The sequence below is a fragment of the Klebsiella sp. JB_Kp042 genome, assembly GCF_040065275.1.
Classification (GTDB): Bacteria; Pseudomonadota; Gammaproteobacteria; order Enterobacterales; family Enterobacteriaceae; genus Klebsiella; species Klebsiella quasipneumoniae.
Map to the genome: position 1 here is coordinate 1 of NZ_JBEAJL010000025.1, position 41,289 is coordinate 41,289.

Here is a 41,289-nt window from a genome sequence, read left to right on the forward strand (position 1 = left end):
CCCGCGCAAGCGCAGCGTCGCCGGGCGATATACATCAGACGCCGTACCCGCGGTTATGCCGGATGGCGGCATCAATGCCTTATCCGGCCTACGGCTCCTCCCGCAGGCTCAAACAGCGTAGGCCCGCGCAAGCGCAGCGCCGCCGGGCAGGGGATCATAGAGTGGAGTTCGATGAAAAAGTCCGGATGTAGAAAAGCAAAAACCCAGCCATAGGCTGGGTTCTCTGAATAAGTGGTGCCCGGACTCGGAATCGAACCAAGGACACGGGGATTTTCAATCCCCTGCTCTACCGACTGAGCTATCCGGGCAACGGGGCGCATTAAACCGTAATCCGCCCACCCCGTCAACCAAATTTCTTAAATTACTTGTCGATTGCTTATCTTTGCGGCAATTCCGCGTTCAAAGGCGCATTTTGACTCAATATCACTGCATGCCGTTATCGCCTTCACGACTTTTCCAGCCGCTGGTGACGGAGATAACGTGGCGCAACCCGGAGATCAGGTAATCACCAATGACCTCTTCATCTTCCCGCGGCGAGCTCAGCGTAATTTCCGCATCCACGCCGTGACGATAGGCGCCATGATGGCTGAAAATGGTGCCGATATAACATTTTCCGTTCAGCCAGACCGGAATATAGGCCACCGTCTCATAGATATAGTTAACGGCAACGCCGCTGTAATAGTTGTCCGCCTCGTCGGCGGAGGCGCCGGGCGGAATGGGGCAGATCGGCGCATCGTTGTCGCTGGCGGGTTTGTCTTTCAGCAGGTTGCCCTGCATCACCTCCAGCGAGCGCAGCAGATCCGCTTTATCGCTGTCGCTCAGGCTGGGGGTCAGCGGTTGGTCTTTCTCCGGGGAGCGGATGCTGTTCAGCGTATAGCGATAGCGAACCGTCACCGCGGGCGTCTGGCTGGCGGTGCTGAACGGGCGCAGCAGATAGAGATTATCTTCGCCAAACTGGCCGTTGTACCACAGGGCATACACCTGGCCGTTGATTTTGACCCAGTGGTTCCATTGGTTAGCCCCGCGGCCATTGATCGAAAAGAGGGCGCCGGGCACCCCGGCATCGAAATCATCGCCGTTATCACTGTCGCTATCGTTGACGGCGGCAAAATCATCATCGCCGCGCCGGAGTACCCCGGTGTAGCTGAAGAGCCCGGTGCCGCCCACGTAGCTGTCGATGATCAGATCGCGTTTGCCGTCGCCGTCGAGGTCGATAAGCGTAAAGCTGACTTTGCCGTTTTCTGAATCTGCGCTAATTGCGGAGCGCAGAAACGCCTGCCACTCGTCATCGCTGATATCCGGGGATGGTTTGCTGGTCGTCACCAGGCTGTCATCGGCGTAAGTGAGCGTGAAGTCGGTAATATGGCCGGTTAACGGAAACTGCTCGGCGACCCGGTTCAGCGCCAGTTCCGGATCGCTTTTTTGCGCTTTCAGCACCGCGTTGTACAGCGTTCGCAGGGCCAGGTTATCCGCTTCTTTCTGCTGCTTCGGGATCACCTGGCTGACAAAGGTCGGCAGCATCCAGGTGCCGCCCGGGGTGATTTCCCGGCACATACCGGTGCTGTACTTCAGGCTGGGAACGAAGGTTTTACCCTCCCAGACGCGCGTCTCGCCGGTTACGCAGTCGGCCATGCCCCGCTCTTTGTGCAGGAAGACCAGCGTGCCGTTGGCGTAGCTGGAGGCCTCGGTAGTGAGCAGCCGCGGTTTGCTCAACTGGGCGTTATCGACCAGCCACAGGGCATAGCCATCGTTATAGGGCGCTCGCCAGCAGAGCGCCTGCGCCAGCGAATGGGTTTTATCCAGCGCGGTGAGGGTGATCTGGCGCTCTGCCGCCGGAATGGCCGGGTTCTGCCAGTCTTCACAGCGCTGGTTCAGCAGCGGCGTCAGGGCGGGCAACAGCTTCTGGCGCTGGAGCATGCTCAGCGGTACAGGTTGCGCGTTGTGGATCACCGGCGCGGCGATGATTTCCGGGGCGGGGGCAGCGGGCAAAATGGCATCGTCGCCCGCGTCGCCTTTATCCAGCAGCGCGTCGGCGGTGCCGGTTCGTCGCTGAAACGCATCCATTTTACTCAGCACCTCGCGGCTGCCGGCGCTGGAAAGCGGCAGGTGCTGGCCGTTAAGCGTGAATTCGATTTTGCGCTGGTTCGCCAGGGCCTGCAGCACGGCGGAGGTCTGATCGCTGTCCAGACGGAAGTGGCTGTCATCCACGGCATCCAGCGAGCCGAGGTCCCGGTCGTCGATCAGCAGGCTGGCGGTGGAGTCGGCGGGGATATCGTGTTCGATCTGCGCGAAGGTGGCCGTAGCGGTGAGGTGCTGTTCGCTGCCGGCGTTGCGGGTCAACAGCACGCTGACCTCGCCCATGCGGACGCCGTAACCTGCCGCCCGGCAGGTGCCAGTGTTATCGCAGGCGAGCTCCCAGTCTTTTTGCGCAAAGGAAAAACCTTGCAGGGGCGCCGCCAGCAGAGGTGTGGAGCACAGCCCCAGCCAGGCAGCCCAGAAGAACGCGCGCATATCAATCCCTGTCAGCAATCAGTGAGGGGGAAATTATAGGCGCGACGTGGCGGTTAGGATATCAGAATCAGGTTAAGGCCCCGCCCATACGGCACTGGGCGAAGCGCAGAATATCTTCTGCCAGCCGCCGCGCCGTATCGACATCCGTCTGGCTACGCTTGATCAGCAGACGGCTCAGACAGCCCTCGACAATCAGCTCCATCTGCTTGGCGACCATTTCCGGATCATCCACCTCCAGCTGGGTCAGTAGCTCATGGGTGTAGGCCAGCGAAGCCTGCTTCTGCTGTTCCGCCAGCTGGTGGATCGGGTGCTGGGCATCCGGATAGAAGGTGCAGGCGGCGATAAATAAACAGCCGGGGTAGCGCTGGTTGCTGACGCAGGTGGTAAGCGCGCTATAGCGCGCCAGCAGCTTTTGCTCTGCGCTTAAGGTGTCGTCCAGCAGCAGCTGACGGCGCCAGGCATCCACCTGGTGGCTCAGATAGCGAAGCGCGTCGTAGAGCAGCGCTTCGCGATCGGGCCAGAAGCGTTTCAGGTCGCTCGTCGGACAGGACACGCGCTCAGCGACCATCTCCAGCGACGTGTTGGCGATACCTTCAATTTCAAGAATTTTAATGGCTTCTGCCAGGACGTCTTCACGTAGCACGGTGTTCTCCTCCATCTTTCCTCCTAAAGTGTCGCTCACGCTTGCCAATCGCGCAAATGGGCGCTGAATGCCGCAGCATCCATAAAGCCGGTGACCCGCCGGTCGGGTTGTTCCTGGCCCTGCGCGTTGAAGAACAGGATCGTCGGCAGACCGAGCACCTGCAGGCGCTTCAGCAGCGCGGCGTCTTGCGGACTGTTTTTTGTCACATCAACCTGTAATAACACGACGCCTTTCAGCGCCTGCTGCACGTCAGGTGAACGAAAGGTGTATTTTTCAAACTCTTTGCAGGCTACACACCAGTCGGCGTAGAGATCGAGCATCACCGGCTGGCCTTTTGCCTGCGCCAGCGCCCGATCAAGCTCGGTCACCGAGCTGACGCGGGTGAAGGACAGATGCGCCTGCTGCTCGGGCGCCGGGGCGCCAAACGCCCAGTCCTGCAGCGGACGGGCGCTAACCAGCGCGGCGGCAAGAAGAATGATTTGCGCCAGCCGCATCCACGGCCGGGTCGCGCCCAGCGAGGTGATAAACGCCCAGCTGAAGAAGGCGACGCCAAGCATTGACCACAGACGTAATCCCCACTGGTCGCCGAGGATGCGCTCCAGCAGGAAAACGGGCAGAGCCAGGATCACGAATCCGAAGGCGGTCTTCACATGGCTCATCCACGGGCCGCTCTTCGGCAGCAGACGGTTGCCAAACACGGTGACGAGAATCAACGGCAGGCCCATACCCAGCGCGTAGAGGTACAGCGTGCCGCCGCCCAGCCACAGATTACCGCTCTGGGCGATATATAACAGGATGGCGCTCAGCGGCGCAGTGGTGCAGGGGGAGCAGATCAGCCCGGCAATAGCGCCCATCGCAAAGACTCCGCCGGGCGAGCCGCCCTGGCGTTTATTGCTGAGCAGCGCCAGCCGGGTCTGCAGCGAGGAGGGCAGCTGTAGTGTGAACAGGCCGAACATGGAAAGCGCCAGCAGTATAAACACTGCCGACAGACCCACCAGCACATACGGGTGCTGCAGGGCCGCCTGGAACTGCAGCCCGGCGGCGGCCACCACCAGCCCCAGCGCGGTATAGGTTAAGGCCATCCCCTGGACATAAATAAAGGCCAGCAGCAGGGCGCGCGCGGTGGAAAGCCGCTGTTTGCCGCCCAGCACGATGCCGGAAATCAGCGGATACATCGGCAGCACGCAGGGGGTGAAGGCGATACCAATGCCTATCAGCAGCGCCCACAGGGCGGTGAAAGGCAGGCGGGCGGGGGCGTCAGCGGGCGGCGCTGAGGCAGGCGCAGGTGAAGTGGCGACCTCCGGGGCCGGACGCGGCTCAACCGGCAGCGGCGGGTTGAACGCCGGACGGCTGCTCGCCGGCGGCGCAGGGGCAATGGTGGTCGCCCGGCCATCTGCCGAAGCCGCCAGCACGGCGCTCAGCGGGATCACTTTGGTCTCCGGCGGATAACAGAATCCGGCATCGGCGCAGCCCTGCCAGGTGACGGTGAGGGTGGCGTCTTTGTCCGCCTGCTTCACCGTGACCGGGACAGTCAGGCGCTGACGAAAGATCTCGCTTTTGCCGTAAAACTCATCCTCATGCCACTCGCCCGCCGGCAGCGCCGGTTCGGCGATCGTCGCCCCGGCGGCGCGGAAGGTAAATTGTTGACGATAAAGATAGTAACCATCCTTGATTTGCCAGCTCAGGTTGAGGTCATGCTGTTGCTGCTGAAAGTCAAAGGCGAAGGCCTGGTCAGCAGGCACAAAGTTCGAGCGCCCCGGCGCGTCGAATAACCCGGCGGTGGCTGACGCGCTGCACAGCAGCAGGATCAGCGTAAAGATGCGGTAAGCCATGAGAGGTAATCGTTGTCTCCATACGTGACGGGCAGAACCAGCAGTTCAGGGGTTTGATACGGGTGGTGAGACTTCAGGCAGTCCAGCAGCGCCTGCTGATGGGCAAGATCGGTTTTGAACAGCATCTGAACTTCATACTCCTGCTCCAGCTTCCCTTCCCAGTAATAGAGCGAGGTGGCGCCCGGCAGGAGCGTGGCGCAGGCGGCCAGCTTTTCGGCCAGCGCTTTTGCCGCCAGATCCTGGGCGGTCGCTTCATCCGGCGCGGTACAGAGCACAACAACAGCATCAGGCGTAGTCATCATGAACCTCGTATCAGCGAAAAGAGGCACTATAGCACGCAAGGTGGGGAGGATTAACGAAACGGGCCAGGATCTGGCCCGAATTTGAAGAGATTTACAGCATGATGCCGCCAAAAATAAACCCGAGGATCACGCACAGCGTAATGGCGATGACGCCGGGGATCAGGAAGGCGTGGTTGAAGACGTATTTACCGATGCGGGTGGAGCCGGTGTCATCCATTTCGACCGCCGCCAGCAGGGTGGGGTAGGTCGGCAGAACGAAAAGGGCGGAGACGGCGGCAAACGAGGCGATGGCCGTGAGAGGGCTCACGCCCAGCATCAGCGCGGCGGGCATCAGCGCTTTGGTGGTGGCCGCCTGCGAGTAGAGCAGCGTGGCGGCAAAGAACAGCACCACCGCCAGCAGCCACGGGTAGTTATGCAGCAGGTCGCCGGCCACGGCCTGGATATCGCTGATATGCGCTTTAACGAAGGTATCCCCCAGCCAGGCGACGCCGAGTACGCAGACGCAGGCGCTCATGCCGGACTTAAAGGTGCTGGCGTTGAGCACTTCGCCGGTGTCGATTTTGCAGGTGATGCTGATCAGCGTGGCGATGGTCAGCATAAACACCACGATCGCCTCGTTACGCGGTAGTACCGGGTTTTTGATCAGACCGACGGTATCGCTGATGGCCGTGGCGTAGAACATCACCGCCACGATGCCGATCAGAAACAGCAGAACGGAACGTTTGGCGTGCGGCTTCAGCTCAAACACCTGGCTGCCGCGCAGTCTGACCTCACCCTTGGCCAGCCGCTCCTGGTAAACCGGGTCGTCTTTCAGTTCGCAGCCGAGGAAATTGCAGACGATAGCGGTGAGCATCACCGCCAGCAGGGTGACCGGAATACAGATGGCCAGCAGCGTCAGGTAGCTAACGCCCAGCGGCTCCAGGATCCCGGCAAAGAACACCACCGCGGCGGAGATGGGCGAAGCGGTGATCGCTATCTGGGAGGCCACCACCGCAATCGACAGCGGACGGGACGGACGGATGCCTTGCTCTTTGGCCACTTCGGTGATCACCGGCAGCGTGGAGAAGGCGGTATGGCCGGTGCCGGCGAGCACGGTCATAAACCAGGTCACCAGCGGGGCAAGGAAGGTAATATATTTCGGGTGGCGACGCAGCATCCGTTCGGCGAGGCTGACCAGGTAATCCATTCCGCCTGCGACCTGCATGGCGGCGATAGCGGCAATCACCGCCATAATGATTTCAATAACGTCGAAGGGGATCGCACCCGGTTTAATTTGAAAAATAAGCGTCAGGACAAGGACGCCAAGGCCACCGGCAAAGCCGATACCGATGCCGCCGAGCCGGGCGCCGAGATAAATCGCCAGCAGGACAATAACCAGTTCTGCACCAAACATATATGCCTTCCTTGTTTTTTAACAAGTTGATATTGGATTGTTGTATTTTAGTAAAACTAAAAAGCAAAAAGGCATGTCATCGCTGACATGCCTTTGAATGACTATCCGGAAAGATTACTGTTCGCTTTCATCGGTATAACGCTTCGCTTTATAAGCGGGATGCATCAGGTTTTGCGCGGAGAAAATGTCATCCAGCTCCGCCGCCGTCAGCAGCCCACGCTCCAGCACCACTTCCCGCACGCTCTTCCCGGTTTCGGCGCAGATCTTGCCGACGATATCGCCATTGTGGTGGCCGATAAACGGGTTGAGGTAGGTGACGATGCCGATGGAGTTATAGACGTAACCTTCGCACACCGCTTTGTTGGCGGTAATGCCGTTGACGCATTTCTCCAGCAGGTTGTAGCAGGCGTTGGTCAGAATGTGGATAGACTCGAACATCGCCTGGCCGATCACCGGTTCCATCACGTTCAGCTGCAGCTGCCCGGCTTCGGAGGCCATGGTCACCGTGGTGTCGTTGCCGATCACTTTAAAGCAGACCTGGTTGACCACCTCCGGCACCACCGGGTTAACCTTCGCCGGCATAATAGAAGAGCCAGCCTGCAGCTCAGGCAGGTTAATTTCGTTGAGGCCCGCGCGCGGTCCGGAAGAGAGCAGGCGCAGGTCGTTACAGATCTTGGACAGTTTCACCGCCAGGCGTTTCAGCGAGCTGTGAACCATGACGTACGCCCCGCAGTCCGAGGTGGCTTCAATCAGATCTTCCGCCGGAACGACCGGTAAGTTGCTCACTTCCGCCAGCTTCTGCACCGCCAGCTGTTGATAACCGTCCGGGGTGTTGAGGCGTGTGCCGATGGCGGTTGCGCCAAGGTTCACTTCCAGCAGCAGCTCCGCGGTGCGCAGAATGCTTTTGGTCTCTTCATTGAGCAGCACATTGAAGGCATGGAACTCCTGACCGAGGGTCATCGGCACCGCGTCCTGCAGCTGGGTGCGGCCCATCTTGAGGATGTCCTGGAACTCCTCGGCTTTCGCCTGGAAACCTTCGCCCAGCTGCTTAATCGCATCGATTAACTTGAGGATAGAGGCATACACCGCAATGCGGAACCCGGTCGGGTAGGCATCGTTGGTGGACTGGCATTTGTTGACGTGATCGTTTGGGTTCAGGTACTGGTATTCGCCTTTCTGGTGGCCCATCAGCTCGAGGCCGATGTTTGCCAGGACTTCGTTGGTGTTCATGTTTACGGAGGTGCCGGCCCCGCCCTGGAAGACATCGACCGGGAACTGGTCCATGCATTTGCCGTTATTCAGGACTTCGTCACAGGCGGCGATAATCGCATTTGCCGCGCTTTTAGGAATGGTCTGCAGCTCCTTGTTCGCCAGCGCGGCGGCTTTCTTCACCATCACCATGCCGCGCACGAATTCTGGTATGTCGCTGATTTTGCTGTTGCTAATGTAGAAGTTTTCAATCGCTCGCAGAGTATGAACGCCGTAGTAAGCGTCCGCGGGAACTTCCCTGGTGCCCAACAGATCTTCTTCGATACGAATGTTGTTTAACATGTGAACCTTCTTTTCAAGCTGCCAATGAATTCACCAAATACACAGAATATCCAGGATTCAGTATATTTTCTGGCCGACGATTATTTCCTTAACCGGCCCGGTGCCCAAGATCATATGCTGATGATAGCGAATATCAGTAAGCTTGATCACTTATTACATCGCGGGTGTGAGAAGATTTATTAATCTGTGAAATGGGTCACCGCTTTCCTATTCTTGGAAAAAATAAGCATTTCCGCTGATTGAAAAGGCGCTCAGCATCCCCATCTTAGTGGGATGCGATCAGCAAATTGATGACTACGGGGGCCGAATTCGGCGCCTGTCGATGAAGGAGACGCCGGTGCGTTGGATTCCGTTTATTGCCTTTTTTCTTTACGTTTACATTGAGATATCGATCTTTATCCAGGTCGCGCACGTGTTGGGCGTCTTTATGACGCTGATCCTGGTGATCTTTAGCTCGGTGGTGGGGATGTCGCTGGTGCGCAACCAGGGCTTCAAAAACTTCCTGCTGATGCAGCAGAAGATGGCCGCGGGCGAGAGCCCGGCGGCGGAGATGATCAAGAGCGTCTCGCTGATTATCGCTGGCCTGCTGCTGTTGATCCCGGGGTTCTTTACCGACTTCCTCGGCCTGCTGCTGCTTTTGCCCCCGGTGCAGAAGCACCTGACGATGAAGCTGATGCCGCATTTGCGCTTCAGCCGGATGCCGGGTGGCGGCTTTAGCGCCGGGACTGGCGGCGGAGAGACCTTCGAAGGGGAATACCAGCGCAAGGATGAACAGCGCGACCGTCTGGACCACAAGGACGATCGCCGCGATTAACGTTTATCGGCCCGGTCTGCAGACGCGACCGGGCCGCTTTCTTTTTGCGCCTATGCGCTTCCTGTCGCCAGCTTACGTCTCGGTAAAAACAACCACAGCACCGCCAGCATCACCAGCGCGTACAGACTCTTCCAGCCGACCATCGCCAGCAGCAGCAGACAGAGAATGCTGCCCACCGCCGCCAGCAGCCGATAGCGCCCGCGCAGCAAACGACAGCCCGCCAGCATGCACAGCAGATAGATCATGATGAAAATGCCGTTGGCATAGACGATCAGCGCGTCCAGATTGATATCGAGAAAATAGATACACAAGGTGCTGACCACGCAGGAGCCCAGCACGGCGTTGAGGGCGTTGCGTGGGATCTGCCGCGGCGACAGCCTCGCGAGGTAGCTCTGTGGCTTATGCTGCGCCTGCGACCAGACCAGGCGGGCGAAGCTCTGAATATAGATGTTGAGGCTGGCGAAACAGGCGAGGTAACCGATGACGCAGGCCACCCACAGCGCTTCGACGCCGAACAGGCGGACCACGATATTCGGTAATGACGCCGCCGCCGCCATCTCCACGCCAAAGGCGTGGAAGTGCAACACCAGCACGGTGCAGGCCCAGTAGACCGAACCGGCAAGCAGCAGGCCTATCATCAGCGCGCGAGGAAAATCGCGCTCGGGGTGTTTAAACTCCGAGGCGAGGTGGGCAAAGGCTTCCTGGCCGACAAAGCACCAGAACATCACCGACAGCGCGGAGAAGAGCTGGCCGCGGTCGATCTCCGCCGGGGCGGGGAAGGGGATCTGCGCCGGACTTATCCCGCCGCGCCACCAGACGGCGACAATCAGCGCCACGATCAGCACGGCAACCAGCGTCTGCAGGTTGGCGCTGGAGCTGGCGCCACGTGAACCGATCCACCAGACGATGGCCAGGGTACCCAGCTCCGCCAGCAGCAGCTGCGCATCATGCCAGCCGAACAGCGCCTGGCCGAAGCCGGTGGCGATGTGCAGGGCGGCGGGGAGTCCGACCGGGATAACCGATAAAAACAGCCAGCCGGTGACGCTGGCCAGACGTGGGCCAAAGGCCATATCGACAAAGTGGGCCACGCCGCCCGCGCTGGGGAAATGGCGGCCCAGCAGGGCGAAGACGATGGCAATCGGAAAAACAAGAAGGATAAGCAACGGCCATGCCCACAGGCTGTTATCGCCAGCGACCAGCGCCGCCAGCGCCGGAACGGCGAAAACGCCGGTGCCCAGCAGTGAGGTGGAAAGCAACCCGACTCCCTGTCCCAGCCCTAACTCCTGTTTTAAACCACTCATGATTCCATCCTGCGCCAGTGAAAAGAAAGAGAGTATCACAATCGCTTTTCCTTATGACCGGTTGCCCGGTGGCGCCGCTTTTTGCGCGCCAGCGCAAAGGTAAAAATTTTTTTTTAATTTTGCCCTTGAAGCGGGAAATGGCCATCCCCATCTCTCTCTGCACTAGCCGGTAAACCGCGTTCGGCCCGGCGTCACCCATAACTGATAATGACTTTCTCGAAGGAGAGCTATCAATGAGTATTCGTCCGTTACATGATCGTGTGATCGTCAAACGTAAAGAAGTTGAAACCAAATCTGCGGGCGGCATCGTTCTGACCGGTTCTGCAGCAGCTAAGTCAACGCGTGGCGAAATCATCGCTGTCGGTAAAGGCCGCATCCTGGAAAACGGGACCGTGCAGCCGCTGGACGTTAAAGTTGGTGACATCGTGATTTTCAACGATGGCTACGGCGTGAAGACTGAGAAGATTGACAACGAAGAAGTGCTGATCATGTCCGAAAGCGACATCCTGGCAATTGTTGAAGCTTAATTCGCACGACCCTGAACGAATTTGAGGAATATAAGAAATGGCAGCAAAAGACGTAAAATTCGGTAACGACGCTCGTGTAAAAATGCTGCGCGGCGTAAACGTACTGGCAGATGCAGTTAAAGTGACCCTGGGCCCGAAAGGCCGTAACGTGGTTCTGGACAAATCCTTCGGCGCGCCGACCATCACCAAAGATGGTGTTTCCGTTGCACGTGAAATCGAGCTGGAAGACAAGTTCGAAAACATGGGCGCGCAGATGGTGAAAGAAGTTGCCTCTAAAGCGAACGACGCGGCAGGCGACGGTACCACCACCGCAACCGTGCTGGCGCAGGCTATCGTGAACGAAGGCCTGAAAGCGGTTGCTGCAGGCATGAACCCGATGGATCTGAAACGTGGTATCGACAAAGCTGTCGTTGCCGCTGTTGAAGAACTGAAAGCGCTGTCCGTTCCGTGTTCTGACTCCAAAGCTATCGCTCAGGTAGGTACCATCTCCGCTAACTCCGACGAAACCGTCGGTAAACTGATCGCGGAAGCGATGGATAAAGTCGGCAAAGAAGGCGTGATCACCGTTGAAGACGGTACCGGTCTGGAAGACGAACTGGACGTGGTTGAAGGTATGCAGTTCGACCGCGGCTACCTGTCTCCGTACTTCATCAACAAGCCGGACACCGGCGCCGTTGAGCTGGAAAGCCCGTTCATCCTGCTGGCTGACAAAAAAATCTCCAACATCCGCGAAATGCTGCCGGTTCTGGAAGCCGTAGCGAAAGCTGGCAAACCGCTGGTTATCATCGCTGAAGACGTTGAAGGCGAAGCGCTGGCGACCCTGGTGGTTAACACCATGCGCGGCATCGTGAAAGTGGCTGCGGTGAAAGCGCCGGGCTTCGGCGACCGTCGTAAAGCCATGCTGCAGGATATCGCGACGCTGACTGGCGGTACCGTTATCTCTGAAGAGATCGGTATGGAGCTGGAAAAAGCGACTCTGGAAGACCTGGGCCAGGCGAAACGCGTGGTTATCAACAAAGACACCACCACCATCATCGATGGCGTTGGCGAAGAATCCGCAATCCAGGGCCGCGTTGCTCAGATCCGTAAGCAGATCGAAGAAGCAACCTCCGACTACGACCGTGAAAAACTGCAGGAACGTGTCGCTAAACTGGCTGGCGGCGTTGCCGTAATCAAAGTCGGCGCGGCAACCGAAGTTGAAATGAAAGAGAAAAAAGCACGCGTCGACGATGCCCTGCACGCCACTCGTGCTGCGGTTGAAGAAGGCGTGGTGGCTGGCGGCGGCGTAGCGCTGGTTCGCGTTGCAGCGAAACTCGCTGGCCTGACCGGTCAGAACGAAGATCAGAACGTCGGTATCAAAGTTGCGCTGCGCGCAATGGAAGCGCCGCTGCGTCAGATCGTGTCCAACGCCGGTGAAGAGCCGTCTGTTGTGGCGAACAACGTGAAAGCCGGCGACGGTAACTACGGTTACAACGCGGCAACTGAAGAATACGGCAACATGATCGACTTCGGTATCCTGGACCCAACCAAAGTCACCCGTTCTGCACTGCAGTACGCGGCTTCCGTGGCTGGCCTGATGATCACCACCGAGTGCATGGTGACCGACCTGCCGAAAGGCGACGCGCCTGATTTAGGTGCTGCTGGCGGTATGGGCGGCATGGGCGGTATGGGCGGCATGATGTAATCGTGCGCTCTACGGCATAAAAAAGCAGAAACCCCTGGCCAGTAATGGCTGGGGGTTTTTCTTTTGGCGCGCTTTTTAGTATAAGGCTTATACATAAAAATCATTTAAGCTGCATCAGAGCGGCAAGCACCTCCGTATCGGAAGCGACTAACTAGCGCGACCGGCTAAGGAATGAAAGCGGCTCATGCCGACGCAGTTTGAAGGATGACAGATTTACATCCGGGCCAGTGCGTCCAGCTCATCGATCATGGGGATTAACATGCAGGTAAAATATTTAGCAGGGATTGTCGGCGCAGCCTTACTGTTGGCAGGTTGCAGTTCCAGCAATGAATTAACCTCTGCCGGCCAGAATGTGCGCTTCGTGCAGGAGAAGCCGGGCGCAGAGTGTCAGCTGTTAGGGACCGCGACGGGTAAACAGAGTAACTGGCTCTCCGGCCAGAATGGCGATGAGGGTGGCTCCATGCGCGGTGCGGCTAACGCCCTGCGTAACCAGGCGGCAGCCATGGGCGGCAACGTGATCTATGGCGTCAGCAGCCCGACGCAAAATCTGTTGTCGAGCTTTGTGCCCACCGACAGCGAGATGAACGGCCAGGTTTATAAGTGCCCGAACTGATGCGCGATGCCTCTCTCTGCGAGCGTAGAGAGAGGCGTGACCGGTAGAAGAGGGTCAGGCGTTAAGCTCCGCTTTCTTCTCCAGATAGAAGGCATGCAGGGGACGCAGACACTCTTCCAGGCTGAGCATTCTTCCTGGCTGGGAAGGAATAATGGTACTGAAGATTTGGCATGGCGCCAGCGCCGTGTGCATCGCCTTAAGCTTGGGGCTTTTCTCAATAAGGCGTACTACCACGCTGTTTTCCATTTCAGATAAATGTGGCGCACTGGTTTTTACCACCGCTCCGGAGACAATTTTCTTGCCTTCGTCCGTCTCGCAGCAATAGAGCACGCCCAGATAATGGGAAAACAGGTTTAGCTTCCATTCTTCCTGGGGATACTGCTGGTAATCAATATTCGGCTGAGTAGTTAAGTCGACGCTGTAGCACATTAAAAAATCCATATTTGAACTTAAATACTGGATAAGTTCCTGATCGCCGACTGTTTTTAATGCCTGTTGAATACCGATTATCAGGGCTTCAACCTGTCGGTCATCAATAGTTAACGTCTTAATTTGCTCATCCTGAAATACCAGGATCAGCGTTGACTGCGTTTCACCAGGTTTAAGCGTAATAGACATTATACGCCGCTCAGGAGAAGGCTGTTGTATTTCAGCCATTTCTACCGTGGGGATATGGGTTACGAGTGTTTCGTTATAAGCGATAATCTCATCTTTGTAAGCCTCGCCTTTATTTTCAAGTCGCTGAAAAATTAAGGCCATTCTACTTTGCAATATCAGAAGCAGGTCGGATAATACGGGTGCCTGAAGATAGAAAATCTCACAGGTATCATTCGCTTTCTTGACCTTAAGTAACAGCGCCAGGAAACGCTCTTCAAAAGTAATTCCTGCAGTATTAAAACCAATAAACGTTCCTTGCATAATCTTCTCCTTTATTAAGCGGTAGCCATCGACTTCGATTGTGAGAGGTCAATAACGCGATCGGCTGATGCAATGGTTGATGGCCGGTGCGCGACAATAATTCGGGTGATACTTAACGCTGAAATCGACTGATTGATGACCGACTCATTTTTTAAGTCGAGGTGACTGGTGGCCTCATCCATAAACAGAATACTCGGTTTACGGTACAAAGCACGAGCGATCAGGATACGCTGCTTTTGACCGCCGGAAATGCCCAGCCCCAGTTCGCCGACAATGGTTTCGTATCCCATCGCCATCTTCATGATTTCATCATGGATGTTGCAATGTTTGGCACATTCCATTACGAATTCCAAATCGGGGTTATCATCAAAACCACTGATATTATCGATAAGTGAACCTGAAAAGAGACGATCCTCCTGAAGTACGCAGGCGATACCGAGACGATAGTTATTTAAACCAATTTTTTGAATCTCCAGATTATCCGCCAGTATTTCGCCGGAGTCAGGTGAAAGCAAACCGCACATGACTTTCAACAGCGTGGTTTTGCCAACGCCAGATGGGCCAATTAGCGCGACAGACTCGCCTGGGGCAACCGTTATATTCAGATTGGTAAAAATGGGTTGTGAAAAAGGATCGTATTGATAACTCAGGTTCCTGACTTCAAGTTTCACGCCGGTGTTTGCTGTAAACACACGTCGGGATGGAAGTTCTTTTTCCGGTTCGCTAAAGGCGATTTCAGATAGACGTTCATTATGAAGCGAGAGCATACGAAGCTGCATCACCAAATCAATGAGATTCGATGCACGTTGAGAAAACTGGCCTCGATAAGCATTAAATGCCATAAACATACCGAGCGTCATCTCATTATCAATTACCATAATGGCACCCAACCACAGTACCACCACCTGATCGATAGAGGTGATAAAGGTATTAATCCCACCAAACATCATATCAAAGCGAGTTTGCTTAATACCTGCGTTACTGGCATCAACGTTAAGATTCAGCCAATGCTGCGAGCGTCGTTCTTTTAAATTTAATGCTTTGATCGTGGAAATGCCATAAAGTGATTCCATAAAGTGAGAGTTAGCACGCGCCCCTTTAACGACCTGCTCTTCCGTTACGCGTCGATAAAAACTATAGGTAGCGAAGCGCATAATCGCATAGCAGACGGTAAAACCAATGACGACCCAGACTAACCAGCCGCCATATAATGTCAGCATGACTAACAAACCGATCGTCATTATCGAATCGATGATGCCAGTGACAATACTGTTGGTAAAAATTGAACGAATGGTATCCAGAGACGAGAAACGAGACTGGATATCACCTAAGTGTCTTTTCTCGAAAAAAGATAATGGCAAACTTGCCAAATGATCGAATAGCGTTGTTTTCCATTGAATGTTTGTCAACGTATTCAACGTTAACGACGTCCATGCTCGGAGCATGCTAATAAACGTGCGGAATAGCGTAAAAAATATTAAACCAATACAAATAACAGAGAGTAAACTTTCATCGTGCGCCATAATCACATGGTCAGTTACTAACTGTGTACCAATAGGCAACAGGAGGCCAATCGCTTCTACCACAACAGAGAAAGCAAAGATCTTAATCAGCGCCGATTTTAAACCAACAATTTTATGCATTAAATCCAGGAGTCGTAAACGGGATTTCGCCTCCTCTTGTTGGAAGTTATGGTCAGGCCAGAGTTCAAGCGCAACGCCGGTAAAATTATTTGACATCTCACTGATGCCAATGATTCGTTTACCCAGCGCGGGATCGTGAATCACAAATCCGTTTTTCTTTACTTTTGTAAGGACTACATAGTGGTTCATTCCCCAGTGGATGATGCAGGGAAGCTTAAGCTGTTTTATTTCATCGAGGTCGAGCGCTAGCGCACGGTTTTTTAAACCAGCCTGCTCGGCTGTTTTGCTTAGAGACAGCAGTGAGGAGCCCTGTGAGGGGCTACCGAATCGTTGACGAAAATTAAATAAATCGATATTTAACCCATAATAACCACAGACCATCGCCAGACAGGCAACTCCACATTCCGATGATTCTGACTGTAGAATAACAGGCGTTTTGTTAACCAGAGAAAAATTTAGCTTTGCAACAATGGTTTTGAACAGTTCGTTAGTCATGGATTGGCCCAGTAATGCTTTGAGTTATCTTATACACAGGGGTAAACATCCACATATAAAGTGGGCGCTCTTCGAGAAATACAACGGCTTGAGCCTTCAGTCCATTCGAAAGCGAAAGCGTTTTACCATTGTAATTAAAGGTTTTGTTTTCAATTTTGACAATGGTTTTATAGAGTGCCAGTTCCTGCTGATTCGTTCCATTATTAACATTAGTGTATTCAGACAGTTCCTGTCGGGATGTCGGGACCGAAGATATTGAAAGTATTTTTCCCGGGAATTGCCCAAATTTATCGGATGGGAAAGCATCATAGCGGATGTTAATGACATCACCCGGTTTGACATAAGGTATGCTATTATTAGGTAACCATAAAATAAGATAATATTCTATATCACCAGTGGGTTTGATTTGCGCTAAACTGCTGCCTTTGTCGACCATTTGTCCTTTTGTTACAGCCAGCGATTCAATGCGTCCTTCTGTGGTTGCTTTAATAATGACATTACCATTGGCATTTGATTCAACCAACTGGTTTTTGTAATCATTAATCTGGTTTTCCTGAGATGATATTTGGTTGTCAAAATCTGCCGTTTTTGTGATTTTATCGCTATTTAACTGGGTTACCTGGGATTCCAGTTGCATTTTCTGACTGACCAAAGACTGATAGGTACTCTGTTGTTGAAAGTATAATGAATGCTGATAGTTATACTGATCTTTGGTGATAAGGCCATCACGAAGATATTTATCGTAACTGGAAAGATTATCATGCATTTTCTTTAAACCAGTCTGCGCATTAACCAGCATGCGGTTAGTTTCTTTTAACGAATCATTGATGGTTTTTAGCTGTTTATCTAAAGATAAGCGAGTTTCTTCTTTATTATGAGAAAGTTTGGTGATGATATCTTCAGCGTTCGCAATCTTTTCATTAATGACTTCTATTTGCGCCGTACTGACGTTGCCTGTTGTTGTATTTCGGGAGATGTCAATTTCATATAAATACTGTCCTTTGGCGACAAGGTCACCGACTTTTGCATATTGGGAAATAACAAACCCTTGCTGTGGCGCATAAACATTGACAGAATGAGGTAAAGTAATAACTTCCCCACGAACATCAATGCGTTGGGTAAAGGTACAAAATATTGTGGTGGTTATTAGAATGGCTAAAAAGGCAAAAGAAAGTAATGCAATAAGCCATGCTGGAAGCCCTGCTAGCAGCAAAGCCTTTCCTTTCCAGTGATGCTTTTTGTATTCGATCGCTTCCTTGCGATAGATTTTTTTCAACATGGTATTCACTTACGAGAAGTTAAAAGGCCTGAAACTCCAGGCCTTATTTAATAGTCGGCTGATGTCAACAAAATATTGAATCAGTTATGAGCGCTAAAACTTAGTTGCTCCAGAAATTAAAGGTGCCGTCGAACACGCCACCAACGCCCATTTTTGCATACTCGAGGGTCAAATCCCAACCGACAACACCTGCTGCAATACCAAAGCAAACACCACCAAGGATAACCCCGGCGATCATTCCCACGCCCTGCCCGATGGAGCCGATACCAAAGATACCACCGCTTACGCCACCCCAGCGGCCTGCAAATGCTGTACCTGCAAGAGCTCCCAGAGAAGCCCCAAGCGCGATGGCGCTAACTTCTTGAAAAGCCCAGGTTGCGATATCAGATAAAGTATCAGTCAGCGCGCCACCAGAAATTTCTTCCATTTCAAATACAGTTAATTGATGCATGATTAGTCCTTTAACTAAAATTAAAATTATATATTCATTCCAGACCAGAAGTTGGTCCGCAGAGAAGATAGTCGTTGCTGTAGTATGAATCAACTCAACTTAATGTGAATTGTTGATGAAATTTAAAATTTATGCTCGATTAATTCTCAATACTTTTAGCTTCACGACTTAGCAATTCATTTTAGAATGTGAAATCACTCTGTTATTATTGATGTGCTCCCGATGATATCTCCTTATTTTTACACATTTACATATTACAGTGCATTTGGTTATTCACAAGGGAATAAAAAAGGTGGATATCATTATCCACCTTTTATGCGATTGTAATTTTGTTTATTCTTCCTGAATAACCACCTCAAGCATCGCTTTTACATGCCCGGTCGTGACTTCAGCGCTATTATCGCTCATTCGATAATAATCGGCGGTGAATTTAAATTGTTGCGATGCTTGAGCGCTGGCAAAACTGTATGTCTCTGCATCATAAAATATAACCGGGCTATTATCTTTTTTGAAGATAATGCCAACGTTGCTTGCTGCTCCGCTTCCTGTTAGCAGATTATCGATGATACCATTCCCCGCAGGGCTGGTGCCACCAACTGGGTTAAACCAATAGTAAAGTTTATTACCAATTGAACCCGCTGGGCATGAAACGTCCATTGTGATAGTTTTCTGTGATGGGGTTGTGCCGCCCCGAGGGATTGACATTAATGTATTTTTTTCAATTGTATTTAAGGTGATTTGGCTAGGCCCTGATACTGAAATGTCACATGAGGTTGCTCTATACGAAATACTCTTGAACTTTAGGGTCGCTGTGAGCAAAAGGCGGTCAGATGGCCTAGGGTTGGTGTTTAAGTTACCCGCAGAGAATTTAAATACCGGATTGGTACTGACACCGGATGTATCAATGACAGGCTTCGTTTTGATTAACCATACTGTCATGAATCTATAATCATCATTAGATCTCTTTATAGGTACAATCATTGATTGAGCAACTGCTGGTTTAATTGACCCATGTTTGCTGTCCAGAATATCTGAAAATTGAAAACCAATACCATCAATCCCTGTTTCATAAACCGGCTTACCCATGATACCCGTGACGCCTGGCACCTCAGGTGCGGTTGAATCAACAATGTATTGATCCCCCAGTAATTTATTACACTCAAAGGTTTTATAGTGCCCGGTACCGACTTTTTTGGTATACAAAACTGTACCTACTGGTATTGTTGGATCCGTTGCGATTTTCGGACTTAGGTTGAATAACACCGTTCCAGTAGAATCAAAATAATCACATTTTGCAACTGCCTCACTACAGCAAAATAGTAGACATAAAAAAACAAGTATTTTTCTCATTCTTTATTGTTCCTTGGTCGATATTAGCGACAAACCGTTTCGATTTGACTGATGCCAGACGCTTTGCCTTCCCTGGCCGGTAAAGTAAAGGAAGCATTGCATTGCTGCGCCGCGCTTTTGCCCCATTGCACGTTAAGTATTCCGGTTTGCTGCAGGCCGGACATATAGACCATCCCGGCGTCGCTGACGATGCTTGGCTGCGACTTGCTGTCGCCGGCGAGCAGCACCATCGCGCCATAAGGCACGTCCTGGCCGCTGGCCGTTTTCAGATGGACAAATGCGCGCTGGCCGATATTACCGGCATAATTGGCCCGCACGATGGCGCCGCGTGTCGGAACGACGCTCTGCGTGGTTTCCGGAAGCTCCATATCTTCGCCAAGCGAAGTACTATCGAGGGTGATATCGGTGCGACGATAAGGCGTGACATAAGGTACGATGGCGTAACCACGATAGTCGGTGGTGATGGTGTTATCGTTGGCCAGCTTGACGTTATCCAAACCTGGGGCCTTAACCAGTACGGCGGCATCGGTGATGTCCTGACCAAGCGTGACCCCATCGGCATGAGCGACAATGCTGCCGTTGGCGCCATAGTCTATACGCTCGCTACCGCGATCGTAGCTGTAACCGGCATTGACGCTGCCGCGAGCACCGTTATAGGTTGCGCGCATATCGCCGCTGTAGTATTCCCGGTTGCTGTATCCTTGCTGCAGGCTCCACTCCAGGCTGTCGTTATCCAGCGCGTTACCACCGATGGAGACCGACTGATCGGTAGACCCCGGATTACTGTTGGTTAACTGATAACTGGTATAGGTGCCCGGTAGCCAGTTGCTCAGCGGCAGCGTGACGGTCAGCGAAATACGTTGATCGTCCTGGGCGTCTTTCCCGGAGTTATTCCCGCTCCAGGTATAGCGGTTATAGCTGTACCCGAGGTAGTAGTTTACATTGCGGAAGCCACCGTTGTACCCCACGCTAATCGACTTGTTGGTGCGCTTATCGTCCCAGTAATCTTCAATCAATCCACTGATAGACAGACTGCCGAGGCCTTTACCCAGGCTTTGATTCAGCGTCAGATTGGTGCGGTTGCGCAGCGAGCGAGGAGTATACTTGCCATCATTAGAATAGCTATCTAACACTTCAGAGAGGGTATTAAATCCGCGGGTGGAATAGCGGTAGCCAGCGATAGTCACGTTTGTACCGGTTTCGATAATATTTTTCCCGTAACGGACACGCCATGACTGCCCAGAGGTCTTTTCGTCGTCTTTCATTTTTGACCAGGCCTGGGTGACGTCTGCCGAGGCGGCGCCAAGCTCGCCGAGGTTATAGCCGAGGCCTGTTGACAGCGCCTGATAGCGCGATGCGGCCTGCACCCCGCCATAAAGCGTCAGGCTGCTGGAGACACCGTAGGTCGCGGTAGCTTGCGTAAAGGGCGTTTCATCGACCCCGCCGTCGTAAGGACGATATTTACCAGACGTAATTTCATATTCCAGCTGATCTTCACGGACCATCACCGGCAGCGTAGCGAACGGTACGACAAACTCCTGCTTAGAACCGTCGGACTCTTCCACGGTGACGTAAAGGTCGCCGCTACCGCCGCTCGGGTACATATCGGTGATTTCAAACGCGCCAGGCGCCACGTAGGTCTGGTATACCTGGTAGCCGTTTTGTTTAATGAAGACACGGGCGTTGGTTTTGGCGATACCACGGATAATCGGCGCATAGCCGCGCATACTTTCCGGCAACATTGATGTATCGGTGGCCAGTTGAATACCGGTAAACGGTACACTGTCAAAGATGCCTGAGAGTGACGAGCTCTCGCCCATCACCAGGTTACTGTTGATGGGACGAATGCTGCGCTGCATGTAGAGATAGGCTGAGTCCCAATCACCCGCATCGCCGTTGTTTTTATCCAGGTGCTGAGGTTACGGATACGCCATGGGCCAACGTTGAGGCCAGACTGCAGGTTCAGGCTGTAGTATTCATCATTGGCCTGCATGTCGTTTGAGCCGCTGAACTGATAGTTCACCAGCAGGGCGTTGATGCCGTCATCAAACTGATCCGGTGGAATATATCCCTGTGCGGTGGTAGATAGTGCCGCCTGCGGAATGGATATATTCAAGCGCTGGACGGTAAAGTCGAAATCCGCTTTGGTATCCGGGATGACTGAAAGATTGGCGCAGCCGTTTTTATCCTCGACCAGTTCGGGAAAGGCTTTAACCCGTACGCCATACTCTGCCAATGTTTTCAGGCTCAAACAGGGCACCAGGGCGGGCTCTCGATTATTCCCAGTGGCACGGCTATTCGCAACAAACTTCATTGTCCTGGTATCCAGATAGCGACCATTAAACATGATATCTACCCGATAATCCCCTGGCGCCTGTGCGTTCTGCGTCTGGAAAATAGATAAGTCGGGAGTGGTTGATGGATCGCTACCATTCAATGAGCTAATGAATGAGGGATCGAAAAAGTCACGTGCTTGCGCTTTATTATTCAAACCAGAAAGCAATGCCGGAAGCATTGCGAGGAAGACCGCGGATAGTTTGAATAATCCATTATTCTTATTTGGCATAGACACATCCCTATAATGATAAAATAAAATTCTTATTACAGCGATGAGGAATAGAGCGATCCTGCTCCGCCATAATCATTAACTACTTTCCAGTTGACGCTGGAGGCATTGATATTTTCTTTTAATGTCACTTCTTTGGTCGTCATTGGAGCGACCGAGTTGACTTCCGGCTTCACTTCTTTGCTACCAATCTGAACACTATGGAAATAGAAGAAAAACGGTGTTGGATTTTTAATCGTCAGTTTTGTGCCTGATTTCCGCCATTCGAGTTTTTTGGCTTCAATGTTTGGAGAAAGGTCGAAAAGTGCTTTTGGACGATAGACCAGACGCATGCGGTGGCGGACCGCCAGTTGAATAGTATTGGCGTTGGCTTTCTCATCGTCCGCCGGCGGGATGGCCATCACGTTAAAATAGTATATGGATTCCCGGTCGTTCGGGGCATTGACGTTTCCGGTAGAAAATAGACGCACGGTATTCTGCTGCTTACCCTCAAGGCGGAATAACGGAGGTGTAGCCATAAAAGAGGGCGTTTTCCCTGCCGGCGCTTCAACCCAGGATTTAATCAGATAAGGGATGTCATCTTTATTTTCGATTTGCGCGGTGATTTCACGCGCACCTTCTTTATAGAGGTAGCGGGTGGATTCAATCACAATACCAGCATGGGCAATACTACTGAGGAGTAATGCACAGGATGCGGTGATATTTAATAAGTTCCTGAACATGGTTTTTCTCTGAATGCGAAAAAGGGCCCGCCGTGAAGCGGAGCCCTTCGGGGAAAAATTAGAGGGTATAATCGATAGTAAAGGTCGCAACACCTTTAACCGGACCTTCGGTAACCGGAGTCGCGGAGTTCACTTTCACATAACCAGTGGTGTACTTCAGCTGAGTGCCGCCAGCTGCAGTGTAGCTTTCGGTCATGAGGTCAGAACCGTCGAAACCTACGCGGTGTGCATCACGTACGCGCTGGATACCGATACCAATGCCGGTAGCGCCGCCAGGTGCGGTGTTGTCCAGGATGTTAGCGTTGCTGGAGGCACCGGTCACATTGACGGTTACAGCAGTAACCGGAGTGGCGCTACCCTGTGCGCAGTCTTTCACGTCAAAACCGAAGTCCTGAGTTTTAAACAGAGCACCAGCCGCTTCAGCATTCGCTTCGGTAGTGGTCACGGTCATCAGCTGAACGATACCGTTGTTCAGGGTACCCGTCGGAGTCACGACGCAAGAGTTAGCTGCATCAGAGACTTCACCCAGTACAGTTACCTGAGCGGTGTTGGTTGCCATTACCTGAGCACTCAGAACTGCAGAAGCAGCGACCATTACAGCTACGATTGTCTTTTTCATTTAATTAATCCATATATAGATACTTAGTCCTGTGTAGAATCGATAACAGTTATCATGGGAATGGAGTATACATTCCTATTGATATTGAAAATAAGCGCCAGCATTCCTTATATAGTGCTGAAACCTACCTTCCTGTTGAACGACGCTACAATATCACTTGCCATAGCGAACCATGGAGAAGCGGGGGTAATTTAAAAGTCTGGTGCAAAAAATGCTTGTGAATTCTTGATGAAGCACATGTGAATTTAATAATGACCTTTTCTAATGAGATGTTGAGTTAGGTTGAGATAAATTTAATCCGAAAATGTGGCTTTTAAACAAGATAACTATCGCTTGTCATTTTTTATGCGGTATCCTCAAAGCTGAAGTCAATGTGAACTGACCCCGCTTCTGTCTGAAGCGATAATGTTCACGCCATGGTTTAGCTGGGATTATTTATTTTTGTTATGGATAATAGGGTTGCGTGGGGCAAGGATATGGATGACATTGCATTATTTAATGGCTGTATAATTAATCAGGAGATTATATTTAATGCCAATATGAATGAGCTGCGACCGCTTGCCGGGAATGGGGAGAGCATCAGCCTCAATGCGCCTACCGCCAGATGCTTGCTGCTGCTATTGCAGAATTGCGGCAAAGTGATTTCTCGGGATGAATTTCTGGCGGCTGTATGGGAAACACGGGGAGTGGTAGTTTCGCAAAATACATTTTATCAAAATATCTCTTTGTTGAGAAAATCGCTGCTCAAAGCCGGACTATCTGAGGATATCATTATCACCGTCAGACAAAAAGGCTTTAGCGTCGCCCCGGATACTTTAGTTATCCCGCTCTCGGATGAAGAGTGCGAGAATATGAATCGGGAAAGATTAACGCATTTTCACAGTAGTAAAACTGCTGATGTCATTTTCAATGATACGGGGAAAATTGACCATAAATTAAGTCTTCCACTACCAGTGAATTTAGCAATCCAGGAGAATGATAGGCGGGAAAATAGCGTGAAGGTGGCAGAGAAAGTATCGGAACGATTACATATAACCTTTAAAGTTCCCACCTGGTTAATCGCGCTGATTGTCGTGATGATAGTTATCAATGTTATCGTACTGATCGTGTTACATCGATAATACGCCGCCGCTGGGGTTTATATCGAGAAGGTAACGGTAAAGTGGATTGCCGAGTATGTTAGTCCCAACCTGGCTGTGTATTCATATTAAGATGTCTGCCAGCACGACCTGGCAGACAAGGGAGGGGAGCTAACGCTGCTTCAGTCCTAAATCCAGCGGCGTCTTGCTGGGTTCGCCGCCGATCTCTCGCGCCAGCTTCGGCACCATATAGCCGGAGATGAGGGTCAACAGTTCACGCATGATTTCACGGGCTTCATCATCGCTGACCATAAAGTGTGCCGCCCCTTGTACCCGGTCCAGCACGTGCAGGTAGTAGGGCATTACCCCGGCATTGAACAGCGCATTGCTGAGATCGGCCAGGGTTTGCGCGTTATCATTCACCCCGCGCAGCAGCACGCTCTGGTTAAGCAGCGTGACGCCCGCCTGACGCAGCATGGCCATCGCCGCGCGAAACTCGCCGTCAATTTCATTAGCGTGGTTGACGTGGTTAACCAGGATCACCTGCAGCGACGAACGGTGGAAGCGGCTGGCCAGCATCTCGGTGATGCGCGCCGGGATCACGATCGGCAAGCGGCTGTGAATACGCAGACGCTTAACGTGCGGAATGGCTTCCAGCTGGGTCATTAGCCAGTCAAGCTCATGGTCCTTCGCCATCAGCGGGTCGCCGCCGGAGAAGATGATTTCATCAAGCTGCGGATGCTCAGCGATATAATTCATTGCCGTCTGCCAGTTGCGCCTGGTGCCCTGATTTTCGGCATAAGGGAAGTGGCGGCGGAAGCAGTAACGGCAATTGACCGCGCAACCGCCTTTCACCAACAGCAGGGCCCGGTTGCGATATTTGTGCAACAGGCCGGGCACGACGCTGTGCTGTTCTTCCAGCGGATCGGTGGAGTAGCCGGGGGCGACGATAAACTCCTCTTCGGCGGTAAGTACCTGACGAAGCAGCGGATCGTCAGGGTTGCCTTTCTCCATTCGGGCAATAAACGCGCGCGGGACGCGCAGCGGGAACAGGCGTCTGGCCTCACCTCCGGCGAGCAGTTTTTCATCAGCGTCTACATTTAAAAGACGCAGCAGTTCATCAGGACTGGTCACAACATTGGCAAGTTGCGTTATCCAATCTTCTCTGGATGGGGTATTTAGGGTTACAATATGCGCCATTTTGTGGCTTAGCTACCAGTTAAACAATTTCAGAGGGCCTTATGGCGACTTACTATAGCAACGATTTTCGTGCTGGTCTTAAAATCATGTTAGATGGCGAACCTTATGCGGTAGAAGCCAGCGAATTCGTTAAACCAGGTAAAGGCCAGGCGTTTGCGCGCGTTAAGCTGCGCCGTCTGCTGACCGGCACCCGCGTTGAGAAAACCTTCAAATCTACTGATTCTGCAGAAGGCGCGGACGTTGTCGATATGAACCTGACTTACCTGTATAACGACGGTGAGTTCTGGCACTTCATGAACAACGAAACCTTCGAACAGCTGTCTGCTGATGCGAAAGCGATCGGTGACAATGCCAAATGGCTGCTGGATCAGGCTGAGTGCATCGTGACCCTGTGGAACGGCCAGCCGATCGCGGTCACCCCGCCGAACTTCGTTGAGCTGGAAATCGTTGAAACTGACCCAGGTCTGAAAGGCGACACCGCGGGTACCGGTGGTAAACCAGCGACCCTGTCTACTGGCGCTGTGGTTAAAGTGCCGCTGTTCGTCCAGATTGGCGAAGTAATTAAAGTGGATACTCGCTCTGGCGAATACGTATCCCGCGTGAAGTAATTTCACGTCATGATGACTGGCGCAGCCTCTGTGCTGCGCCGCTCTTTCTGTACTGGCACGACGAGCACGACACATGAAGCGCAGCGCAAAACTCCTGGCGTTACTGTTTCTGAGCAGCGCACTGCTGTCTGGCTGCAATACCGCCCGCGGTTTCGGTGAAGATATTCAGGGCCTGGGTCACGCCATCTCTCGCGCTGTAAGCTGACTTCCTTCCGTTTCGCCTGCCGCGATCGCCTTGCGGTGCGCCTGCTTCCTCCACGAATACTCCTTTTCTCTTAAAAAACGCAAAGATCCCTTCATCTGTGGACGGTTTGTCTATGCTTATAGGGCATGAAAACAAAACTGACACTAAGGATGACATTATGGTGAAAAAAACGATTGCAGCGTTCTTTACGGTTTTGGTCCTCTCTTCAGCACTGACCGCTTGTAACACCACGCGCGGTGTGGGTCAGGATATTTCAGAGGGCGGCAGCGCAATCTCTGGCGCAGCAACCAAAGCTCAGCAATAACAGCCTTCGACGGTACGGTTTTGCGCCGTACCGTTCTTCACTTCTCCCATTCTGTTGGATATACTCACTACGACTTTTCATCCACCTTACGGGACGACCCGTAAGCGTTTCTCATCCGGGGACGGCCCCAGCAAAGGAGCCTTATGTCCTGGATAGTCTTATTTATCGCTGGCCTGCTGGAAGTGGTGTGGGCCGTCGGCCTGAAATATACCCATGGCTTTAGCCGGCTGGTTCCCAGCGTCATCACCATCGTCGCGATGGTCGTCAGCATGGCGCTGCTTTCATGGGCGATGAAAACCCTGCCGGTGGGTACCGCTTACGCCGTCTGGACGGGGATCGGCGCCGTGGGCGCCGCTGTGACCGGTATCGTACTGTTAGGTGAATCCGCCAGCGCTATGCGTATCGCCAGTCTTGTCTGCATCGTGGTCGGCATCATTGGCCTGAAGATCAGCGCGCACTAGTTGTAGCGCTGATTGACCCAGACCAGTTTGCTGATATCAAAACCCTGCCGGGTGGCAATATCCAGCATCTGCTGCCTGACTTCCGGGGCGATGGTGGGGGCTCGCGCCAGTAGCCAGAGATAGTCGCGGTCGGGGCCGCAGACCAGCGCGTACCGATACTCCTTATCCAGCGCAATGACGTTATAGCTGCCATAGAAGGGGCCGAAGAAGGAGATCTTCAGCGCGGCGCGGCTGGGTTCGCCGGTAAAATACGCCACCCCGTCCGTTTTCTGCCACATGTCGCGGTCGGGGTTATAGCCTTTATTGACCACGTCCAGACCGCCGTCATCGCGCGGCTGCCAGGCGATCGTGACCTTTTCAAGCCCGCTTTCAAAAGGATGGTCGAAGCGGGCGATTTCGTACCAGGTACCCAGATAGCGCTGAACGTCGAAGGGGGTGACCACGGTGACGCCCGGCGGCGGGGCAGGGGTGCTGCAGGCGACAGACAGGAACGAGACGGCGACCACGGTGATTATCGGCAGGATACGCATGGTATGCTCCTTGCTGGCTTTTAAGCTAAGTGTAGAGACCGGCAGGGCAAAGGCGGCAAGATTTTTCTATGAAGCGAGCCCGGTAGCAGAATTGCTGCCGGGCTCTTGCAGGATCAGATAAACAGTACGCCAACGAGAGTAATGACGCTGAGGATCGCCGCCAGACCGTAGAAGACCCATTTGCCGTTTGGCACATGGATTTTCAGGTCGTGCATGGCGTGGTGAATACGATGCAGCCCACACCACAGCGGCAGGACAACCATCAGAAAGATGAACGCGCGGCCGATAAAGCTCTGGGCAAAGGCCAGCACGCGCTCATAGCTGAAGGCGTCGGCCGGGGCGAGCCCCAGCGGCAGCAAAATGCCCACCAGCAGCACCATCACCGGCGCGACAATCGCGCCCCACATGCCGCCAGCGCCAAACAGCCCCCAGAAAACGGGTTCATCGGAACGTTTCGGATTGGGATTAATCATCTCAGCCTCCTTACCAGAACAGGGCGACAAACAGGATCACCACGGTGACCACCGCCGTCACCACCCAGAGACCTTTAATCACCGGCTCTGGCCCCATTTTTTCGCCTTTGATGATGACGTTGGCGGCTTTCGGCGCCAGCTCGAACCAGGTTTTGGTGTGCAGCAGCGCCGCCGCCAGGGTGATCAGATTGAGGATCACCACCACTGGATTTTGCAGGAATCCGATATATCCCGCCCAGCTTTCGGCGCCGTGCTTGAGGGCAAACAGCCCGTAAATCAGCACAATGCTAAACCAGACCGTCGGCACCGCCGTGCCTTCCCGCACCATGTAGAAGCGATAAAACGGCAGCTTTTTCCACCAGGTGGAGGTCATCGGCCGCACGTAGGGTTTGCGTTTCGTCGTCATAATGCACTCCTTAGCGTGGTTTCAGGGTGGCGATAAGAAAGTCTTTCGAACTTTCCACTTTGCCCTGCTGGATCGCGGCCGCCGGGTCGACGTGCTTCGGACACACTTCCGAGCAGTAGCCCACGAAAGTACAGGTCCAGACGCCGTTCTGGCCGTTAAGCTGCGCCATGCGTTCCTTTTTGCCGTGGTCGCGGCTGTCTTCGTTATAGCGGTGGGCGAGGGTGATCGCCGCCGGGCCGATAAACTCCGGATTCAGGCCGAACTGCGGACAGGCGGCATAGCACAGTCCGCAGTTGATACAGCCGGAGAACTGATGGTATTTGGCCATCTGGGCCGGCGTCTGCTTGTTAGGTCCCTGGTCCGGGGTGCGGTTATTGCCGATGATATAGGGCTTAATGGCCTCCAGACTTTCGATAAAGTGGGTCATATCCACCACCAGATCGCGCTCGATCGGGAAGTTGGCCAGCGCTTCAACCTTGATGCCTTTGGTGTAATCCCGCAGGAAGGTTTTACAGGCCAGCTTCGGTACCTTATTGACCATCATGCCGCAGGAGCCGCAGATCGCCATCCGGCAGGACCAGCGGTAGCTCAGGTCGGGCGCCAGGTTGTCTTTAATGTAGCCCAGCGCGTCCAGCAGCGAGGTCTGCTCATCGTAAGGCACGTCATAGAACGCGCTGTGCGGTGCCGTGTCGACCTCCGGGTTGTAACGCACCACTTCGACTTTCAGGTTTTTCATCTCAGCCATGGGTGGTCTCCTTCTTCTCAGCCGCTTCCGCTTCAGCGCCATAGACACGTTTCGCCGGCGGCAGCGTGGTGATCTTCACATCGCCATATTCCAGGCGGGTGGTGCCATCAGCCTCGCGGAAGGCGAGCGTATGTTTGAGGAAGTTGACGTCGTCGCGTTCGGTACAGCCTTCATCCAGACGCTGGTGCGCACCGCGCGATTCTTTACGGGCGATGGCCGAGTGCGCCATACATTCGGCAACGTTTAAACCGTGTCCCAGCTCAATGGTGTAAAGCAGATCGGTGTTGAATACGCTGGAGTTGTCGGTAATGCGCACGCGCTTAAAGCGCTCCTGCAGCTCAGCCAGCTTGTCGATAGTTTTCTGCATCAGCTCTGGCGTCCGGTAGATGCCGCAGCCTTCCTCCATCGAGAGCCCCATTTCGTCGCGGATTTTCGCCCAGTTTTCGTTACCCTCCTGGTTGACGAGATCTTTCAGACGACGCTCCACATCGGCAGCTTGCGCATCAAGGGCGGAGCCGTTCGTCTCGCCCGCTTGCGCGGCGCGCCGCATGGCCTGTTCCCCGGCCAGGCGGCCGAAGACCACCAGCTCTGCCAGCGAGTTGGAGCCCAGGCGGTTGGCGCCGTGCAGACCAACGGACGAGCATTCGCCCACGGCAAACAGCCCTTTGATGCGGGTTTCGCACTGTTGATCGGTTTCGATGCCGCCCATGGTGTAGTGCGCGGTCGGGCGTACCGGAATCGGTTCTTTCACCGGGTCGACGCCGACGTAGGCTTTCGCCAGCTCACAGATAAACGGCAGGCGCTCCAGCAGCTTTTTCTCGCCGAGGTGGCGCAGATCGAGGTAGACCACGTCGCCGCGCGGCGTGGGAATGGTGTTCCCTTTCCGCCATTCGTGCCAGAAGGCCTGGGACACTTTGTCGCGTGGGCCCAGCTCCATATATTTGTTCTTCGGTTCGCCGAGCGGGGTTTCCGGGCCCATGCCGTAATCCTGCAGATAGCGATAGCCGTTTTTGTTGACCAGAATCCCGCCTTCGCCGCGGCAGCCTTCGGTCATCAGGATGCCGGAACCCGGCAGACCGGTTGGGTGATACTGAACGAACTCCATATCGCGCAGCGGCACGCCGTGGCCCAGCGCCATACCCATCCCGTCACCGGTAACGATGCCGCCGTTGGTGTTGTAGCGATAGACGCGTCCGGCGCCGCCGGTGGCTAGCACCACCGCGTTGGCGCGGATCTGCACCAGCGTGCCTTCCATCATATTCATCGCCACCAGGCCGCGGGCCTGGCCGTCATCGACCAGCAGATCAAGGACGAAATGTTCATCAAAGCGTTGAATTTGGGGAAACTGAAGGGAGGTCTGGAAGAGGGTATGCAGCATGTGGAAGCCGGTTTTATCGGCGGCAAACCAGGTACGTTCGATCTTCATGCCACCGAAGCGCCGGACGTTAACGCTGCCGTCAGGGCGGCGGCTCCACGGGCATCCCCACTGTTCCAGCTGGGTCATTTCCGTCGGGCAGTGGTGAACGAAATAGTCGACGACATCCTGCTCGCACAGCCAGTCGCCTCCGGCGACGGTGTCGTGAAAATGGTACTCAAAGCTATCGTGATCCTGGGCAACGGCTGCGGACCCCCCTTCTGCAGCGACCGTATGGCTGCGCATCGGATAGACTTTAGAAATCAGGGCGATTTTGGCATTGGGGTTGGCCTGGGCGGCGGCGATAGCGGCGCGAAGGCCTGCCCCGCCGGCGCCAATTACGGCGAGATCGGCTTGAAAAGTGTGCACGACATTCCTCCAGTTTTAGTGTATTTCGCCGCCGGGCTGGCGAAAAAGTATCACTGCTCCTTTATAGGTACAGGAGTATAGCCGTAGGGTCAGTATGGAAAATTGACGTGTTCGATTTTTTTATCGATATGTGCGGTTATTTATCAGTGATATTTATGCATTTAGGTTAACGATAGATTAATGGCATGTAATCTGCCGGGGATTGCACAAAATTTGTTTCACTCGCCGGTTGCGAGTAGACTTCGTGCCCTTGTTTGCAATCGGAGAAAGTACCATGAGCGAGACGGCAACCTGGCAGCCGAGCGCACCCATTCCCAATCTGTTGAAACGCGCGGCGGTGATGGCGGAAATCCGCCGTTTCTTTACCGATCGCGGCGTGCTGGAGGTGGAGACGCCTTGCATGAGTCAGGCGACGGTAACGGATATCCATTTGTTCCCGTTTGAAACCCGTTTCGTCGGCCCGGGCCACTCACAGGGACTCAATCTGTACCTGATGACCAGTCCGGAATACCATATGAAGCGCCTGCTGGCGGCGGGCTGCGGCCCGGTTTTCCAGCTGTGCCGCAGCTTCCGTAATGAAGAGATGGGGCGGCATCACAATCCGGAATTCACCATGCTGGAGTGGTATCGTCCGTGCTATGACATGTATCGTCTGATCAACGAGGTGGACGATCTGCTGCAGCAGGTGCTGGAGTGCCAGCCGGCGGAAAGCCTCTCCTATCAGCAGGCGTTCCAGCGTCATCTGGATATTGACCCGCTCTCTGCCGATAAAGCGCAGCTGCGCGAAGTCGCGGCGAAGCTGGATCTGAGCAATATCGCCGATACTGAAGAAGATCGCGACACGCTGCTGCAACTGCTGTTCACCATGGGCGTGGAGCCGCACATCGGCAAAGATCGGCCGACGTTCATTTATCATTTCCCGGCAACTCAGGCCTCTTTAGCGCAGATCAGCCCGGAAGATCATCGGGTCGCTGAGCGCTTCGAGGTCTATTACAAAGGAATTGAGCTGGCGAATGGTTTCCACGAGCTGACCGACGCCCATGAGCAGCGCCTGCGCTTTGAGCAGGACAACCGCAAGCGGGCCGCGCGCGGCCTCCCGCAGCAGCCCATCGATAACAACCTGCTGGCGGCGCTGGAGGCAGGTCTGCCGGACTGCTCCGGCGTGGCATTGGGCGTTGATCGCGTGGTGATGCTGGCGCTGGGCGCTGAAAGCATCGGCGAAGTGATCGCCTTTACGGTCGACCGCGCCTGATGGCGCTGTCACCTCCCGCCGCCTGCGGGCGAGGGAGGTGACAGGCCTCTCCTGACCTATACCTCGCACGGTATCCCGGCATTCGCCCGAATACCCACAATCTCTCTCCGTGCTTTTGCTACTATCCGCGCTCTTTTTATGAGACCAGGCGTTGCCCGTCGGGCGATGCTCACGTTTGGATAGGTTTATGCATCAACAACTCAAGAAGATGAGCCTGATTGGGCTGATTCTGATGATCTTCACCTCGGTGTTTGGCTTTGCCAACAGCCCGTCGGCGTTTTATCTGATGGGCTACAGCGCTATGCCGTTTTATCTTTTTTCCGCACTCTTTTTCTTCATTCCGTTTGCGCTGATGATGGCGGAGATGGGCTCAGCCTTTCGTCGGGAAGAGGGCGGCATTTACTCCTGGATGAACCACAGCGTCGGGCCGCGCTTTGCGTTTATCGGCACCTTTATGTGGTTTGCGTCGTACATCGTCTGGATGGTGAGTACCGCGGCTAAGATCTGGGTGCCGCTATCTACCTTTTTGTTTGGCGCCGACAAAACCCAAAGCTGGGCGCTGGGTAGCCTGACCCCGACGCAGACGGTGGGCATTCTGGCGGCCTGCTGGATGGTCGTCGTGACCTTTATTGCCGTCAAAGGGATCAATAAAATCGCCAGGATCACCGCCGTCGGCGGTATCGCGGTGATGGGGCTTAATCTGGTGCTGCTGCTGGTGAGCGGGGCGATCCTGCTGCTTAACGGCGGCCATTTCGCCCAACCGTTAAACTTCGCCCTTTCGCCTAATCCGGGCTATCAGTCGGGTATGGCAATGCTGTCATTTGTGGTATTTGCCATCTTCGCCTATGGCGGAATTGAGGCAGTCGGCGGCTTAGTGGATAAAACCGATAAACCGGAAAAGAACTTTGCCAAAGGGATTATTATCGCGGCGATCGTAATCTCGGTTGGTTATTCGCTGGCGATTGTGCTGTGGGGCGTGAGCGCTAACTGGCAGCAGGTGCTCGGTGCGCGTTCAACCAACCTCGGCAACATCACCTATGTGCTGATGACCAGCCTCGGGAACACGCTCGGCCAGGCTCTGCACATGACGCCAGAGGCGGCAGCCCTCACCGGGATCTGGTTCGCCCGTATTACCGGGCTGTCGATGTTTCTCGCCTATACCGGCGCGTTTTTCACTCTCAGCTATTCGCCGCTGAAAGCGATTATCCAGGGCACGCCAAAAGCGCTCTGGCCATCGGTGATGACCCGTCTCAACGTTAATGGTATGCCCGCCGCGGCGATGTGGCTGCAGTGTTTGCTGGTCGGGGTGTTTATTGTCATGGTGTCGTTCGGTGGGGACAGCGCTTCCGCGTTTTATAACAAGCTGACGCTGATGGCCAATGTCTCCATGACTTTGCCTTACCTGTTCCTGACCATCGCCTTCCCGTTCTTCAAGTCAAAAGCGCATCTCGATCGGCCGTTCGTGATTTTCAAAAACCGCCAGTCGACGCTGCTGGCGACCGGCGTGGTGCTACTGGTGGTGACTTTCGCCAATATCTTCACCATTATTCAGCCGGTCATCGACAGCGGGGACTGGAACAGCACGCTGTGGATGGTCGGCGGGCCGATCTTCTTCTCGCTGCTGGCGTTGGCCATTTACGAAAGCTACCGTCGGCGCCTGGCGTCCGGTGTGCTGGTAATGGAGAGCTAGAAAGCCTGCCCGGCGGCGGCGCCGGGCAGGGTATGGCCTACAGGCTGCCAGCCGTACGTCGGCTGGTTTTCCCGGCCGAGGTCATGGTTTTACTGCTTTGCCTGCCGTCGATACTTTCCAGCCGCATCTGGAACGGAGGGAACGGCATATCAATGCCATGCTCGCGGAAGCCCGCCAGGATCAGCTGATGCATCTCATGGCGTAGCGGCATGCGGTGCCCCATCTCGGCGGCAAAAATACGCAGCTCGAAAATCTGGATCCCCTGCTGCAGGTCGACGAGAAACGCCTCCGGCGCCGGGGTATCGATGACCAGCGAACAGCGATGCGCCGCGGCGATGAGGATCTTGGTCACCTCTTCGGTATCGGCGTCCACCGGAGCCGGCACCGTCAACACCACGCGGGTGACCGAGTCCGACAGCGACCAGTTGATAAACTGTTCGGTGATGAACGCCTTGTTCGGCACGATAATCTCTTTCCGGTCCCAGTCGCTGATGGTGGTGGCGCGGGTATTGATGCGGGTGACGCTGCCCGTCAGGTCGCGGATGGTGACCGTATCGCCGATGCGGATCGGCTTTTCAAACAGGATAATCAGGCCGGAGATAAAGTTAGCGAAGATCTCCTGCAGGCCAAACCCGAGACCCACACCCAGCGCGGCGACCAGCCACTGCAGCTTCGACCACTCAATGCCGATCATTGAGAAGCCCACCAGCCCACCGATCAGCATCAGCAAATACTTGGTGATGGTGGTGATGGCGTAGCCGGTGCCGGGCGTTAAATCGAGGTGCTGGAGGATCGCCAGCTCCAGCAGCGCCGGCAGGTTGCGCACCAGCTGAGTGGTGATGATCAGCACCAGAATGGCAATCAGCACTGCGCCAAGGGTGATGGGCTCGAGGCTTTCCACCCCCTGCACCGTCGAGGTGACGTCCCACAGCGAGATATTCTCAAGGAAGCCAAACGCCGAGTGAATTTCCGACCACAGCACGATGACTGACAGCAGCGCGATCAGCATCAGCAGAGAGCGCACGAGACGCAGCGACTGGGTACTGATGGCATCGAGATCGACCTCGCTGACCTCCGTCTCCACCGATCCTTCCGGGCTGCTGACGTGAACAGGCTCATCTTCGCCGCGGGCGCGCTGGGCGAGAATTTCCGCGCGACGATGGCGGGCCCGGTCGAAGGCCAGTCGGCGCCGCTGGATCAGCATCCAGCGGCGGATAATGTGATAGACCACCAGCAGCAGGAACCAGATGGCGACGGAGGTTTCCAGACGCGCCAGCAGCGCCTGAGCGGTGGCGAGGTAGCCGACGGCGGCCGCCAGCATGGCCACCAGCGGGGCGCCAAGCATCAGGTTCCACAGCAGGCGGTTCACCATATTGTCGCCATTCCCCTCTTTATCCAGGTAGAGCGGGATGCCGGCATGCTTAAGGCTGAGGGTGACCACCGCCAGCGCGCCGCAGATCAGCAGGAAGCACAGGCGGCCCAGTGAGGCGGAGAACTCGCGGTCGTTAAGATTATCGAACATGATCAGCGCCATTATCAGCGGCACAATCAGTCCGATGCTCATCAGGTAGTAGCGCATCGCTTTCGCCACGCGGTTACGCGGCCAGCCGAAGTGGGCGATAAACAGCCCGTTTGGCCGGGCGAAGGTGGCGCAGATCATCACCACCCACAGCAGAGGCACCGTCGCGGTGACCCCATCGCCAATCGCCACCGCCAGCGGGAAGGGCCAGGCGGACTGCAGACCATAGCCGAGCGTCATCCACAGCACCGGCAGCGGCGAAGCTACCAGTATCGACCAGAAGACCGTGCGCAGCGTCAGCCAGAAGTGATCCTGGGTGACTTTCCCCACCCGAGCGCTGGAGCGCTCAAGGAAGCGGGTGAAATGGCGCCGCGAGCTGATGCTGAAGCCAACCAGCAGCAGGGCGGCAAACAGCGGTAGCAGGGTCTCTTTGCTGGTGAGCATCATCGCGCTGGCTTTACCCAGCTCGCTGATGGTATCCAGGGAGATCAGGCGCCGCAGATCCTGGACGATCTCCAGCGGCCAGGAGAAGCCGATGGGGCTGACGTCCGAAGTCCAGAACAGATAGCGGTGGGTGGCTTCGTTGATCTCCTTCAGCGCGTCTTCCAGCTGGCCGTTGGCGACCTTCAGCTTGGTGAGCTCCAGCATCAGGGTATCGCCGCCGCGCAGCAGCGAGTTCAGCAGCTCGTTCTGCGTGCGTAGCTGCGCCTGCAGGATCTTGTTCTGCTCGCTGGTCAGCGGTTCGCCGTCGGCCTGGCGGATCTGCCGCAGCTGCGGCTGCTTACTGAGTAAATCCTCAAAGCGCAGACGCTGCACGCGCAGCTGCGCCATTTCCGTATCCAGCTGCTGCGGGCGAGGGCGCTCCGGCAGCCGCGCCACCTGGGCGCGCAGGGCTTCGCCCAGCAGATTGGAGGAGCCCAGCCACTGCGACTGCTCGCGCAGGGTGTTTAACGCCTGACGCACCTGCAGCGTTTGATTCGTCGCCTGCCGCTGCTGGGACGCCACCAGATCCATACGCTGCGCCTGCTGGTTCAGCGCCTGGGAGAGTTCGCGATTGACTTTAAACTGGGCGGTAATGTCCGGCGGCAGGTTTTCACTGTTCTCCGCCAGCAGTTCGGTACTCTCCAGCGCTTTTTCCGCCTCCCGCTGGCGCTGGCTGTTCTGCAGATTACGCAGCGCCTGCAGATAGGCATCCAGCTGCTCGCTCTGCTTTTGCGCCAGTTCAGAACGGGCGCGCGACAGCTCCTGGCGGTTATTGGCGGAAAGCTGGGCGAGGTCGAGCTCATCCACCAGCGCCTTCAGGCGCGCCGATTCCGCCTGCAGGGCAAGATTTTGCGCCTGGGCGAGAGCATTGTTGCCGGTTTGCGTGCCGATGCGGCGCTCAACCTCATTGAGCTGACGCCGGGCGTCGGTTTGCTGCTGCGGCAGCTGGTTCAGGGAGTCGGCGATTTCACGCGCGCGATCCTGCTCCTGCTGCGCCTGACGGCTTGACTCCAGCAGCTGGCTGCTGACCTGGAGGATCTCCTGGTTCAGCGCATCGGCGGTCAGGCCGACTGGCACCTGGCGCGGCTCTTCGCTCAGATTGTTGAGCTGGGCACGCAGGCTTTGAAACAGTTTGGGGAAATTGTCGATAACGTCCTGATACTGACGGGCGCGCTCGAGAGACGATTTTCGCTCCTCAAGCGCGTTCAGGGCGGACTGCAGAACTTCAACGGTTTCAGGCTGGGCGGGCTTTGCCGCCTTCGCCTGTTCCAGTTCCTGGGTTATCTGTTTAGCATCCGGGGCTGTCGCAGCGTACGCCCCGAAACTGAGGCTCAAGGCCAACAGGAAAGTGTATATCAGGCGCACGGCATAACCCTTTTGCTGAAGAATTAACCTTGGTCTTGTTTATCGTCAACCAGCGGGCTGGCGCGATGTTCGGCGCGGATCTCTTCTTCCGGTAACGGCGCCGGTTCAGCGGCGGTGGTTGCTTCCACCGTTGTCGCCAGCGGTTGGCCGATTTTAGTCACGGACAGGCTTTGCAGCGTGTCGACCAGCTTCACCTGGCCCGGGGCAAACAGGTTGATCACGGTGGAGCCCAGTTTGAAGCGGCCCATCTCCTGGCCTTTCAGCAGGGCGACGGAGCCTTCGCTGTCGCCAGCGGGCCAGGTCCAGCGTTTAATAATGCCTTCGCGCGGCGGGGTTACGGTGCCGGACCACACGGTCTCGATGCTGCCGACGATAGTCGCGCCCACCAGAATTTGCGCCATCGGGCCAAACTCAGTATCAAACAGGCAGATGACGCGCTCGTTACGGGCAAACAGGTTCGGCACGTTCTGCGCCGTCAGATGGTTAACGGAGAACAGGTCGCCAGGAACGTAGATCATTTCGCGCAGGATACCGTTGCACGGCATGTGCACGCGGTGATAGTCGCGCGGCGACAGATAGGTGGTGGCGAAGCTGCCGTTACGGAACAGGTCGGCCATCTGGTAGTTGCCGGCCAGTAAGGCTTCCAGGCTGTAGTCGTGGCCCTTGGCCTGCAGAATTTTATCGTTCTCAATGGCACCAAGCTGGCTGATCACGCCGTCGGCCGGCATCACCAGTACGTTAGGATCGGTATTCAGCGGGCGAACGTCGTCGCGCAGCGGGCGCACAAAGAAATCGTTGAAGGTGCGATAGGCCGCGGTATCCGGCTTCTGCGCCTCTTTCATATCGACCTTGTAGTATTTCACGAACAGATCGATGACCAGCTTCGTCAGCCAACCTGCGCGTTTGCTCGCACCCCAGCCTGCGAGGCGGGTGAGCCACAGTTTAGGCAGAATGTATTGCAGTGAAAGTTTAAGATCGTTTAACAAAGTAGCCTCCAGGCCATGATATGTCGTTCCTGACCCCGCCTGCGGGCGGGGACCTGAAAAAAGGGGATGATTCTATACGTAAAACTCGCCAAATGGCATCCGCGTAAGCCGCGTCATCACCGCTGCCCGGCAGCGCCTGACGTGACGCTCAGCTTAATGGTCAGTCATCGGTCGAGGAAAAGTTTTTACGCGTTTTTACCTGTACCTGCGCCATGCTTTCCAGGATGCGGTGGTAGTTCTCGAAACGGCTTTCGGCGATCTTGCCGCTCTCTACCGCTTCGCGAAGCGCACAGCCAGGATCGGTATCGTGTTTACAGTCGCGATATTTGCAACGGCCTAAATAATCATGGAATTCGACAAAGCCGTTGGTGATTTGTTCCGCTTCCAGATGCCACAGGCCGAACTCACGTACCCCCGGTGAATCAATCACATCGCCACCGTGCGGGAAGTGGTAGAGGCGCGCCGCGGTGGTGGTGTGCTGGCCTAAGCCGGAAACGTCCGAGACATCATTGGTGAGGATCTGATCCTCATTCAGCCCCAGCAGGGCGTTCAGCAGGCTTGATTTACCCACCCCGGACTGCCCGGCGAAGATGCTGATGCGGTCGGTCAGGGCCGCTTCCAGCGGCTTGAGGCCGTCCTGAGTACGGCTGGAGACCAGCAGTACGCGGTAACCGATGTTGCGGTAGATGTCCATTTGCTCATTGACGAAGCGCAGGCCATCGTCATCCAGCAGATCAATTTTGTTCAGGACGATTAACGGCTCGATATCCTGCGCCTCGCAGGCCACCAGATAGCGATCGATAATATTCAGCGACAGCTCAGGCAGGATCGCGGAAACCACCACGATCTGGTCGATATTGGCGGCGATAGGCTTCACGCCGTCGTAAAAATCCGGGCGCGTCAGGACGGAGGCGCGATCGTGAACCGCTTCGACGATCCCTTTGACGCTTACGCCGTCGGCGGCGTCTTTACCCGGCCGCCAGACCACGCGGTCGCCGGTGACCAGCGAACGGATCGTCCGGCGGATATTGCAGCGATGCACGCTGCCGTCAGCGGATTCGACGTCGGCATGCATGCCAAAGCGACTGATGACAATGCCTTCCGACGTGTCGCCAAACAGGTTGTCATCGTAGTCGGCCTTCTCCGCAGTGGTTTTCAGACGGCGCTGGTGGTTGGCTTTGACGCGGCGCTGCTGGCCTTTGGAGAGTTTATTTTTACTCAATCGAACTGGCTCCTGGTCGCCCTGATGGGGCAAAACCTCTATGATACACGCTATTTTAGATGAATATAGTCACGCAAGAAGGGTGGAAAATAGCATGAGTGCAAATGAAAACAACCTCATTTGGATCGATCTTGAGATGACAGGGCTGGATCCGGAGCGCGATCGCATTATCGAAATCGCCACCCTGGTGACCGATGCCAACCTGAACATTCTGGCCGAGGGGCCGACCATCGCGGTGCATCAATCGGATGCCCAGCTGGCGCTGATGGACGAGTGGAATGTGCGGACGCATACCGGCAGCGGGCTGGTGGATCGCGTGAAGGCCAGCGCCGTCAGCGAGCACGACGCCGAACTGGCGACCATTGAGTTTCTTAAGCAGTGGGTGCCGGCGGGCAAGTCGCCGATCTGTGGCAACAGCATCGGCCAGGATCGTCGCTTCCTGTTTAAGTACATGCCGCAACTGGAAGCCTATTTCCACTATCGCTATCTGGACGTTAGCACGCTGAAAGAGCTGGCGCGCCGCTGGAAGCCGGAAATTCTCGACGGCTTTAAAAAGCAGGGTACCCACCAGGCGATGGACGATATCCGCGAGTCAGTCGCCGAGCTGGCTTACTACCGCGAACACTTCATTAAGCTGTAAACCGCGACCGGGCCCTGTGCGCGGCCCGGTACACCTTTCTGCGTTATTTAAACCACTTCTGCTGCATCTGCTGGAAGTCAGGCGTCGCCATGACCGCGGTCAGGGCATCGTTGATCGCATTCAGCAGCTCCGGATCGTCTTTGCGCACCGCAATCGCATACTGCTTACCGTAATAAGCCGGGTCGGTGGCACGTTCATCCATGATGGCGTAGTCAGGGTTCTCCTGCTGCCAGGCGTCGAGGGTGGCGAAGTCGCCCATGACGCCGGTTATTTGCCCGGCCTTCAGCGCGGCCAGGGCGCTGGCGACGTCGTCGTAAGGAACAGCCTGTACGGCTTTCTGTTTATCACGCAGATAGTGTTGATGCAGTGTGCCTTTCACCACGCCGACTTTTTTGGCTTTCAGGTCGGCAAAGGTATGGGCGACATCTTTGTTGACGATCACCACCCCGGAGAGCGCCTGGCGATAGGGACGGCTGAAGGCGACCTGCTTCTCACGCATCGGGATCACTTCCATGCCGGCAATCACCGCGTCAAATTTCTTGAAGCGTAAAGCCGGGATCAGCGTATCGAAACGCTGCGCCGTGAACTGGCACTGCGCCTGCATCTGCTGGCACAGGGCCTGGGCAAGATCGATATCGAAGCCGACAGGCTGATTTTTGCCGTTGGCGGTGACAAACGGCGGATTGGCCGTGCTGGTGCCAAAATGGAGCGTCTCGGCTGACGCGGTTCCGATGGCCAGCGTGCTCAGCAGCAGGACGGTGAGGACTTTTCTCATGCTAATTCCCTGTTTGGCGGCGTGGTGGCCTCGTTTTACGTCGCGCCACCGCGGTATGATGCGAGCGATTTTGCGTCATTCAGGCGGGCGGAAAAAGCGATTTTGCCCGAAATGACGCTTATTTATACAATTCAGCGGCGTAGGTGGCGAGAAAATATCCATTTAAACAAAAAACGCAAAAAAGTGATGAACAGGGGGTTGCAGGGGCATCGAATTCTCGTATAATGCGCCTCCCGTAACGACGCAGAAATGCAAATTACGACGCCATCGAAATATGGCAAAAAATGCAGTAACGCGGGAATAGCTCAGTTGGTAGAGCACGACCTTGCCAAGGTCGGGGTCGCGAGTT

37 protein-coding genes, 1 tRNA gene and 1 pseudogene are annotated in these 41,289 nt (G+C 54.9%); 12 read left to right on the top strand and 27 right to left on the bottom strand.

What is annotated here, in order from left to right; all coding sequences use genetic code 11:
• Positions 1–232 precede the first annotated feature (232 nt).
• From ABLV54_RS07990 to aspA, 7 genes are all read right to left on the bottom strand, one after another.
• A tRNA-Phe gene (locus ABLV54_RS07990) sits at positions 233–308 on the bottom strand.
• A gap of 115 nt (positions 309–423) precedes the next feature.
• Complete coding sequence (locus tag ABLV54_RS07995; RefSeq protein ID WP_048336471.1) at positions 424–2,511, bottom strand: DUF1176 domain-containing protein; 2,088 nt, start codon at positions 2,509–2,511, stop codon at positions 424–426.
• Between the two features lie 67 nt (positions 2,512–2,578).
• On the bottom strand, positions 2,579–3,169 hold the full coding sequence (locus ABLV54_RS08000; RefSeq protein WP_023291688.1) for a transcriptional regulator: 591 nt from the start codon (positions 3,167–3,169) through the stop codon (positions 2,579–2,581).
• Between the two features lie 20 nt (positions 3,170–3,189).
• A complete protein-coding gene (locus tag ABLV54_RS08005) occupies positions 3,190–4,986 on the bottom strand; it encodes a protein-disulfide reductase DsbD (protein ID WP_044525171.1) in 1,797 nt (598 codons plus the stop codon).
• A complete protein-coding gene (gene cutA / locus ABLV54_RS08010) occupies positions 4,962–5,285 on the bottom strand; it encodes a divalent cation tolerance protein CutA (RefSeq protein ID WP_050533651.1) in 324 nt (107 codons plus the stop codon). The genes ABLV54_RS08005 and cutA overlap by 25 nt, the downstream gene beginning before the upstream one ends.
• Before the next feature lie 94 nt (positions 5,286–5,379).
• Positions 5,380–6,681 carry an anaerobic C4-dicarboxylate transporter gene (locus tag ABLV54_RS08015; protein WP_049013732.1) on the bottom strand — a complete coding sequence of 434 codons (1,302 nt, stop codon included), beginning with the start codon at positions 6,679–6,681 and terminating at the stop codon, positions 5,380–5,382.
• A 114-nt stretch (positions 6,682–6,795) separates the two neighbouring features.
• Positions 6,796–8,232, bottom strand: a complete 1,437-nt coding sequence (aspA, locus tag ABLV54_RS08020) for an aspartate ammonia-lyase (protein ID WP_004177762.1) — start codon at positions 8,230–8,232, stop codon at positions 6,796–6,798.
• Between the two features lie 337 nt (positions 8,233–8,569).
• Between aspA and ABLV54_RS08025 the strand changes: the two genes are divergently transcribed.
• A complete protein-coding gene (locus tag ABLV54_RS08025) occupies positions 8,570–9,046 on the top strand; it encodes an FxsA family protein (RefSeq protein ID WP_023291691.1) in 477 nt (158 codons plus the stop codon).
• Between the two features lie 50 nt (positions 9,047–9,096).
• On the opposite strand, the gene yjeH is transcribed toward ABLV54_RS08025, so the two are convergent.
• On the bottom strand, positions 9,097–10,347 hold the full coding sequence (gene yjeH / locus ABLV54_RS08030) for an L-methionine/branched-chain amino acid transporter (protein WP_348813910.1): 1,251 nt from the start codon (positions 10,345–10,347) through the stop codon (positions 9,097–9,099).
• A 233-nt stretch (positions 10,348–10,580) separates the two neighbouring features.
• On the opposite strand from yjeH, the gene ABLV54_RS08035 reads away from it, so the two are divergent.
• The 3 genes from ABLV54_RS08035 (at position 10,581) to ABLV54_RS08045 (ending at position 13,171) form a co-directional block, all read left to right on the top strand.
• Positions 10,581–10,874 carry a co-chaperone GroES gene (locus ABLV54_RS08035; RefSeq protein ID WP_004152420.1) on the top strand — a complete coding sequence of 98 codons (294 nt, stop codon included), beginning with the start codon at positions 10,581–10,583 and terminating at the stop codon, positions 10,872–10,874.
• Positions 10,875–10,911: 37 nt separating this feature from the next.
• Positions 10,912–12,558 (top strand): chaperonin GroEL, encoded by a 1,647-nt coding sequence (gene groL / locus ABLV54_RS08040; protein WP_023291693.1) that lies wholly within the window; start codon positions 10,912–10,914, stop codon positions 12,556–12,558.
• Positions 12,559–12,817: 259 nt separating this feature from the next.
• Positions 12,818–13,171, top strand: a complete 354-nt coding sequence (locus ABLV54_RS08045) for a DUF4156 domain-containing protein (protein WP_004152419.1) — start codon at positions 12,818–12,820, stop codon at positions 13,169–13,171.
• Positions 13,172–13,225: 54 nt separating this feature from the next.
• On the opposite strand, the gene yjeJ is transcribed toward ABLV54_RS08045, so the two are convergent.
• The 8 genes and pseudogenes from yjeJ to ABLV54_RS08085 all read right to left on the bottom strand — a co-directional run bounded on the left by yjeJ (position 13,226) and on the right by ABLV54_RS08085 (position 23,214).
• Positions 13,226–14,089 carry a YjeJ family protein gene (gene yjeJ, locus ABLV54_RS08050; RefSeq protein WP_044525175.1) on the bottom strand — a complete coding sequence of 288 codons (864 nt, stop codon included), beginning with the start codon at positions 14,087–14,089 and terminating at the stop codon, positions 13,226–13,228.
• A gap of 14 nt (positions 14,090–14,103) precedes the next feature.
• The gene (locus tag ABLV54_RS08055) at positions 14,104–16,227 is read right to left on the bottom strand and encodes a peptidase domain-containing ABC transporter (RefSeq protein WP_050533652.1); all 2,124 of its coding nucleotides are present in this window, start codon (positions 16,225–16,227) and stop codon (positions 14,104–14,106) included.
• Positions 16,220–17,506 carry an HlyD family secretion protein gene (locus ABLV54_RS08060; RefSeq protein ID WP_248860999.1) on the bottom strand — a complete coding sequence of 429 codons (1,287 nt, stop codon included), beginning with the start codon at positions 17,504–17,506 and terminating at the stop codon, positions 16,220–16,222. Before ABLV54_RS08060 ends, ABLV54_RS08055 begins: the two co-directional genes overlap by 8 nt.
• Positions 17,507–17,606: 100 nt before the next feature.
• Positions 17,607–17,957 (bottom strand): hypothetical protein, encoded by a 351-nt coding sequence (locus ABLV54_RS08065; protein ID WP_044525178.1) that lies wholly within the window; start codon positions 17,955–17,957, stop codon positions 17,607–17,609.
• 333 nt (positions 17,958–18,290) lie between these two features.
• Positions 18,291–19,307 carry a fimbrial protein gene (locus tag ABLV54_RS08070; protein ID WP_050533653.1) on the bottom strand — a complete coding sequence of 339 codons (1,017 nt, stop codon included), beginning with the start codon at positions 19,305–19,307 and terminating at the stop codon, positions 18,291–18,293.
• Positions 19,308–19,330: 23 nt separating this feature from the next.
• Positions 19,331–21,873: pseudogene (locus tag ABLV54_RS08075) on the bottom strand (fimbria/pilus outer membrane usher protein).
• 35 nt (positions 21,874–21,908) lie between these two features.
• The gene (locus ABLV54_RS08080) at positions 21,909–22,595 is read right to left on the bottom strand and encodes a molecular chaperone (protein WP_004206417.1); all 687 of its coding nucleotides are present in this window, start codon (positions 22,593–22,595) and stop codon (positions 21,909–21,911) included.
• 58 nt (positions 22,596–22,653) lie between these two features.
• Positions 22,654–23,214: a fimbrial protein gene (locus tag ABLV54_RS08085; RefSeq protein ID WP_004206418.1), complete on the bottom strand. Its 561-nt coding sequence runs from the start codon at positions 23,212–23,214 to the stop codon at positions 22,654–22,656.
• A gap of 476 nt (positions 23,215–23,690) precedes the next feature.
• Between ABLV54_RS08085 and ABLV54_RS08090 the strand changes: the two genes are divergently transcribed.
• Positions 23,691–24,335, top strand: a complete 645-nt coding sequence (locus ABLV54_RS08090) for a winged helix-turn-helix domain-containing protein (RefSeq protein ID WP_044525214.1) — start codon at positions 23,691–23,693, stop codon at positions 24,333–24,335.
• A 129-nt stretch (positions 24,336–24,464) separates the two neighbouring features.
• Here the strand turns inward: ABLV54_RS08090 and epmB are convergent, their stop codons facing one another.
• On the bottom strand, positions 24,465–25,493 hold the full coding sequence (gene epmB / locus ABLV54_RS08095) for an EF-P beta-lysylation protein EpmB (RefSeq protein WP_050533654.1): 1,029 nt from the start codon (positions 25,491–25,493) through the stop codon (positions 24,465–24,467).
• Between the two features lie 41 nt (positions 25,494–25,534).
• On the opposite strand from epmB, the gene efp reads away from it, so the two are divergent.
• The 4 genes from efp (at position 25,535) to sugE (ending at position 27,071) form a co-directional block, all read left to right on the top strand.
• On the top strand, positions 25,535–26,101 hold the full coding sequence (gene efp / locus ABLV54_RS08100; RefSeq protein WP_004206421.1) for an elongation factor P: 567 nt from the start codon (positions 25,535–25,537) through the stop codon (positions 26,099–26,101).
• 73 nt (positions 26,102–26,174) lie between these two features.
• Positions 26,175–26,306 (top strand): entericidin A/B family lipoprotein, encoded by a 132-nt coding sequence (locus ABLV54_RS08105; protein ID WP_050533655.1) that lies wholly within the window; start codon positions 26,175–26,177, stop codon positions 26,304–26,306.
• 157 nt (positions 26,307–26,463) lie between these two features.
• Positions 26,464–26,610, top strand: coding sequence for a lipoprotein toxin entericidin B (gene ecnB, locus ABLV54_RS08110; protein WP_004206423.1), 147 nt, complete (start codon positions 26,464–26,466; stop codon positions 26,608–26,610).
• Between the two features lie 143 nt (positions 26,611–26,753).
• The gene (gene sugE / locus ABLV54_RS08115) at positions 26,754–27,071 is read left to right on the top strand and encodes a quaternary ammonium compound efflux SMR transporter SugE (RefSeq protein ID WP_004206425.1); all 318 of its coding nucleotides are present in this window, start codon (positions 26,754–26,756) and stop codon (positions 27,069–27,071) included.
• Here sugE and ABLV54_RS08120 read toward each other — a convergent pair.
• The 5 genes from ABLV54_RS08120 to frdA form a co-directional block, all read right to left on the bottom strand.
• The gene (locus ABLV54_RS08120; RefSeq protein ID WP_050533656.1) at positions 27,068–27,601 is read right to left on the bottom strand and encodes a lipocalin family protein; all 534 of its coding nucleotides are present in this window, start codon (positions 27,599–27,601) and stop codon (positions 27,068–27,070) included. The two genes, sugE and ABLV54_RS08120, sit on opposite strands and share 4 nt — an antisense overlap.
• A 113-nt stretch (positions 27,602–27,714) precedes the next feature.
• The gene (gene frdD / locus ABLV54_RS08125; RefSeq protein ID WP_050533657.1) at positions 27,715–28,074 is read right to left on the bottom strand and encodes a fumarate reductase subunit FrdD; all 360 of its coding nucleotides are present in this window, start codon (positions 28,072–28,074) and stop codon (positions 27,715–27,717) included.
• 10 nt (positions 28,075–28,084) lie between these two features.
• Positions 28,085–28,480: a fumarate reductase subunit FrdC gene (frdC, locus tag ABLV54_RS08130; RefSeq protein ID WP_002885530.1), complete on the bottom strand. Its 396-nt coding sequence runs from the start codon at positions 28,478–28,480 to the stop codon at positions 28,085–28,087.
• Positions 28,481–28,490: 10 nt separating this feature from the next.
• Entirely contained in the window at positions 28,491–29,225 is a 735-nt protein-coding gene (gene frdB / locus ABLV54_RS08135) for a fumarate reductase iron-sulfur protein (protein WP_004177729.1), read from the bottom strand.
• Positions 29,218–31,008: a fumarate reductase (quinol) flavoprotein subunit gene (gene frdA / locus ABLV54_RS08140; RefSeq protein ID WP_050533658.1), complete on the bottom strand. Its 1,791-nt coding sequence runs from the start codon at positions 31,006–31,008 to the stop codon at positions 29,218–29,220. Before frdA ends, frdB begins: the two co-directional genes overlap by 8 nt.
• Before the next feature lie 274 nt (positions 31,009–31,282).
• On the opposite strand from frdA, the gene epmA reads away from it, so the two are divergent.
• Together epmA and yjeM are read left to right on the top strand one after the other, a co-directional pair.
• Positions 31,283–32,260, top strand: coding sequence for an elongation factor P--(R)-beta-lysine ligase (epmA, locus tag ABLV54_RS08145; RefSeq protein ID WP_004206428.1), 978 nt, complete (start codon positions 31,283–31,285; stop codon positions 32,258–32,260).
• A 187-nt stretch (positions 32,261–32,447) separates the two neighbouring features.
• Positions 32,448–33,950: a glutamate/gamma-aminobutyrate family transporter YjeM gene (gene yjeM / locus ABLV54_RS08150; protein WP_048336483.1), complete on the top strand. Its 1,503-nt coding sequence runs from the start codon at positions 32,448–32,450 to the stop codon at positions 33,948–33,950.
• Positions 33,951–33,987: 37 nt separating this feature from the next.
• Here the strand turns inward: yjeM and mscM are convergent, their stop codons facing one another.
• From mscM to rsgA, 3 genes are all read right to left on the bottom strand, one after another.
• Entirely contained in the window at positions 33,988–37,317 is a 3,330-nt protein-coding gene (gene mscM / locus ABLV54_RS08155) for a miniconductance mechanosensitive channel MscM (protein WP_017900929.1), read from the bottom strand.
• Positions 37,318–37,340: 23 nt separating this feature from the next.
• Positions 37,341–38,303 (bottom strand): archaetidylserine decarboxylase, encoded by a 963-nt coding sequence (asd, locus tag ABLV54_RS08160; protein WP_004206431.1) that lies wholly within the window; start codon positions 38,301–38,303, stop codon positions 37,341–37,343.
• Positions 38,304–38,463: 160 nt separating this feature from the next.
• Positions 38,464–39,525, bottom strand: a complete 1,062-nt coding sequence (rsgA, locus tag ABLV54_RS08165; protein WP_023291707.1) for a small ribosomal subunit biogenesis GTPase RsgA — start codon at positions 39,523–39,525, stop codon at positions 38,464–38,466.
• Between the two features lie 94 nt (positions 39,526–39,619).
• Between rsgA and orn the strand changes: the two genes are divergently transcribed.
• Complete coding sequence (gene orn / locus ABLV54_RS08170) at positions 39,620–40,165, top strand: oligoribonuclease (RefSeq protein WP_004206435.1); 546 nt, start codon at positions 39,620–39,622, stop codon at positions 40,163–40,165.
• A gap of 43 nt (positions 40,166–40,208) precedes the next feature.
• Here the strand turns inward: orn and ABLV54_RS08175 are convergent, their stop codons facing one another.
• Both ABLV54_RS08175 and ABLV54_RS08180 read right to left on the bottom strand, forming a co-directional pair.
• Positions 40,209–40,940: a transporter substrate-binding domain-containing protein gene (locus ABLV54_RS08175; protein ID WP_004206436.1), complete on the bottom strand. Its 732-nt coding sequence runs from the start codon at positions 40,938–40,940 to the stop codon at positions 40,209–40,211.
• Between the two features lie 162 nt (positions 40,941–41,102).
• Positions 41,103–41,289, bottom strand: a 187-nt coding sequence (locus tag ABLV54_RS08180; protein ID WP_205416085.1) for a hypothetical protein, incomplete at its 5' end; no start/stop codon positions are given.

Excerpts from the sequence above, each read along its gene's own strand:
- ABLV54_RS07995 (WP_048336471.1), bottom strand. The coding sequence starts at position 2,511 with ATGCGCGCGTTCTTCTGGGCTGCCTGGCTGGGGCTGTGCTCCACACCT.
- ABLV54_RS08000 (WP_023291688.1), bottom strand. The coding sequence starts at position 3,169 with ATGGAGGAGAACACCGTGCTACGTGAAGACGTCCTGGCAGAAGCCATT.
- ABLV54_RS08005 (WP_044525171.1), bottom strand. The coding sequence starts at position 4,986 with ATGGCTTACCGCATCTTTACGCTGATCCTGCTGCTGTGCAGCGCGTCA.
- cutA (WP_050533651.1), bottom strand. The coding sequence starts at position 5,285 with ATGACTACGCCTGATGCTGTTGTTGTGCTCTGTACCGCGCCGGATGAA.
- ABLV54_RS08015 (WP_049013732.1), bottom strand. The coding sequence starts at position 6,681 with ATGTTTGGTGCAGAACTGGTTATTGTCCTGCTGGCGATTTATCTCGGC.
- aspA (WP_004177762.1), bottom strand. The coding sequence starts at position 8,232 with ATGTTAAACAACATTCGTATCGAAGAAGATCTGTTGGGCACCAGGGAA.
- yjeH (WP_348813910.1), bottom strand. The coding sequence starts at position 10,347 with ATGAGTGGTTTAAAACAGGAGTTAGGGCTGGGACAGGGAGTCGGGTTG.
- ABLV54_RS08035 (WP_004152420.1), top strand. The coding sequence starts at position 10,581 with ATGAGTATTCGTCCGTTACATGATCGTGTGATCGTCAAACGTAAAGAA.
- groL (WP_023291693.1), top strand. The coding sequence starts at position 10,912 with ATGGCAGCAAAAGACGTAAAATTCGGTAACGACGCTCGTGTAAAAATG.
- ABLV54_RS08045 (WP_004152419.1), top strand. The coding sequence starts at position 12,818 with ATGCAGGTAAAATATTTAGCAGGGATTGTCGGCGCAGCCTTACTGTTG.
- yjeJ (WP_044525175.1), bottom strand. The coding sequence starts at position 14,089 with ATGCAAGGAACGTTTATTGGTTTTAATACTGCAGGAATTACTTTTGAA.
- ABLV54_RS08055 (WP_050533652.1), bottom strand. The coding sequence starts at position 16,227 with ATGACTAACGAACTGTTCAAAACCATTGTTGCAAAGCTAAATTTTTCT.
- ABLV54_RS08060 (WP_248860999.1), bottom strand. The coding sequence starts at position 17,506 with ATGTTGAAAAAAATCTATCGCAAGGAAGCGATCGAATACAAAAAGCAT.
- ABLV54_RS08065 (WP_044525178.1), bottom strand. The coding sequence starts at position 17,957 with ATGCATCAATTAACTGTATTTGAAATGGAAGAAATTTCTGGTGGCGCG.
- ABLV54_RS08070 (WP_050533653.1), bottom strand. The coding sequence starts at position 19,307 with ATGAGAAAAATACTTGTTTTTTTATGTCTACTATTTTGCTGTAGTGAG.
- ABLV54_RS08080 (WP_004206417.1), bottom strand. The coding sequence starts at position 22,595 with ATGTTCAGGAACTTATTAAATATCACCGCATCCTGTGCATTACTCCTC.
- ABLV54_RS08085 (WP_004206418.1), bottom strand. The coding sequence starts at position 23,214 with ATGAAAAAGACAATCGTAGCTGTAATGGTCGCTGCTTCTGCAGTTCTG.
- ABLV54_RS08090 (WP_044525214.1), top strand. The coding sequence starts at position 23,691 with ATGGATGACATTGCATTATTTAATGGCTGTATAATTAATCAGGAGATT.
- epmB (WP_050533654.1), bottom strand. The coding sequence starts at position 25,493 with ATGGCGCATATTGTAACCCTAAATACCCCATCCAGAGAAGATTGGATA.
- efp (WP_004206421.1), top strand. The coding sequence starts at position 25,535 with ATGGCGACTTACTATAGCAACGATTTTCGTGCTGGTCTTAAAATCATG.
- ABLV54_RS08105 (WP_050533655.1), top strand. The coding sequence starts at position 26,175 with ATGAAGCGCAGCGCAAAACTCCTGGCGTTACTGTTTCTGAGCAGCGCA.
- ecnB (WP_004206423.1), top strand. The coding sequence starts at position 26,464 with ATGGTGAAAAAAACGATTGCAGCGTTCTTTACGGTTTTGGTCCTCTCT.
- sugE (WP_004206425.1), top strand. The coding sequence starts at position 26,754 with ATGTCCTGGATAGTCTTATTTATCGCTGGCCTGCTGGAAGTGGTGTGG.
- ABLV54_RS08120 (WP_050533656.1), bottom strand. The coding sequence starts at position 27,601 with ATGCGTATCCTGCCGATAATCACCGTGGTCGCCGTCTCGTTCCTGTCT.
- frdD (WP_050533657.1), bottom strand. The coding sequence starts at position 28,074 with ATGATTAATCCCAATCCGAAACGTTCCGATGAACCCGTTTTCTGGGGG.
- frdC (WP_002885530.1), bottom strand. The coding sequence starts at position 28,480 with ATGACGACGAAACGCAAACCCTACGTGCGGCCGATGACCTCCACCTGG.
- frdB (WP_004177729.1), bottom strand. The coding sequence starts at position 29,225 with ATGGCTGAGATGAAAAACCTGAAAGTCGAAGTGGTGCGTTACAACCCG.
- epmA (WP_004206428.1), top strand. The coding sequence starts at position 31,283 with ATGAGCGAGACGGCAACCTGGCAGCCGAGCGCACCCATTCCCAATCTG.
- yjeM (WP_048336483.1), top strand. The coding sequence starts at position 32,448 with ATGCATCAACAACTCAAGAAGATGAGCCTGATTGGGCTGATTCTGATG.
- orn (WP_004206435.1), top strand. The coding sequence starts at position 39,620 with ATGAGTGCAAATGAAAACAACCTCATTTGGATCGATCTTGAGATGACA.
- ABLV54_RS08175 (WP_004206436.1), bottom strand. The coding sequence starts at position 40,940 with ATGAGAAAAGTCCTCACCGTCCTGCTGCTGAGCACGCTGGCCATCGGA.